The sequence below is a fragment of the Ruminiclostridium papyrosolvens C7 genome (genome assembly GCF_000421965.1).
GTDB classification, from domain to species: Bacteria; Bacillota; Clostridia; order Acetivibrionales; family DSM-1351; genus Ruminiclostridium; species Ruminiclostridium papyrosolvens_A.
Genome location: NZ_ATAY01000082.1, coordinates 1 through 42,494, shown reverse-complemented (window position 1 = coordinate 42,494; position 42,494 = coordinate 1). Strand labels below are relative to the sequence as shown.

Here is a 42,494-nt window from a genome sequence, read left to right as displayed (position 1 = left end):
AATAAAGGCCTCCTTATTCAGGAAGCCTCTTATCATCAAACATGTTATGAATATTTTTACTATATTAATTTATTTTTATATCTGATTAGTATTGAACGTCTCTTAAGCAGAGGCCCTTCGGTTGAGCAAATGGTACAGCTTGGGTGAATTTTTTACCATTTAATATATTTTGAACTTCTGTTGCTTGTACTTTACCTTTGCCAACTTCTAAAAGAATTCCCACAATCAACCTTGCCATATGCAGTAAAAAATCATTGCAATTTATTACAATCTCAATCACCATACCATTTTCAATAATATCTAAGGAATTTATAGTTCTTATTGTGGATTTTGAGCCCTCTTTCAAGCTGGTAAAGCTTTGGAAATCATGGGTTCCAACTAAATATTCAGCTGCATTTCTCATTTGAATAAGATCAATCTTTTCTAGTGAATGAAATGAATATTTTCTATTGAACACATTTCTTAATCTTCCTTTAGTAATGCTATACACATAAGTTTTTGATTTCACATTGTGTTGTGCATGGAATCTTTCAGGTACTTCTTCTACTGATTTTACAACAATATCCTCAGGCAAAAATTCGTATAAATAATTTGATATTAGTTTTGCTGACCTGTTTGAATTTGTATGGAAATTGGCTACATAATTTTCGGCATGAGTACCAGCGTCCGTCCTTCCACAACCAATTACCTGAATTTCCTCTCCAGTCATCTTAGAAAGTACTGTTTCGATTTTCTCCTGAATTGAAAGATTATTATCTTTAAGCTTTTGCCAACCTTTATATCTGCTTCCGTCAAATTGGACAATTATTTTAAAATTTTTCATTCTATTCCCCTTTTAAAATTGATTTCAAATACTAGCCTACCCCTAGCAAGGCATCTTTATATCAATTTTAACACGATTTTAATGAATTGTTCAAAAAGTAATATAAAACAGTAATATTTTTTGTGTTATAATCGAAAAATAGAGTTTATAAGGAGAATTATTAAATGAGTTCAAATGAATTTAACACGTCGGACAGAAGAAAGCAAAAAATTGCACGTATTCACGGGTTTGAGTACAAAATTTATCCAAATGGAACTATTATTGATTTTGAAAAATTAAGCGCGTCCTTGGGCAATATTCTGGAATCAAAAGAATTATTATCAAAATATCACCCAGAAGTCTTAAAGTTAAGTATTCTTTCAAATCAGTCTGAAGGCTTAAAAGAACTGACAGAGGAGCACTATTTAGCTTCAGAAAAAAGACTGTACTATTTTTATCAAACTTTAAATAAGATTAAGACCTTTGCAAATGAAAACAGTGAATTAAATGAGTACATTGCCCCTCATGGTAGAATTATCAAACCGGAAATTTTAGACGGCATTAACAAGTCTTTCGTTGCGGCTATTAATGATAATTTTAATACTTCTTTAGTGGTTTCTGATTTTCTACAATTATTTAAGTACTCAAATGCTTTATTAACTAATGCTAATGAAAATGCTCTTCACAAACTCACAACGTTGAATAAAATATATAAAAGCATTTTAATAGTAGCAAATTTAATAGGTATTTTCATGGAAGAACCAGAAGAATTTATCTTACAAATGAAAGAAAAATATATTAAGCTGAATAATATTGATATGAATGAAGTAAAAGAGCTCATGAATCTAAGACAAGATGCTAAGCTAAATAAGAATTATGATTTATCAGATGAAATAAAATCAAAACTTGACCATAAAGGTATTATTGTTCAAGACTCAGCTTTAGGCTCCGAATGGGACATTAAAGCACTGTTCATTTGATGTTTAAATAACAAAAGAGACTTCTATTATTGAAGTCTCTTTTGTTTATGTTAATTTCCAGCATTCAGAATCTCATTTTCATCATGAATAATAAATATAATATAACCGGTAATCCTATGATAGCAGATAGTATTGTGATTGCAGTATATACTGTTTTCTCATCTCGTAATATAAATAATGAAAATTTATACCCTAAAATACCAATCCATCCACCCAAACAATTTAGAATTACATCATCTATGTCTGATATTCCTATTCCAAAAAGCCCTTGAATAATTTCAACAAATAAACTTGCTATAAATATAAGTAACAAGTTGGTTATTGCTCTTTTATTTTTTTTGAATAATGACAGATATACACCAAGGGGAATAAAAATAACTATATTGCCAACCACATTACTAAAAGCAACTTGTTTAATATTCATTGAGCTGGCAGTTAAATATTCCGTTATACTATAAAAAGGGATTAGATTGACTGACCTAAATAAAGTCCTTTGATTAGTAAATAACTCCAAAATCGAAATTCTTGATAAAAACAATATTTTAATTAGCAAAAGTATGTAACAAGTGAAAACACAACGTAAAAAGACAGTTTTAATTCTCTCCCGTTTATTCATAATACCTCCATTTTTTATTTATTTTCCTATGCTGCTGTATACAGCTATTGCATCAGTAATATTAAACTGTTCCGAGTGACTATCTCCTTTTGCACCGGCTGTAACCAAAACATATTCTTGATTATCCACTTTGGAGAGACTTGCGAGACACAAGCCAGCCGCACTAGTATATCCTGTTTTTCCTCCTAGAATTTCGCCACCAATAATATTTTTATTGGTGAGTTTTTCAAACATGGTGCTGTTAAAGGTTATCCCCTCAGTATGCTTATTTGTAGGTGGTGTGCAATGACGTGATGAAGTAAAAATCTCCCGGAAAGTATCATTTTTCAAAGCATAGCATAGAAGAACAGACAAATCTTCGACTGTTGTGTAGTGATTTTCATTCTGAAGCCCGGTCACATTTTCAAAATGGGTATTTCCCATACCAAGATCTGCAGCCTTTTGATTCATTATTTTTACGAAATTCTGCTCTGCTCCGGCAATCTTATTAGCAAGTCCAATACAGCACTCTGCACCGCTGGGCAGTATTACTCCATACAACAAATCAATTGCTCTTACCCGCTCACCTGGTTGGAAACCTGCCATTGATGCACCTGCTTCGTACAGCCCCCGGAACGTAGAATTGGAAAGTTTGATTTCTCCCATAATATCAGGTAAATTTTCTATAGCAACAATTGCTGTCATTATTTTAGTTAAAGAAGCAGGATAGATTTTTGCTTCACTATTTTTCTCCAGCAATATGGTATGATCTTTTAAACGGATCAGAATTGCGTTAGGACTGTTCAGCTTGTTTAAAGATATAGAAACAGTGGGATCGGGGGCTATCTTGTAAACAAAAGCAGCAATGACAGCCATAAACAGAAGTGCTACAAATATACGCATTCCTGACTTTTTCTTTTTTACTTTTCGTACCATAATAAAACAACCCCTTATTCTGTGTTAATATTATTTAAACACAGAATAAAGGGCTAAGTTGGAAATCTATCTTATGAACTTCTTAAGATTTTCTTATTACATACTTTTATAATGCTTTTATGTTTAGTTACATCCCATCAAGGTAGATTATTTACCTAAATCGTTTTTGATTGCATTATACCAAACATCCGCCATCTTGTCATAACCAGTTCTGGTACAATGAACTCCATCTGCTAAATCGGCAGTAGTAACTGCACTATACATATCAACAATAAACACGGGCTTACCTTGATTAGCCTTGGTTTGAACGACTTGAGCAACTTGAGTGTTATAGTTCCTGACATCTGCATAGCTAAGAGGAATAACTTTAGCAACATAGAGTTTGCCATCACTGGGTAATTTAGCGCAAATCTTGTCAATTAACCCGCTCAATCTGGTAGGTGCATTAGTCAAATCATACTTTTGTGAGATATCATTTGTACCAATGTGTAATAAAACGATTTTTGGTTTATATGTGGTCATCCATGCATTGATATTAGCATCAATCTGATCAATACGCCAGCCAGAGTGGCCTTCATGATTCTTATCACCAAGTTCCGTAGGTCCGTTTGACATAGAGCCTACAAAATCAACTTTTTGTCCGGCATTTGTTACATTATTCCATAGCTTGATTCGGTAACCTCCCGGTACAGTTAAACCGTCAGTTATTGAATCCCCCAAAGGCATAACAACAGTGGTAATGTTTTGAGGCGGAGTTTTAGGAAACTTTGTAATGAGTCCTAAAAGATATTGCTTCGATAGGGATAAATCCAATGCTGTTATTTTTGCATCACCGTCAAGGTCAGCAGCATAAAGATCATCCTGAACAGGTAGGTCGGTAACAGTACCGAGTAGGAATTGCTTCATTAACGAATAATCCAGTGCATCAATGGCACTATCTCCGTTCAGATCTCCGATAAGTCCTGATGCCGCCGCAGTAACAACTTGTGAAGTGGTCTGGGTAGCATTACAAACTGAACTTACGCAAAGACAAATACTTACCACCATTATTAATGATAACAGTCTTTTTCTTAAACTATTCATTGTTTTTCCTCCTACGAGCAGTTCTTATCTTACAGTACAGATTAAGAACTTTAATAAAACGTTTTTATCAACGTTAATTCTATTATAAACTGTAAATGTTTTACATTTCAATATAAATCTTTTTGTGATTGGTATATAAATTTTGAAAATTATAGCATGCTTAATGTAATTTACTGCAAATATCCAAAGTCAACTACAAATTTGTCGATACTATCGGATCGTTTCATTGTCAATTTCATTGTATTCATATTTTAAATCACTGGAATCCACCCGAAATAATACCGTATGATTTCCCGGTGAGTTAAAAGTGTAATCAAGGCGGCTGATCTCGGCTATAGTATTGCGGGCAGGAACTCCAGGGTAGCTGTGAGCTCCAACTTCAGCACCGTCTACAAACTATTTGACATTAAATGCACTTGTACCCACACCCCCGTGATTTCTGATGCCGCATGTGAAGGTTACAGGTTTTCCAACATTAACATAAGTAACCTGAGTAGTTGTAATCATCGTTGGAACAAGGTCTGCCGGAAGTATTGTAATGGTGGTAGACGCTGTATTGTTCCCTGTATCTGATTCGTTGAGCTTATTGTCAGGGTCAATCTGGAAGGTTATTGTATATGTCCCAGAAGCATTGAAAGAGTAGCTTAACTTACCATTTTCATGGTATACGGTACTGTAGGCAGGTACTTCCCCATAACCATTTAAGGCTGTCAAATGTTATGTGCTGACCAAGCTTTATACGCTTCTATTTGCTGCAAAAACAAGACTGGAATTTAGCATTACTGATGCAATTAACAAATAAGCTGCAATTATAATTTTTTTAGACATAACATTCCTCCCGGATAAATGCATAATGGAAGTAGGCTATTTATACAATTTTTACTTTTGGGTTTTCATAAATGCATCTGCAATTTTTACTGTTTCATTCATGGATATTGGTTTATCGTCTATTGATACAATCGAATAGGTAGAACCGTTAGTTGACCAAAATAATGCATATGCTGTTCTTTTTCCCAAAGGCTTTTGAGTCATGTCTTTGCCATTGTAATCAGTAAATGATTTAACTATCCATTGTGCATTTATATTACCGACTTTTGTTTGTGCAACTTCTGAAATATCATCATTCTTTGAGAATACTCGAATAACGGTATCCATGATAGCAATATTAAAGATATATCCTTTACCGTCTCTGTAAGTACACCCAACACTTCTGTATGGCAGATATTCATGAAGACTATTAAAAGCATTTTCTTCACTAATAGCCTTTTCAGCAACATCTTTTATTGTGTCAAAGGTTTCATAACTTAGTGTCTTATTGAAGGCAACTATCTCGGCTTTGTTCTGTAATTTTAGATCTCCATAAAATATTTCAGGAATACAAATCTTAATTCCCATTTTTTCAGATAGTTCTTTATCACTTAAGTCGGTAGTTTTGCTAAGACAAGGGTTAATTAAAACCTCATTAGCAGGCCTTTCAATAACATTATTGTCTTTATCCATAATAAATACTGTTTTAATATTATTAATTACTTCTACAGCTATAGCTCTTGCATTATCTGAAGCAGCAAATGTTACAACCATAAAAACTAAAGCAATAACTGCAGCTACAGCATATTTTCTAAAGCCAGTATAAAGGTTTTTCTCCTTTTTCCTCTTTCTAACTTCTAAAAGAATATCCTGCATATTCTTCTCAGATACTGTTATCTCATTAGCTTTATCCGAAATATTTCTTTTTATTATATTATCAAATAGTTGATTATTCTCCAACTGCATCGCTCCTCTCATTTACAATATATTAAACCTATCTTCTTGATTATCATAAAATACACTATTGAGCTCACAATAAAGCTTTTTTCTTGCATTATGGAGTCTGGATTTTACAGTTCCTGATAAACACCCCAGCACCTTCGCTATTTCTTCAACTGTCATATCATTATAGTAATATAATATAGCAACTGTTTTTAGGGGCAAACTCAGTTTGTCCAGAGCACTCCTTACTGCCATTCTAGTCTCACTTCTGTGTATTCCACAATCAAAACCAGATTCTGCACTAAAGTCCTCAATATTTCTATCAGCAACTGAAATAACCTTATTGTGTTTTTTTACCATCCTACGACCAGTCCTTAGTAAAATCTTATAAAACCACACATCAAAGGCTTCCGGAGCTTTTAATTTTTTAATACACAGGAAACATTGAATAAATGTTTCCTGAACAATATCGTCTGCGATACCTTTATGGCCTGCAATAAGATAAGCCGTACCAAGGGCATTCTTACTGTACAAACTGTATATCTCACTAAAACTATCTAAGTCACCACGCTGACAGCGCTCAATAAGCTCTTTATCTTCCAAAATCTTTCCCCTTTCTACTCAATAGGAGCTCCTTTATAATAAGAGTGTAAGTTGTAATATGAATGGTTCACTATATACCAAAAATTATTAATAACATCATAAAAACTAGATGTTAGCATTAAACAGAAGTTGATTTTTATATATTTTTAATTCTACTACAACAACCTAATATGTGATCTGTATATAAAGTCCTGTTCCAGAAATAAAAAATCCAGAAACACCTATTAAAAATTGGCATTTCTGGATTTAAAATTTTTTCTATTACTCAGGCATAAAATCCCTAAAAACTGCATACACTAACTAGTTATATGCAAAGGTATACTGGAAAACTCAAATATTACCCTAAAAAAATTCCGATATTGGAAATGGAAGAGGGTATTTTTAATGAAATATATTAGTCTAGATTTTTGTAATATTCCCTTTTCTTATATACATAAAAACTTAGTTAATTATTATCTACAGGGTTAGGAATTTCATATTTATCATCAAGCTTGTTATAATGGCTATCATAGTCTGTATAGTGTTTTAGATAGTCTTCTCCCTCAAATCGGCTTATTGTATTTGAATAAGCAGTCATCTGCTTAATGAAATAATTATTTATATCAATAACTATTTTTGTATGGCAGTTTATAACTCTATCATCTTTGTCTGACTCCGACATATTTATAACATCACCTTCCAGGATAATATCATTTAATCCCGGAGATACGGTTTTTCTCAAACCTGAATAATATATAGACTTATCAAATAGCTTTCCAAAATCATTTTTAAACACATCATTTTTTTTGGTTTCTATTGATGTATCCAGTTTCCAAGGGTTATCGCTACTCTTTGTATACGATTTGCCTTCAGCTGTGTATATCATATTATTAAATGACGTACTTCCACCTGAACTGAAGACTAAATTGCTATTATATGATAAACTCAAAATTCTTTTATCAATATCCCATATTTGGTATGAATTACTATGGGTTTTACCGGTTTCTCCTGTATCAATGTATTCATAGTCTGAATTGCCATTCTGGATAAGCTCATATTTCCTAAGAGCATTCATGGAAGCCACACAATTCTCTATAATTGATTTATTGGCATTATAATTATCTGAACTACATATGGCTATAGTCTTAGAATTACCATCCCAAAGAACTTTTCTCTCAAAACAATTCCCAATCAGACTCAAAGGTATGTATGTCCTATCTTTATAAATTATCGGGTATACATCTGTTTTAATTTCTTTGTTATTGACTAATGCCTTATTCTTGTTAATTGATATAATGATTTTACTAGAATCCTTTATAATAGATATGCTTTTTTGTGCACTATTCCAAATAATATGTTGCTTATCGTTTGGAATTCCAAAAGCTGACGCTACATCCGTCAGTGGCAGTAACGTCCTTCCATTCATCAAAATGGGTATGCTATTTACAGTACATGACTTTCCATTAATTATCAGGCGAATATCTGGGCTTTCGATAATTTTTGTTGATGAGTATGATATATTAGTTGACGAGACTAAAAGAAGCAAAGTGAAACTTAAAATCATTAATTTCCTTTTCATTTGAAGCTCCTTAATCAAAAAGTTAATATAAGAATTAAATTCACATTACTAATTCTACCATAACTAACCCGTTTATCTATGTAAAGTTATAATATATTTAGTTAGTTGACGTTAAATAAATAGTAAAAAGGCTTCCTTTTTGGGGGAGCCTTTTTACTATTTATGCATTTAAAGAACGTTATGCTATTTTTTTACTATTTACTATAGAATTAAATCAAATTAAATTCAATTTAATTAAAATCCGAAAAAATTATTTTCCGTGTAAAACCGTTAAAGCCCGCTTATATCAGTACTTTCATCGATTATAATATCCGAAGGAATACTGGGAAACTCCGATATTACCCTCAAAAATTCCGATATTGGAAATGGAAGGGGGTATGTGGACTGAATACGGTTAATGCGTTTTAAAGAGCTTTTTCTATTTATCAATTAAATTCTTAAATTCATCCCGGCATAAATTAACCTGCTCAGCATACTTTTCAGCATCTTTTTTTATGGTGTATTTGAAAGTGTTAATTTTTTCATTTTGGGGGGCATCCTTGATTCGTTTGTTATGATAACTTATGTATTCTGTAGATCCCATATTAATAAGTGTATTTTCATCATGACAAATATCTTTTAAAAATATATCTGCATATAATTGTAATTGTTTAATACTGTCTAATTCCCAATACGATAAGAGGTTATCGTAAGATGAAATAATCTTTTCACATTCAATTTTAAGTTCAATTGCTGGTTCAATATATTGTATAAACAATTCTTGTGGCTCGTCAATGGGCAAAACTTCTTTTAAATGTCTAAACTGACGGTTAAGTAAATATAAGTATCCCTGCAAAGCATATTTCTTTATCTGTGAAATTTCCTCATATTTTTTCTTTGAATAACCAATAGAATATACAAATAGACATAAACAAAGAGTTATACCTATTGAACAAATATACGTAATAATTTCTTTTGCTTTAGCAAAATTAAACGCAAAATTCAATGTAATGATATCTTTAATACTGACATCTGAATTACAAATAATTAATCCAAAAACAGAAATAATAAAACCCAATATACAGCATAATTTATAAAAATTCGCTCGTTTCATATAATTATCTCCCACTCGGCTTTCTAAATATTTGTCTAGTATTTTTATGTTTTTCTCCATGTCCTTATCTGTTAGGCTGGTAATAAGCAAGTGTATACCTTTATTGATTATGGATGATGTTTTCGTCAAGTTGAAATTTCCAAATAACAATATTCGCTTCTTCATTTTACGCTTTTCGATAGAACTACCTTTTAGTCTTATAAAAATTTGTTCATACATATTGAATAATGCTAATCCATAAACTATTGGAAGATTCAGAAATAACAAAAGTAACGGAAGAAGAAATTCCTTTAATGCTTTAGAATTAAATAGATCATAAGGATTTCTTACGATTTTTCTTATTATAAAAAATAAAGCTATACAAGTGAATGTTAATAACAACATATCTAAAATCTTTTTAATAGCCTTATATTTTTCTTCTTTTGAAGTTATAGCATACATAAGTCCTAAGAAAAGTGCAGAAGGGATTAGTATTAATTCTGTTAAAAGTCCAAAGGACCAAAAACCAAAAATAAATTGAATTATTGTAATCAAAGCTAGATTATCATTTATTAACTTTCTAAAGAATCTACTATCTTTTGCTTTTTCAATTGCCTTAACAAATAGGGGAATTTCTACAAGTATAACCCATAATATTGTATTCTTCAATAACGCTAAGTTCCAATATTCTACCAAATATAGAAGGTATACTGTCAACACGAAGAAACTCAAGAATATGATATAAAAAATAACGAACTTTCTGCAGAAAACAATTGGAAGTATTGACTTTATAAAGTTTTTACCCGGCTTTGTAAAAAGAACGATTATTACAACTAGTAATCCCCATAACCCGATTGCAATTTCTCGATTGCTAAAGATGCTTTGTATAATATCCACCTCCCTTTCATTTTTTTGATATGAATTACTCCCGGTACATGTATATAATAGTAAGGTTTCATTAAGGTAAAAGTTGGTAGTTATGTCTAATACACCAAATGCAATTCTGATTGGCAAGATTATCTTCTACACATTCTTTTCACATGAAAGATATATCTTCTTTAATATGTTTGCAAAATGATTTTCAGGCAATGGCTTTAGTGTATTATTTCTCATAAATACAAAACTATTATATTTTTCCATAAGGATCAAATGGAATACGGCCATATTACTCTGGAAAATTCGGATATTAGAAATGAAGGGGTTATGCAGACTAGATAAACATAATATTTTCTGTCTTATATTAAGCCGTCTACCATAAACGGAGCATATTACTGGCGAACCCCTAACGTGAATGCATATGTTATCGCAGTTAGTTTACTTGAATTCTGAAGTATTAAATGCTTCTCCACATTCACAATATATGAATTCTTGTGTTTTATCATAATAAGTTAGTCCCTGCTCTCTAAATCGATTATGTATATGTTCATCTAAATCTTTATTGTAAAAAGTATATTCTTTACCACATTTCTTACATTTTTCTGTGTAAGCCATAAGACATTCTAATCCTTTACTTAAACCTTTTTTGGGAATAAACTCGTGATCATCTCTTTTACTATCTATTTGTTGTAGCCAATAAATCGGTAAATAAACATAGTTAGTATACATTGGGAGTTGATTTGAATTATCGTGAATTAACAAATCAACAATTAATGATAAAAATAACAAAAAATGTAGTGCTTTAAATTCCTCTTCTTGTCTACTTGAAAGATTAGGAACCGATAAATACCCATTATTAATCTTCATAATGTCTTTATAATTTAAAGTTATATTATGATGATTATTATCTATAGCAGGCAGTATTAATCCCTCATTTAATATATATATCATATTAATCCTTAAATTTTCTGGGATATCTTTATTATAATCATTCAGATAACTTATAATTTTTTCTATAGTTAGTTCAGATTTATAAGCAAATATACAATAAAATAAATTAAGACCTTCTTCTTTTTTATATGAATAATTGCTATTGTTATACCTTAATTTTTTTAAACTAACACAATTTAAAATGCATTTTCGCAATTCATTATGTGTTAGATTTGACTTAATTTCTATTGAAGTAAATATTGATTCAATAGGTAAATATTCTAATTCGGATGTTTTTATAAAAGGACTATAAGATGATTTTTTATAAATTAATAAGTCCTGTTCAAGACTTATCAGTGATAGATTATTAATAGCATATCCTTTAGTAACAGCATAACTTGATGGAATTATGTCTTTAATAATAGCTTTTATATCATATTCTCTAATATCTCCCCTATGACGTGGATGAATAATGTTACTTGATCGTTCAAAACTAGTCCTCAATTGCTCTAATATAGAAAAGTACCATTTTGATAATAAGTCTAAATTAATATCATGCATATTTAGTTGCTCAAATAATTTTCGCTGATATTCTTGTTCGTTCATCTCAAAAACCTCCTTTAAATAAATTGTATATAACTTTTTCATTCACGAAACCACTGATAACGGCAAATAGGTTTGACTGAAGACGTTAGAAACTTCTTATTTCTGAACTACATACTGACTGAATACCTAATGGTAGATGACCATTTAAATATTGTTTTTATACTTTTTATCCACTGCACTTACAGCACCTGCTTTGAGGAAATCGAAATTTAAAACTTTAATTAATAATTATCTAATCTTTCACCATTCTACACATTAATAAATCGTATTTCTTTATGCATTACAAAATGTTCTTCGCTTACAGAATAATGCTTGCATATTTGTTTTAATAGTGCCTTATATACTAAATTTTTAAATTTATATTTTTCCATTTTTCTAGAGTTATTTCCATCGTCACATATCTTGCCTTTTAATATATCAATTTGATTTGCTGTTCTTTCTATTTTAGCCAGTAACTCTATTAATTGATTTCTAATTTTCTCAATGGTATAGAACTTATACCACAAGTTCATGGCAATATCTAGCCTATTCATAGTTAAAGGTGAACAATGTCCAATTACTTGTGTAACTCTCGTTCTAGAAATTGTTGTAATTAATTCTGGAAGTGCTACAGAATCTGGATATATATTATTATTGGGGATGGGAACATGTATACCACAGTTATCTGTGGGGATTTCTTTAAACATCGTATTTTGGGGATAGAATTGATTAATCAATTCTATTTCATTTGATATAGGAATCACGCTTAAAATAGTACTATATAAATTCCCCTTATCATTACTCACTACTATAACCGGTACTACTTTATTCATAATGGCTAGGTCTAATCTACCTTTTAAATCAGCTAGAATGATATCTCCCCTATATATCTCAAACTTATGATTTGGAACCAATATTATGTAGCCTCCTTAACTATAATTTACAATGATTCAATTATTGATTGTAGAAAATAATATAAGATGATATGCTCCCTGTCTACTAAACAGAGAGCATATCAAAACAACATATTTATAATTTATAGTTATCCTCTTGGTGGGTATTGGTCATTTCCATAAGAATCTTTATCTCTTATTTGACCATTAGTACGATGAATAATGAGTTCGGATTGTTGATTTTTAGCAATCTCACGTGCAATATTTATTGCTTCTTTTTGTGTGTCCGTTCTAGAAGTTGCCTTAGAATTACCAGCACCTTTAACTTGCCATCCACCTTCTGGATGTGGTGTTACATGTTGATTCTTTCCCATAATATACTTCTCCTATTCTCTCGGCAAAGATAATAAGTTATCTTTATTTGAGCCATCAGGAGTTGATTTTACGTATTTTTCATTCAAAGAACTTGTTGCAGCTATAATATTGGGATAAGGATAAATGTCGACCTGGATACTACCCGGATGCTCTTTAACATAGTCATGTATAATGGATTTTTTAAAAAATCCAGGGTTGTCACAATCAGAAATATAAATAGAGTCAATCTCTAACAAGTTATTTGATGTTCCACATCCATCTTTCATTTTAATTTTTGTAGCCTTCATGAGCATACTCTCTTTCTCTCACATTGGTGAGTAATATTATTTTTAATTTTTTTATAAAAAAAACAAAACAAAAGAGCATTGCTATGAATACGTACACTTCCTTTCGGCAATAATTTAGCCAGAAACATTGACGGGTGTCATACACTTTGATATAATACTAAAAGTTTGATTGAGATGTATTATATCATAATGATTAATCGTTTCTGAAAGTTCTATTGAGATTAAGGGTCTTAATAGAACTTTTCTTATGTGTTTGTTCACTTTTTTACCACTTATTTTTATACTTAATTAAATTTATCTAGTAAATCAAACAGTGTTTCTTCATTATTTTCCCTTTTTGCTTTTTCTTCTTCTCTACGTATATCAATTATTGCATTTAAACGTTTTGCCATTTTGATAGTAATATCATAAGCTAATTGCAAATCATCTAATGTTTCAGCATGGTCTGCACTTGCAAGTAAAATTTTCATAGCCATCATGAAATTTCTACGTGATTCACTAAAACTGATACTTTCAAATATCTCTTTGAGATCATCTACCTTATTTCTTTCACCATGGCTTTGCTCTTCAATTTCTTTAGCATGTTTAGATGACTCAATAATCATGTAACGTCGAGTTTCATCAATCTCTTCAAGTTCATAAAAAGTTTCAGGGCCAACACCGTAAAATATTGATAACTTTTCAAGATTTGCACTTGATGCTCTTGTTGTTCCCGTTTCCCATTGTGAGATTGTAGCCCTATTTACACCAACTATTTTTGATATTTCATCCTGCGTAACTCCATAAATTTCTCTAATTTGTTTAAAGTTGTTTCTAATTTTATCCATGAATTCACCCCGTTTATTATATTGTATTCCATTATATAACAATTGTCAAACATACTTTTGAAACTTTTTCAAAAACTAACATTGTAATGTTGTGTTTCGTTATAATTATCACTTCATACCCTAATACTAGACCTTCATACTTTGCATTTCCCATTTGAAAAATCTTTTATATTAGACATTGTATTTATTTATATTCTCATACTAAAGTAAATTGCACATACTATATTACTTTTAAGATTGCATAATCAACAAAGTATCCGGCAACTATTATACATACTTACATATTACGAAAAAGCGGTGACGTTATGGATATTACAATAAACTTCGATGCAAGTTTTATACCTGAAACCAATGCTTCAGGCATATCAGTTATTATTAAAAATGAAAATGCCTTCTTGATTTTGAAATCTTCAAAAAAGGTAACATGTAAGAATAGCAACGAGGCTGAATTTAGGGCATTAAATAAAGCAATAGGCTATTTAAATAATAGACAATCAAAGAACTTAATACCAAAGGGATGTTTCATTAAATTTTACGGAGATAACCAATCAGTAATAGAAATAGCAAGAAGATCCCAAAGAATGAAAGGTATAGAAAAAAGCTTAATGCTAAATTTTCTAAAAGAACTTGGGATACTCAACAACAATAATACGGTAATTTTCAAATGGATAAAACGAAGCAAAAATTTAGAAGCTCATCAAATTAGTAAGCTCGTAATTAATAAATAAAAAATTTACGTAAATCAAAGTTTTATCCTTTCAATGAATATATTATAAATTTCTGTCCACACTTATAAATAAATCAAATTAAATTCATTTTAATTCAATCTACTTTGATTACGGAGCAAATATATGGAAGTAAATTTTAAGAATAAGTTAAAACTGGTGGTAAACAGTAATAGTCCTCAGAAAAATAATACTACAAATATAAATAACAGTATAAGCCTTGAAGAAGATACCTACTCACAAATAATAAACGCTTATACAAATCGACTTATGGCTAGACGTCTTAAGCCATCAAGTATAAGAACCACCATTAATACTATAAATGACTTATTTCTATTTACAAACCAGTATCCTTGGGATTGGACAGCTGAGATCTTTGATGAGTGGTGTGCCTATTTATATAGAGAAAGAAACAATTGTGAAGCAACTCAACGTCACAAGCAAAATATGATTTCACGATTTCAGTCTTTCTTAGTTGAGTCTCCACAACTTAGTGATCTTTGCAAAGTCAACTTTGGTAAAAAGCCTTTGCTTATATGTTCACAAGATAATCTCATACCACATAAAGTACCTGATGAAAATAAAGAGAAGAGATTAGCCTTTACAAAAGATCATCTAAAGTGCTTATGGGCATACTTCGACGAACAGATAGCCTTAGCATATAAAAACAAATCAAAAAGCTTAAAAGTACTTCAGAGAGACAAGGTATTATATCTGATTATTTATTATTATGGATTGCGGGCAAATGAAGTTTCTATGCTTGATACAACTGATTTTCTACACAATCCTAAGCGACCCGAATGGAATAATTTTGGAGGTATTATCGTAAGATTTGGGAAAGCTAGTGGCGGGAGTCCTCCAAAACGTCGAACTGTATGGACTATTTCAGAAACTTCAGTTGAATACTTAAGGTGGTATCTTGAAAGCATCAGACCTTTATTCGGATTTGATGAAAGCAAAAGCTTATTTCTTACTGAACGTGGATGCCGCATGAATCCAAAAACTATTACTCAGAATTTTAAAGAACACCTTAAGTGTGCTGGTCTTCCTCATGATAATTACTCAACACATTGTCTTAGACATAGCTATATAAGCCATTTATCTGAAGACTTGGAAATCAGTCCACGATTTATTCAAGAGCAAGTAGGCCATACCTATTTAGCAACAACACAAATATATACGCATCTTTCAGATTCTTTTGTATCAAAGCAGCTTACAAACGTAATAGACCGCCAGTTAGCAAAATTTTTACCGAAGGGATGTAATTAAATGGTTGAAACAAGTTTTTATAATAGATTTACTTACCCAAAAACCAAAGAATTTTGGGATACCTTTGATAAAACGTCTGAAGAATATTCTTCAGATTCTCTTAATTATATTACAGTTAAAAGGGACAAAGTTATTTTTCAGTTATGTTACTCATATGGACTTAGAATTGAAGAAGTATTAAATTTAGCTCTCATTGATTGTAACTTTAGCAGTCAGCCTCCAGAATCATATGGAAGTATATATATACAAAATGTAAACAGTAGACTTATATATCCTGTATTCCATGAAGCAACAGAGGATGTACGTAAATACCTTGATATTATCAGTACTGATAACAAACTTTGCAACAACAAAATATTTACAACTATTAAAGGTAATATTCTTTCCAAACACTATATGGAAAACAGATTAAGATTTTATAATTCAAAGCTATCATTGATACAGAGGATTGAGAGCATAAATCTATTCAGACAATATTATATTGCTGATATTTTAAGGATTAAAGGGCTTTCTCAGAGTTTTATAAATAATCAAATCGGCAATAATATTACAAACAATCAAGTTTACCTGCACTTACAACCTGACAAAACCTGCATTGGAGGGAGATATGTTTAAGTGGAAACTAAAAGAGAAAATGGCGGAGAAAGGAATATGGCGTTGTACTGACTTGACAAAATTGCTAAATGCTCATGGCATTAATATAACATCGTCAATGGTTACTTTAATTGTTGATAAAATGCCAGAGAGAATCAATACTAAGGTATTTGATGCCTTATGCGATATTCTCGAATGTACGCCTGCAGATATAATGGTACACATTTCATCAGGAAAAAGTGCTGAAAAATTGCTTAAAGCAGTCGGCGATGAAATAGGAATTAAACCAGGCCCAAAACCACGAAAAAAATCAGGTTCCTCTGATGTACCTGATTCTGTTTTGGGCCCAAAAGGTGGTGTAATCAATTAATGTCAGAAAATAAATGGTCTAATAAATTCTCTAAATGTATCAGCTGCAACACTACACTACATCCACATAAAGCTAAAGGACTTTGTAATTCCTGCTATCAAAAAGAACACAAATATCCCAAAAGTGAATGTAGTATTTGCGGAAAAACTAGCAGAGTTCATAAAATAGATAATGGTAAATCTATCTGCCAAAAGTGTTATAAACAACCATTACATACATGCAGTATTTGTAATAAACAAGCTTCTGCAGCTGTTAAGCTGAGTATGACAGAATATGTGTGTGACTCATGTTATATAAAGCATTATCGTACAAAGCATATTTGTTCTATTTGCGGAAAATTAGAGGTACTTGCAATTAACTCATCTGATAAAAAAGTATGTATAAAATGCTATTCTTCACCTAATCATCTTTGTTCTAAATGTGGCAGAAATATAGAATCCCCTTATATAGTTGATGGAAAACATGTATGTAGCCGTTGTTATGAAAATTCGAAAACGTCTTCATCTGAAATTGACATAAATCAAGGAGTATATATCTGTAGTATTTGTGGCAATTCCGGGTCAGTACAACACATTTTTTCTGATAATTCAATCATATGCCAGGATTGTGCCAAACAGCAAGTGCATATATGTAATTCATGCTTTAATCCGGCAGTACCAATCCACTCTTATTCTAATGCGTTACCATATTGCCGTAATTGCTACTATAAGCAGAAATTTGAGAGTATATTCGACAAACTGGCGATGAACTGGTGTGAAAACTTTACAAATATTATCAAGGACTATTTCAATAGCAAAGCAGAAAAAGTATCGTATGAAAGTGTTTGGGTGCAAGTTAATACATCGAAAAATTTACTTGATGATGTCTACTCAAACTATGTAAATAATAGCTCTGACTTTTCAAGTATTGATTTTTCAATTATACATCAAAAGCATTTCACCAAAAAACTTTTTATAATTGATATGATTTCCTTCTTGTGCCACAAAAATATAATGCCGGATTATGACTGTAGTTTATTTTTACTTGAAAATCTGAGTTATCAGATTAGTAACCTAGCAGTTGAATTTCAGAAAGTAATAAAAGCATATAAGGAATCTTTATTAATAAAATACAGAAATTATCAGCAGAAAGGCTGGATAAAAAATCATTCAAAATTTAGGTATTATACATGTTATCTTTACATGTTAACAGCACTCAGATTTCTATACTTTTGCCACGTATTATTGAATTTAATACAACCAACTGAAATTAACAACCAAACAATAGATGCCTATCTAAGATTAAAGCCCTATGATAAAGGCAATTTAAGGCATTTTATAACATATATAAATAAACATAAAATAACTTTTACTCAGCTAAATCTTCCGAATTCAAAATATAGACATGAACTAAACGTAAGTCTTTGTACTGACAAGCAAAAGCAATTGCTTAAATCATGTCTATATAATAAAAATATCAAGCTTAGAGATAGAATAATAGTAATCCTTATGCTACTTTATGGATTCACTCCTGAAGAAATAAGAATACTTAAAAAAAGTAATTTCGCCCAAACTATATTATCAAATAAAACAATAAACATCCTGTGTTTCAATAAAACAAGTCATGAAATACCAGAAATATTATCTCCATTGATTCTTGAGTACTTAGATACATTGAGAACAGATAGTGAGTATGCTTTTCCCGGAAGGAACTACAACACTGCAATATCATTAAGCTTGGTTTGCAGAATTGTTCATGATTTTGATGTTACTGCAACAGAGTTATATTATACAGCTATCAATAATGCAATGCTTAATGGGTTACATCAGCCGGCATTATTGATGAAAAGCTTTGGAATAAATCACAAAACTGCGACAAGATACTATAAGTTACTCAGAGGAAGTGAAGAATTTATATGATTGAAGAATTTCATAAATGGTCTCAAAAATATGATAGTTGTCTAATTTGTGGAACAACAGAAAAAAGGCATTTTGCCAAAGGTCTTTGCATCACATGTTATTCAAGAGAATACGAAAAAAATAAAAGTTTATCTATCTGCGATATCTGCAATAACCAAGGAAGAATTTCAAAAGTACTTGATAATTTAAAAATATGTAGGAAATGTTATCAAAAATATTATAGGATTAAGAGAGAATGTGATATTTGCCATAGTATCAGTTACATTACGAAATCCTCAGAAGGAAAATCCATCTGTCAGACATGTTATAGAAAACTATATGCACCTAAAGAAGTATGTAGTATTTGTCATTCACTTGAGCGCGTTGCATCAAGAAAAGGAGGAAAAATAATTTGTACTAAATGTTATAAAAATAGTCTTCCTTCTAGAGTATGTTCTGTTTGTAATACAGAAAAACAAATAGAATATGTAAAAAACGGTAAGTATGTCTGCTCAACTTGTTATAACAATATATATAGACCTAAAACCTACTGCAGTAATTGCGGGAAACTAGATATCACCAAATTTAATATAGCCAATATGAGTATCTGTCCCACATGCTATTATAGATATTATAGGCCAACAAGAATATGTAGTATTTGCGGTAAAAAGAGAATTATAGTAAAGATTATTGATAATAAATCTATTTGTGATAATTGCTACATTAATTATGCTCCAAAACGGACTTGCAGTATTTGCCAACAATTAAAGCCGATAAAGAAAAAATACGATGAAAAGGAGATCTGTGGTGATTGTTATATAAAATTGCAAAACACTTGTAGTGAATGTGGACATGTTGTAGTTAGTTTTAATTATACTCTTAATATTTGTGATAATTGTGCATATAAAAAAAAGGTAATTATGCTGACGGAAGATATTAGAAATAAATTTTCATCAGAAGAAATTTCACAATTATATAAAGAATATATATTCACCCTTATTAAAAATAATTACGCTGGAGTAAAATTATACTATAAATTAAATAATGATTATAAAATTTTTAAATTCATAGATGAGAATGGTCTTATTAATGCAAAAGAAAAAATTAATGATTTAATCAATAAAATTCACATTCCTCTTTCAATCCAGAATTATTTCTATATGAAAGGCATTCTGAAAGTAGAAAGTGATATAGATATATTTACTAAAATCCATTTTAGGTTTATAGATAAAGTAGCTCCAGAATTTAATAATGTTTTCACATCTTACTCACTAAGTTTAATTGAAATAAAGCGAAAATTCATTGATAGAGGTTGGAATAATAAATTTAGTAGTAAATACTATTTTCAATGCCTTAGAGAAGCATGCTTGTTTTTCAAGTTTTTGTGCAAAAATGACATTAAGAGCATCAATGAGTTGAATCAGAATATTTTAGATGAGTATGTTTTAAATTTTTGTGGTTATGTTTTCCAGTTAAAAAAATTAATAATATATATAAATAAAAATATGAAACTTTTTAGAACTTTAACAGTACAAAACGTAAAAATTTATACTAGTTTAAAAAATCGTTCATATTCACAAAATGAACAAGAAGCAATATTTAATTTACTGAATAGCTCAGAAATAAATACAAGAGATAAAATTATAGGTTTTTTAGTATTAGTATATGGAATTAAAATATCCGAAATTGTTAATATCTCTTTTGATGACATTAAAATATCAAACAATAAATACTACTTGTATGCTCGTAATACATGGATAACCTTAAATAATGATATAGGTAAAATGATATGGAGCTATATAAAAAACGATAGAAAAGACCAACTGTCTTTAGGTTGTCAAAAAGAATGGCTCTTTACTGGGAGTAAATATTATAAACCAATTGGTAGTAAATATATAAGCTCCATTCTAACGAAATTTGGAATTTATGTTAGAAGATCTTTTCCGACATTATTTAAAAATTATTTTTTAAACTACGATATATCACCTTCATTACTAATTAGAGGGTTAGGTACGAATATTGCAACAACAATTAACTATTACAATTATTATAACATTAATGGTATTCATGAAGTACATGTTGATAAAGACCGTTTGGCTCAGACTAATAATATATCAAATTTTAAAGTTTATATTTTATCTTGTTCTGACGGCACCTATTACACTGGCTATACATCTGATTTACAAAAGAGACTACAACAACACCAAGAGGGTCATGGCTGCACCTACACCAAAACAAGAACACCTGTTGAACTCGTCTATACAGAAGAATTACCAGATAAACCTTCAGCTCTAAAAAGAGAAAAACAGATAAAAAAACTAACAATCTTTGATAAAGAAAAACTTATTGAAAAAAGTAGGGCGAATTGATTTTTCGCCCTACTTTTTTAGGAAAATCTAAAATCTATAAGAAACCTTTAGTATCAAGCCTTACAGAGATTCTCTGATCAATTAAATCAAATCTAACTCAATTATCTCAAATCTAATTTGATTTTTTGACTATTTTTTTAGGAAATCCTTTAATATCAAGGGTTTCAGAGTTTATAATATCAGAAGGTTCTACCCACACTTACTATACCCGCAGCTCCTGCAAATAACACAACCGCCTTCATGCTCCATTGCTTTACCGCACTCTGGGCATTCCGCACTTACATAGTCATCTTCATTACCGGGGTTTGAGCATACTTCCTTCATTGTACAACTGCTGCATTGTGAGTCGCACTCACTTTGTTCAGCATCAGCAGTTCTGGCAGAAGGCTTTTGTAAGAGACTGTATTCAGTTGTTGCACATATTTCTCCTGACACATCCTCGTCTTTGCTGCTCTGGATTTTCGCAACCTTTTCTATTAGTCTGCCTATTGCATCCGGACAGGACAAAACCTTCAAGCCCTTCTGACGTATGGTAGACGGGCATCTTATGCCTTTTAGTTGTTCAACAATTGATTTCACATCCATACCTGAACGTAATGCTACCGACACCAGACGGCTGGTTGCTTCTGATTGGGAAGGACAGCCTCCTGCACGTCCTGTATTTGTGAAGACCTCACAAATACCGTTTTCATCGTAGTTTACAGTAATATAAAGATTTCCGCAGCCTATTCCTACTTTTTCCGTAAAACCTGTAGTAATGTCAGGTCTTGGCCTTGGTTCTATTTTCCCAGGCATATTATTGACCGCACAGGAATCGCAGTAAATATTCTCTCCGGCTGGCAACTCCTTGTCAGCATTCTCTTCCTTACCTTTAACTTTTCCAATATTAAGAACCTGCAAGTCACGGCTTCCGTCCCTGTAAATTGTAACCCCTTTGCACTGGGTCTTATAGGCCAGAGTGAATACCTCTCTCACATCATCTGTAGTCGCATCATGACTTAGGTTGACTGTCTTGGAAACCGCATTGTCTGTATGACGCTGGAATGCCGCCTGCATTTTTACATGCCACTCGGGAAGTACATCATGTGCAGTGACAAATATGTCTTGAACATTCTTTGGTACCTCATTCATGTTTTTAACAGTTCCAACCCTGGCAATTTTCTTCATAAGTTCTTCTGAATAGAAGTTCCCGGAAAGTGCAGCCCCTTTAAATACAGGGTCAACCTCCACCAGTTCACTATTGTCCATAACATTTCTGATATATGAAATTGCAAATATCGGCTCAATTCCGCTTGAAACACCAGCTATCAAACTCAATGTACCAGTTGGTGCAATGGTAGTAGTAGTAGCATTTCTCATCTTTATACCCTTTTGGGCATATATGCTGTCCTGATAAAATGGAAAAACGCCCTTTAATTCGGCCAAATCCTGTGAAGCTTTCTGAGCAGTATCACTTATAAAGGACATAACCTTGTCCGCTAAATCAATTGCAGCTTTAGAATTATACGCCACACCCAAAGCACAGAGTGTGTCTGCCCATCCCATAACGCCAAGTCCTATTTTTCGGGTGCCTCTTGTCATTTTATCAATTTCAGGCAAAGGATATTTGTTGACCTCAATTACATTATCCAGAAAACGCACTGCTTTTCGTACTGTGTTTTCCAATTTCTCAAAATCGAGGCCTTTATGTGAATCGTCCATCATATTGTACAGGTTTATTGAGCCAAGATTACATGCCTCGTAAGGCAGCAACGGCTGCTCACCGCAGGGATTGGTACTTTCTATTTCCCCAAGCTTAGGAGTTACATTATCGTGGTTAAGCCTGTCCAGAAAAATTATACCCGGCTCCCCATTTTTCCAAGCCATTTCCACAATTATATCAAATACTTCTTTAGCATTAAGTTTAGCAACAGGCTTTTTTGTTTTAGGATCCAAAAGTTCATATTCCAGATTGTGTTCTACCGCTTTCATGAAATCTTCAGTAATTCCCACACTTAGATTAAAATTAGTTATTTCTGAATTATTACTTTTGCAGGAAATGAACTCCAGAATATCAGGGTGATCAATTCTCAAAATACCCATGTTGGCACCACGTCTGGTTCCTCCCTGTTTTACCGCTTCTGTTGCGGCATTAAAAACCTTCATAAAACTTATAGGGCCGCTTGCAACTCCACCGGTTGAATTTACAGTTGATCCTTTTGCACGGAGTCTGGAAAAGCTGAAACCTGTGCCTCCGCCGCTTTTATGTATTAATGCCGCATTTTTTATGGATTCAAAAATGCCTTCCATTGTATCTTCTACAGGAAGAACAAAGCAAGCACTTAACTGCCCCAAAGGTCTTCCGGCATTCATCAAAGTAGGTGAATTAGGTAAAAATTCAAGATTAGCCATCATATCATAAAATTCCTGTTCAATTACCGCCAATCCTTTTTCATCAGTATATTCTGCATCTGCAGAGGCAATTGCCTTTGCTACGCGATGAAACATTCCCTCGCAATCCTCAAGCAAATTTCCATTTTCGTCTTTCTCAAGATATCTCTTCTCCAATACTTTGACGGCATTTTCCGATAACTTCATCAATAAATCCCCTCTCATTAGTCTATATTTTGTATTTGTATTATTTCAAAGACACTACATATTGTATCACTTTAATTATATATGTTCAATATAGTTAAATATTCCCGAATTTTTTCAAAAAAAACACCCAGCCCCATATTTCACATGAAGCAAGGCATTTTTTACGGAAATAATTATTTTTCTTTTTCAAAATATGATTCCTGATATTTATTGCTTGGATCCCAAAGTATCCATTCTTCATATCCGGCATCATAAATAGCCTTAATTTGCTGTTTAACCTGTTCTGCGCCATATGTCTGGAAATAGCCCGCTGGCAGGTATCTGGCAGTGAACGCCTGTATATATGGCCTTAATTTTGCCTTGTAGCCCGTTGTTTCAGATATTTTCTTTTTTGCAGATAATAAAGAATTGTATACTACGCCATAAGGATCCATATCCGGCTTGGTATAAGTAACACCATTAATATTCTGACCTACACCATTACCCATTATTCCTTTTGGTGAGTTATTTGCATAGTGTGACGGGTAAATCATCGGACTTATGCAGTATATATCTTTTCCAACTTCCTGAAATCTCTGTCCAATACTTTCTCCATCCAATTTGCTTTCAATAATTATTGCAAATACGTCTGCTGAAACAGGTACTCCCAATTCCTGATGAAGTTCTTTTTCTGATTTTGCAAGGAAACCGTTTATTGCTTCAGCCTTTTCGGGAACATTTGTACCATAATTAATGGATTTTTTACTTCCTGTCGGGAATCTGACATAATCAAACTGGATTTCATCAAAGCCGTAGGAAATAGCTTCTTTTGCGATTGCTATATTGTAGTCCCAAACCTCTTCCATATAAGGGTTTGCCCAAGGCGTTGAACCGTTTTCCAGCCATAGCTTTCCGCTTGGTGACTTCACACCAAGGTCTGCTCTGTTCTTAGCCAGAACAGGGTCTTTGAAAACAACTACTCTGCCTATTACATATATTCCATTGTCATGGAATTTTTTTATAACATCTTTAGGATTATAATATTTTACCTGCTTGCCATATTTTTTAACCAAGTCAAGGTTTGTGCTATAGTTTACCGCACCATCTTCCTTGACATCAATAACCACAGTATTCAATTCAGTATTTTTGGCCATATTAATAATTTTATCAACTCTTGCTGAAGAACCTGCGGAAGGCCCTGTAAGGTATATAGCCTTAACCTTTACTTTTTCAATACTTGGTGATAATTGCAACCCTTCGGATTGAGGTACCTGCTCTTGTTTTGTGGAATCTGAAGCCGCAGCTGTAGAATTTGCAGCTGTAGTATCAGAAGATTTTGTTTCAGTACTTACGGCAGACGAAGAAGTTGAGCTTGTACTTGTGCTTTGAGGGTCTTTTGTCCCGTTTTCATTACATCCCGTAAGGAGAAATGACCCTGCTGCAACTGTCATACTTAGAAAAAGAGATGTGAATAAAACCGTAATATTTTTCCTGTTTTTCATTAGAAGTACCCCATTCCCGATATTTTTTCGTGGCATTATGTAGTATAATCATGAATTAATATTTTCAATCAGATACACTGAGATTATACAAAATCCGGGTAATAAAATCAAACCTATTTAAAGCATATTTGGAATATATATACTAGTAATATTTCCCAATAACTTCGTGTATTGCCCATATATAAAAAAGACTTAATCTCCACCAAGGAAATCAAGTCTTTTAAAAAAGGGTTACTATTTAAGTTACGTGATTTTAATTGAGCTTATTTGGATTGGCAATCTTTACCTCAAGGGGTGCAAGCACATTTCGATTAATATCTGCTGTTATTGGTTTATCACTGCTTCCATGACCATCTGTGTACAATCCTAATTTAAGCTGATACATATTTCCGTAGTAATCCTCTACATCATCATCCTTATAGGTGAATACTTTAGGACCAAACTCAATTTTCACCACATCTCCTGCATCATAAGTTCCGTTTACCTCTATGTTAATCACATATTTATCATTTACCTTAATCACTTTTTTACTAACGATATTATCATTAACCTTCAAAAACTCAGTAGAATCTTTTTTCTTTACAGTAACCTTTATATTTTTGCTGACCAACTCTAAGAAAAATGGTTTTTCATTGATATTCATTTTATTAACCATGTCTGTATCCATTACAATTCCCGGATTTGAAGCTCTATTCTTAAGCTGTAGTTCAAAAGCAACAGGTACATACGACCCCAGAACAAACTCTAGATTCGGGTTTCTAGAATTATTTATTATGTTATAAGTTACAAAACCCAGTTCTGTTTCAACAAAAGGATACATTATAGCATCTGCAATGTTTGAGTAGGGGCCTACGGCACCGTTTGCCACAGCAACTACTTTATAATAGTACTTTACTCCTCTGGTGTTTGTTATTTCAGGAATGGAATTATCCTTAAAGGACGTTCCGGTTATTCCTTCTTTAATAATTTCGTATGTCCCATCAGAGCTATTACACCTTAATATACTATAGGTTTGGGCTCCCTGGGCAGGACTCCACCGCAACTGAACAGTGTCCCCATCACGAGCCGCCTTTAGGTTCGCCGGAGCGTCAGGAGGTACGGCAATAGTTATTTCTCTTGATTTTGCGCCCTCATATCCCTCTTTTATGGCTGAAACAAAATACTTATATACCTTTCCGTATTCAACCTTACTATCAGCATATTTATTATCTACCGAAAGAACTGTGGTTTGTATTCCATCACACACTCTATAAAGCCTGTATCCCGAGGCAGTATCCACCGGATCCCATGAAACGTAAATTGTCTTTTTATTAACAGTACCTTTTAAATTCTGAGGGGCACCCAGCCCGACTACAACTTTCACCCACTGAGATTTTGCACTCTCGCCCGCCTCATTCCATGCACTTACACTGAATTTATATTCACCGGATGGTAGGTTCGGCACCGTATATGAATTATCTTTTACATTAATTACTGTAGTATTACCCTCCCAGTCTGTTTGGTAAATCATATATCCCTGTGCTTCAAGAACACTGTCCCATGTCAGGGCTACACTACCGTCATTTTTTAAATCTGCCTTAAGATTTATTGGAGTCTTGGGGATATTAATGGCTCCGTCAACAAATAGCTGAGAGTTTGGAACTACTTCCTTTGCTTTCTTGGCATTACTCCATAACAGCTTTGCAACGGCATCGTATTCGTTTTCATAGTATTCCATTCTTATTCTGTATTTTTTACCCTTTTCCATTTGTACTGATTTTGAACTATTCTCTGTTTCAGAATGCTTCTGCCAGTTTGAAATCAAAAGTTCATTTGTATCATAGCTACCATTTCTGTTTATATCAATCCATAGCTTCACTCCGTCGTCCGTTGTGGTATAGAATGTGTAGTCCTCATTGAACTCCGGCATAATATATCCTGACCAGACCACTGAATAGTGATCTGAATTAACCTTGGGGTCAGGGGCTTTATCGCCCCATCTGTAATAGGTGTCTGCATTATCTTTAGTAAAATCAATTTTGGGGTCAATTCTGGACATTGCAAGTTCCGTATTTTCCATTACATAGTTAGTTGTAAAATTGTTTCCCGAATCATAACCGTAGTTTGTCAAACTACTGCCGGCAACAGGCTTCCAATTATAGTATTCAGCATACAGTCCGTTACTCGTCAGAATCAAGGCAGTAGCAGAAGCCTCATTTGAAAATGGCCCCAGCTGTTCTCCACTGTCTGAAACAGCCTGCACCTTATATGTATAGGTTCCTCCCGGTGTAACGTTGTTGTCAGTAAAAGAACTGTCAGATAATATCTGAGGAAGCTGGACAAAGTCAGAATCACCCGGACCCTTTCGCCACAATTTATAACCTTCCGCACCGTTTACTTCATCCCATCTTAACAGTATGCCATCTCTTTTAGGAATTGCCTGAAGGGTTTGAGGTGCTGCAAGCTCTTGTCCCGGTTCCTTTCCCCATATAAGTTCACCATTATAATATACTGTAACTCTTTCCCAATCCATTTCTTCTCCTGGATTAAAAGAGTAATGATTAGCCTGATTAAATTTTCTCAGATTAGATGTATCCCCTGTCATTTGAGCAATAAATTCCTTGACTATTTCAAGCTCAATATCCGCATGTGAAGTATTGTTACCGGATTTCGCACTAAGTACATAATTCTTTGAACTGACAGTATAGTCCTGGCTCCAGTTCCACCACCACCTGTGTTTCTCCTTATCTGAAGAACAATTGGTACTCCTTACAAGAATATCATCCAACCAGTTAATATCACGCTTAATAAATTTATCATTCCACAGACTGCTGAAATAACGTAAAAACTTATACAAACAATTCATGTAGCCTGAACCATTGCTTTTTGACGGAAACCCGATTTCAATAAAGCAGTTGGTTTTAGGTGTCGAATACTCACCCATATTAATAAATACTGACGGAAGGGTTTGTATAACATCTTCTTGTGGATTTGACCGGTCAGGCTGGTAGTTATATATCTTTCCCTCCACCTTTTCAGTCTTTGGTGCAACCTTATTCAAGTCCCCATCCATGTTAAAGTAATAGTGGATTCTTATTTTATCCAAATCAATGTCCTTGTTACCCTCGTTATACAGCTTTAGCACTGAATGAATCCTATCCTTGGACGCAAACTCGGAAGGATTAGTCGGATAACTTTTTTCAGTAAGTCTAACCTGAATTTTATTCTCATCAGGCTGTCTCACTATAGTACAGCCCAAATCGGAGAAGTTCATCCATTTTACATAACCGTAAAATTCCCACGTCCCATGACTTTTTATAGTTCTGTTGGATAGTAAACTGGACCCGAAAGTATACTCCCTGTTTGATTTATCAATGTTTCTATAGGCAGAAAACTCATAGATTTTCAGGCCCAGTTCCTTTCCCGACCTATTTGTAAACCTTAGCACCAGTTGGTTATTACTGTTAAGAGTTATAACAGAATCACTGGTATTAGTGATTTTCACCTTGATAAACTGGAAAATAGCATTATCATAGTTGTAATCACTGCAGGAATTATTATCAGGAAACCAGTCTTCATATCCGTGGTTCAATATAACATTTGCAAACCAGACAAGTATTGAATCCACCTTTTGAAGCTGTACAGTCAGCCTTTGATTGTCAGACTGTATATTTGATTCTCCCATATCTGCATTACTTTCAGCCCGGATTGTCTGGGGAATCATTAGCCCAATCATAATGATTAGAGCCATTAAGACACATAGTGCCTTCTTGAACATTAGCATCAACCTCCATGCAATTAATTTATTTTTCTTCCTTCCATGAAGTTATCTTTGTATTTTTAACGTTTGGTTTTTTAATTGTCTTTATGGATGAATTACTCAGAACAATCTCCGATGCATTGTAATTAAATAGTCTCCCTGCATCGAGTTCTTCACTCAAAAGTATATCTACGGTATTTTCATCGTAAGATATGTCTGCTCCCCCAAGAAATACTATATTGCCCTCCGCAATCAATATCCCTTTAAATTTAGTTCCTGCCTCAACATATATGTCACCTGCAGAATAGATAATTCCTTGCAAATACCCGTCCTCTTTTGGAATATCTGCACTGTTTACCTGACTGCTTGATAGAACAACATTACCGCTGCTATTCAGGAAAAATACCCCTGATTTTGATACTACAGTTTTATCCCGCCTTACTGCTTTATTAATAAGCCCTTTTTTTTCACTGGCATTTCCGTCATCCGTAAGACTCTTAGTGGGCTTTGCTGCCATGACCTGTTCAAATTCCTGTACAAATAAACTCATGTTATTTCTATATAAAACAGACCTCATACCTTTTTCAATGTAGTACTGTCCGTTGTCCTCGGTAAACCCGCCATAGGGCCCGTAAACCGTATCGTTGGCAGCAACAGCCCCAAAACACCAACCTTTAACTTTACCGGTGTTTTTGACATAATTGCCGTCATCAGCTTTTTCATAATGTTCTATTCTGATATCTCCTGAATTCAGGTAGGAATAATATCCCACATCATCCTTCCAGAAGGTATCCCATATCCATTTGAAGTGCATTGCCCTATCCAGAATATCGAACAGCGGCTTTGCCTGGCTGCCCATCATCATTTGTACCGGGGGCGAATCATCCGGCTGACTTTCGTTCTTTGACTTATAGTTAAACCCGGCACTTATGAGCTTTTGCTGTTCCGTAGGGTCATTGACATTTATATAATCATCAGCATCAGGAACCCCGTTAGTATCCCGGTATTTGTCATACAGATAAAAAACGTTTCCGGGATATACCTCCTTTGATGGAATTTCAATGTCATCCCACATACGGAATGCTTCTGCCGGCAAGCTTCCTGATTTCAATACCGATATTCCTGAAAAATACATTTTATTATCGGTTATATTTTTATATTCGTTAAAGTATGTTGTTCCACCGATATAAAGGCTTCCGTTTATATTAAGGTTTGAATCGCCGGAAACTATAACTGCACTGGAAGTATCATAGCCTGAGGCTGAATCACCCGGATTCAGACCTACAAGCATACCCTCTCCGGCTTTTTCTCCTTCCCACTCTCCTATATTTACAGTGGAATTATTTGAATCAATCCTTAAGTCATCAGTCAAGAAAACATTTTTCAAGTTAATCTCACTTGAATGAGCCTTATTCTCTACTTTTACACTTCGTGCAAATACATCACCTTTTTGAACATTTATTTTTGATGGGGAGTTTGTATTACTATACAGAGTATGAACATATCCGGCAGTAATTACATTACCTCCTTGAATATTAAAAGCTCCCGGGAAATTTGCAAAATCTGAGTCAGACATACCCGGTATAGTCTCAATAATGCTATCTTTAAGGCTCTTGTTGTTATGTCCCAAGTTGATATCGTTCCAAGTATCCCTTGTCATCCCGGCCATAAAACCGCCGTATTTATAACCGTCAGCATTATAGTTTATATCAATACCGTTTACGGTTGGGATAGTTCCGAAGCATATTGCATTTCCCTTCTCAATGTTAACGTTTCCATTAACGGAAATAATGTTTTTACTTGCTACAATTGCCTTATCCTTAAGTATTTCAGGTTTGTTGTCCTTGTTGACCTTAACCTTTGTAAGCTTACTGTAAATAACAGGAATGTCAGAATTATCATTTACGGAATCAGTCAAAAAACTGAACTCTGCTGAAATAATTCTTTTGTAATTGTGCTTACCTGATTTGTATTCTCCCGTTGCTTTTACAGTAATTGACGATATTTCATTTTCCTGAAGAGTATTTGGGGCAACTGATGAATAGATATTGCTGGTTTTGTTCGGATGTATAAAGCTATATATATAACTACCATCGTTTATAGTAACATCTTTACCCTCTTTAGTAACAACATGCTGCACACCGTGTGGTATAGTACCGTCCCATTCCTCTCCGGCAGCTGTCTGTTTTTCAATCCATTCTGACAACATTTTAAAGAATTGATATTTGTACTCGGTTTCATAGATTTTATTCAGTTCTTTCTCATTTAATACTTTTATATTATTAGAATCAGTAGTATCAATAATCTCATCAAAAGCAGGCAATTTGTCATCTATAGCCTTTTTAATCACTTCACTGGAAGTTACCCTTGCACGGTCCTGTATTCTTCCCACCTCAATATCGAGCTTTTGCGCAACTTTTTCAGCGCCTGCCTGAGCTGCAAACAAAGCCTTGCTTCTGTCAGAGGTTACAGTACTCATTACAAGCTCTGAACCTGCAAGTGCCATGACAGCCAAAGCAGTAGCCGATAAAACAAATACTAAGAAAAGTACCATCGCCAAAGTTGAACCATTACTTTTTTTAAAAAACCCCTTATTTTACTCATAGTAACCACCTGCTACTTCTTTACATAGGATGAGGCAGTATATATAACCGTGCCATCTTTTTTTCTGACTTCAACAACTATTTCTAGAAGCTCATTCGTCCAATCATAATTAAATGCATTTGTTTCCATATAATTTATTTCATATTCCATCTTGCTGCTTTTATTAATAAAGCACACTCCGGGCTCCAACTCTTTACCGTCAGTTATATAGGTCTTCAGGTTAATCTCCTGATTGCTGTATGTAAATACCTTTATCTGTTCATCGGAGTTTTTCTTACCATCATCATTTTTACAGCTTAACTTAAGCTTTATATAATCCTGACTAGCAGGTGTAACTTCTACTGTTTTAACAGGTAAACTTTTACCTATACCACATATAATTTTAGAACCATTTTTCTCAAACTGCATAATTAATTTATCTTTGCGACAATCAAAACCTGTATCAATTTTTATACTTTGGGGACTGTTTGGACTGCTTGGGTCAGTTGTTCCATTGAGTGCCTTCAGTTCAATCATAGGTATGTTGTTATCCCCGCTGGTACCCTGTTCAATAATAAGCTCCATGTCAGGATTATTTGCTTCCGAGTTATCATATGTATAGTCATTTGTAGGAGGTGTTAACTGACCCGTCTCTACGCTTTTAATCCTGTAGTAGGGTTGCAGCTTTGTGTTAACTGCCTCTTTAAAAGGCTCAATGTTAAACGGTAAATAACCGGTTCCGGTACTTACAAGGTTTTTTTTAGACTTTACTTCATCCATTACCATTTGTGCAATGGCTGCCGCTTTAATCTTTTGCTCCGAATCCCTGTTATAGTAATAGGAAGACATGGCCATGCTTAACAAAGGTCCTGCAATCACCGCCAACAATATTACAGCAGCTAATACTTCTATAAAAGTTTCACCGTTTTCATTTTTAAGTAGCCTTTTGAGCTTAGTCATATAAATCACCTGCTACTATTGCTTAGTTACTTTTCCAACTGTTTTGCCTATTTCAACCCTTGGCAGACTGGGGTCATCCATATAAATCTTATAAACAAGCTGCTTATCCGAATTATTAATTATATTTAGTTTTACCCCTGCGTTGTCATTCTCATCTCGTCTCTCTGAAGAAATAATAACAAGCTTTAAATCCTCTCCCACAGGTACAAACTCCATAGTCTGACTGTATTGCTTATCGGGATAACTTTCATGATCTGTTTTAAATTTACAGTAATATTTACCGTTCTTCTGCTCGATAAATATCTCAGCGTTTTCTGTACCCTTGTTGTCACCATATACTACCGAGTATGAATTTTCCGGTAGCGCCGGGTTTTTACAGTTAATTGATACACTTGGAGCAAGCCCGCCTCCAAAATGGGCTGCTACTAAAGAAAAGTCATATGTACCCGGAATAATTTCATCCAGTTGGCCTTTCTCTTTATCTTCAACACTGTTTTTAGTATCAGTAATATCAGCATTTTGAGTAAATCCGGGTTGCCCTAAAGGATTAAACCCATTATAAGACTTAAAAATATCTTTCTTTCCGTTAGCAGGAATCGGAGCCCATTTGCCATCTTCAAGTATATAATAGTCTCCTGCTCCTTTATCCATAATTCCGTAAAATACTATTTCAGCACTTAGCTTTAAGTTTTTTTCATCTTCATCATTCTGTCCGCTATTTTGGCCGGGTGAAATACTAACTGCTTTACAAATCGCCTTATTTTTAAGCTTTGAAAGCTTATCAAAGTAGGCTTTTATATCCTCATTGCTCCCGGTGGCCTCAAGTTTAACAGAAACAGCGTAGCTTTTACCATCCGGGACAGCTTCATCGTCTGCACTGCTTTTTTTGCTTTTCAATCCCCAAAGATAAAAGTAATTTCTGATATCAGATAATATTCCATTTCCCAATTTGCTTCCGTCACCGTTTTCAAGAATATTATTACCCTTTACCTCCGAAGTACTGGCTTCTTTTTGAGTAGTATCCTTACTTTCCGACTTACTTCCGTCCATCCCACCTAAAGTACCAAAAGAAATTGACTTTACTTCCAGCCCGGCTTCACTTGTTAAATTCTTCATAAGCACCAGAAGCTCATCGCTGTCAATACTTGGTGGGTAGATTTCTCTCAAGTCCCCCAGTTTTTTAGACAGTATCTTTATATCCCCGTCAATTCTCTTTACCTTTGCCTTATGAGCCATATTCACTGCATAGGAGTCATTTAATGTTGCAATATCCGTTTTAAGTTGGCTGATAGAGCCTAACTTTGGTAACAGCAAGAATTTGAGAAAAACAACAGTAAATATCACCACTCCCAGAACAATCAGTAGTTTTTTATCACGCTGAGTTAATTTCATATGTATCTCCATTTCTATAATATGCAAAATAATTACTCCAGCTGATTAAACTATTTAAGGGCTTTTTATAACAGTAAAGGATTTAAGTATACGATCTATCGTTCTTTCCTTTACTTCAAAACTAGTGGGGTCGCTTTTGTATTTAACAATATAGCCCTTGTTGTTCTTGACTGTGCAAAGCTCCAAATATTTATATCTGGTTCCCTTTTCATCTCCCAGATACATCAACTTGTAAGCTTCTTCCCCTGAGTTTTTAGTCTTTGTAGTATATATTTTTTGAAAGCCTTCCAACTCACTTTTAAGTTTATCTATCCTTTTATCTGTAAATTCCTTTGAAGTGAGTTCAGTAGATGTGACAGTTATTTCAAGAGAATCCGCGTCTGTGGAATTCAATCTCTTATTTGCGGTAAACAAAACACTATCGTCCTTATCTACTTTTTTACTCCAGTCAGGCTCATAACAAATCCTGAACCCGTTTTTCCAATTGTTATATACAATTAGGTCACTCTTCTTTACACCACTCAGGGTAACGTCAAAAGTAGTACCATTATTTCCTTGTTTATTAGATATATTTGATAGAACCACACTATTAAAATAATCATCATCCATTAAATTTCTTAAAAAAGAAGCCAAAGTATTTTCATCTGCTGAAACACCCTTTAAAACAATTTTCGTATCTGATTCGTTATTACCCGTTGATACAAAATTTTCAATAAACAGCTTCTCAGGACATGCATTTTCAATTGCACTAACAATACCCAGAACATCAATCCGATTAAGGGAAAGTTTCTTACCTTCAGCCTCCCTTACTTCTACTGCCTTTTTAAGTGAATTGAACTCATTCACAGTTTCAACATAACTAGTGGTACTGTTTACCTTCTTTTCAAGTTCTTGTTTATCATTACGCAGATTGATTTCATAAATTGCAGGTACCGTGTAGGCAGCAACAGCTATAAAGCCAACGCAAATTATTAGGATAGAGAGATATGTCTTTTTAACTTTATTTTTTTTATCAACAATCAAACTTTTAGGAATAAGATTTAAGTCCTTCAAATACTATCCCACCCTTGCACGTATATTTTATTTACTTTTCTATATTGGGGAATCTGTAGCTGCTTTCAACCTCTACAATTCCGCTTTTACCGCATAATACCCTGACCTGAACTCTTAATTGATCATTATCGTTTAAATCGTTTTTATAAATTGGTTGAACAGTAAAGCCGGTTATGTTAATTTCTTTTCCTGAAGAAGATTTATCATTAATCCTCTTACCGTTATATAAAACCACACCTCCGCCGACATTTGAATCATACAGGTACTCCCTGATTCCATTACTAGCAGGAATACTTATACTACATCCATCCGGAGGTATATCTTCAATAACTACTTCACTACTTTTTGAGTTTGACTTATGCAAATCACCTATTTTAGCGTTTGACTTCTCCAAATCACCCATTATGCCATTAAAATTAATCCCGTCACCATACAGAATCTCTCTTGCAACTTGCTGAGCAGCCACTTTGTCAGCCTCTACCACACATTTATCGTAAGTCGTAGTAAAAATAAATGATAGTGGTACCATCAGTATCATCAAAATAGTTACTGCCCCTATTACCTCAGTTAAGGTAACGCCCTTTTCACTTTTAATATTCAATAATGACCCTCCCCACCATGTACTCTATTACGAGAAGGCTTATTTAAATGCTCTGGTCAAACAGCCTACGGCATTAATCAAAAAAGGGTAGTCCTGTTCAAAAGCTTCTTTCCCCTTATTTCCCTTATAAACAATTTCCTTTAGCAAAGGAAAGGATAGAACCGGCATATTGAAAGTACTTGAAAAATACTCTGTAATGCCTTTTAGCTTGCTTCCACCGCCATAAATATAAAGCTTTTCAACGTTATTTGAATTATCTCGGGAATTATAAAATTCTATAAACCTGTTTAAATCGGATATTATACTGTCAAGTGCCCCTTGAATAACCTCGCCTAAATCCTGAAATTTCTCTTCGGAATCAGACTGACTGTTAAACCCTTTAAAGGAACGTTTAAGTTCTTCAGCAGCTTTAAATTCCAGATTATATTTATTGGCAATAATACTATCCACCTCTGAAACACCATTTAATAAAATTCTGCTGAATTTTAAAATGTTATTTCTGAAAAAACACACTCCGGAAGTATCCCTTCCTATATCAACTACTGCGTATTCTTCTACGGTTTCATCATTATAAAGAGGTGAAAAAGATAAAAGCTTCAGAACACAATTAGATGGAATATCAATAGCTGCTAATTGCTGTTTCAAAAGCTTTGCCAGATTAATATAAGTCTCAATTTGCTTATTGGGAGCAGCTACAACCAGCACACGAATCTGATCGCCTATGTTCTCCATAACCTTAAAATCAACGGTATAATCCTTTAAATCCACAGGAAAATACTGCTGAGCCTCAAATTCAAGCATCTTTTCAATTTCCTGTTCCGTTGATTTTGGCAGCACTATGTCTCTTGTGATAACTCCCGTACCTGTAACAGTCATTACAAGAGCTCCGCCGCCTATTTTGTGAGTTTTAACAGCTTCACAAATAGCCTTGGACACCGTAGCGGTATCAATTATCATACCATCATTAATACACTCAACGGGTGTGTTAATAATACCGTATTCATTTATAAATATATTTTTTTTATTTGCTGAGCCACCAACAATTTTAATGGTGTCATTTCCGATATCCAATGCTAAAAGATTTTTCCCAACCATAGGTTCGCCTCTATATTTCCATTGATATAGTTATTTAAGTAAGGTCATATATTGTTCAAGTAGATTCCAACCGTATATAATTGTTATAAAAGTCCCGATTGCAATATATGGACCAAATGCAATGGTGGACTTTCTGTTATTCTTTTTTAAGATAAAAAGTAAAACACATCCGATAGCTGCTGAAAAAACAGAAAGCATAAGGCTGATAATTGTCATACGCCAGCCAAGGAAAAGTCCGATAACCGCAAAAAGCTTTATATCACCCATTCCCATAGCATCATCACTCTTATATACAAGCATCCCCACAAGAGAAACAATTAAAAGAAAGCTTGTACCCACGATAAAACCCAGTATGGGGTTGAACCATACTCTGTCTCCGAACATGTCCACCGGATAAAATAAATTGTATAAAAATAAAACCAGCCCGCTTATCAAGCCTGTAATAATAAAACCGTTTGGAATTATCCTGTACTCCGCATCTATAAAAGCGATGCAAATAAGTATGCATGATAGCAATGCCATGGCACCAAACTCAACTGTTAAAGAGTACTCTAAATAAAGTGCAACAAAAACAATGGCTGTAATGACTTCTACTATGGGATTCACGGCGGATACTTTCTCCCCACAATAACGACATTTGCCTTTCAAGAATACAAAACTGAATACAGGCACAAGATCAAGGGGCCTGAGTGTTGTCCCACAGTTGGAACAACGGGATGGAGGTCTTATAATAGACTGTTTTTGAGGTATGCGTGAAATACATACATTAAGAAAACAGCCTATTACAAGCCCGAATATTAATATATAAATTATGAGTAATGTTTGCATTTATTTATTTTAACTTTATCCAACTTGCCACTGGACTTGGTGTTGCACTTGCAGCAGTGGCTTCACCTGTAGTCGGGTTAAGATAAAAATCTTTTGATTTGTCGTTAGGCTTTGGAATAGATGCCAGTGCACTCCCTATTTTTTTCTTTACTCCTGTAAAATCAGCCGGAACGGTTGTATCAGAAGCATCAGCCATACCTACTAAATATGCATTTTCAATTGCCTTTTCATTAGCTGCATCCGCACTTGTTTTTGCCTTTGATACCTGATTTAATACCATCGGTGTTGCGACCGCAGCCAGTATACCCAGAATTGCCACAACCACAATCAATTCTGTCAGGGTATAACCCTTCTTATTTTTCTTTACCTTCTTAAAGAATTTAAACATTAGAACTCCCCCTTATTAGTTATATATATATATTTATTTTATTGGCCCACACCCTGATACATGCTGAATATGGGCAATATCATTGCTACAACAATAAAGCCTACTATAATCGCAAGTACCATCATCAGAAGCGGTTCCATCATAGCAACCAGTTTGCTCACAGATGTCTCCACTTCCTCATCATAGAAATCCGCCACCTTTTCCATGATGGAATCAAGAGAACCGGCTTCTTCTCCAACACTGATCATATGCGTTACCATCAGCGGGAAAATCCCCATTTTCTCAAGAGGTGCTGCCAAATTCGAACCCATTTTAATACTTTCCTTAACCTTTAAAAGACCTCTGGAAACAATCTGGTTGTTTACTACACCGTCTACAACCTCAAGTGCATGAATCAGAGAAACACCTGATTTCAGCAAAGTACTCAAAGTTCTTGTAAAACGTGAGGCCAAAATCTTCTGAACATTAACACCAACCATTGGCATTTTAAAAATAAGACTGTCAATAAAAAATTTACCGTATTCCGTACTTTTAAACCTTCTGAATCCCCACACCGCGGCTACGATAACCAGAGCAAACCCCAGTAAAAATAAAGGATTGGTAAATAATCCGCTTATAAATAATATTATTCTGGTAGGCATTGGAAGTGTTCCTCCAACACTGTTAACCATACTTACAAACTTAGGTACTATGAATACAATCATAAACGTAACCATTACCAAGGCAATACACCCTATAACCGCCGGATACATCATAGCAGTTGAAACCTTTGACTTAACTTTAGTGTCTTTTTCAAACTGTACGGATAGTCTTTCCAGAACTTGTTCAAGAGTTCCGCTTACCTCACCCACTTCGACCATACTGACCATTAGTACCGGAAAAACTTTTGAAAGTAATTTCATTGATTCAGAAAGTGTTTTTCCCTTCTGTACATCATCATAAAGTTGTGACATTGCATCACGCAGGGTGGGATTCTGTGTTTGGCTACGAAGTAAATCAAGACATCCAATAACTGAAACTCCCGCATTAAGCATAGTATGAAATTGCCGGCACAAAATAGACAGGTCTTTAACCTTTACTTTTTTATGTACCTTAAACTCAATTTCCTTACCCGGTCCGGTATTTTCATACACTGCCATAGGAAAATATCCTCGGTCTTTGACAAAAGCTATTGCCATATTGACATCGGATGCCTCCACATTGCCGGATACTGTTTCACCTGACTTGGTTTTAGCATTATAAATATAATTAGCCAATAAAAATCACCTGAAAAGTATATTATTTAAAATTATATTAGTATAAACCACAAATGTATTGATATGGAAATGTTTATATATTTAATATTATCACATCGTAATCAATAGTCAATAAATATTGCCCGCTTTACCCCATGTATCTGATAATATTATCCGGGTCCATTGCATAAGTCATTGCATCTTCCTGGCTTATAATACCTTTTTTATACAGGTTAGCCAGACTTAAGTCCATTGATTGCATTCCGAATTTTGCACCTGTCTGAATCTGTGAATTAATCTGATATGTTTTACCCTCACGGATTAAATTCCTTACTGCAGGAGTAGCTACCATAATTTCAATAGCCGGCACTCTTCCGGGCTTATCTTTTCTCGGCAGAAGCTGCTGCGAAATAACTGACTGAATAACCGTTGAAAGCTGAACTTTTATCTGCTGCTGCTGATAAGGAGGGAACACATCTATAATTCTGTCAATTGTATTAGCAGCTCCGATAGTATGTAACGTAGACAAAACCAAGTGACCTGTTTCCGCCGCAGTAACAGCTATTGCTATAGTCTCGGTATCTCGCATCTCTCCTACCAGAATTACATCAGGGTCTTCTCTTAAGGCAGCCCTAAGTGCAGCAGCATAGGATTGCGAATCATTTCCTATTTCCCTCTGATTAACAATGGATTTATTGTGTTTGTGAAGATACTCTATAGGGTCTTCCAATGTAAGTATATGACAGTCCCTGTTTTGATTTATCAAATTAATAATTAAAGCCAAAGTAGTTGACTTTCCGCTTCCAGTAGGGCCGGTAACTAAAATCATTCCCTTAGTTTTCTTGCTCATATCTGTAACAATATTAGGTAGTCCAAGTTCTTCAACAGATGGAATAACAAGGTTTACCATTCTGATAGCGGCACAGCAGGTGCCCCTTTGCTTGTAGACATTAACTCTGAATCTTCCCATACCTTTAAGTGAAAATGATAGATCAAGTTCGCCGGTCTCCTGATATTTTTTCCACTGTTCTTCATTGAGCATACTTCTGATATAAGCTTCAGTATCTGAAGGCATGAGTTTTTCCTCTCCTATGGTAGAAAGTCTGCCGTTCTTTCTGATAGTTGGAGGAATCCCTACTGTTAAATGTAAGTCAGAAGCGCCAAATTCCAATGTTTTTTTTAATAAATCCTCTAAAGAAAGCATAATAATCTCCAAAGCCTTTCTAATCTAACCAATATCAGATTACTAATTATCTATGAATTTTAATCATTTGAATATGCAATACGGATTAATTCATCAATAGTTGTATCTCCTGCCAGTACTTTTTTCACTAAATTATCTCTTAAAGTAACCATTCCGTTTTGTATGGAATAATTCCTGAATTCTTCTTCTGAACATTTATTATTAATCATTTCCTTATGCTTTTTTGTAATTGATATCAACTCATAAACTCCATGCCGTCCTCTGTAACCGGTATGGCTACACATGGGACAACCTCTCCCCTTGTATAAGACAGGCTCTATATCAGTTATTCCCAATATGCTTTTCTCATTATCATTTGCTGAATATTCCATTTTACAATTGCTGCAAATTTTTTTGTATAATCGCTGAGCTATAACACCTACAATAGACGAAGAAACCATGTAGGGTTCAATCCCCATGTCTATAAGCCTTAAAACCGAGCTTGGTGCATCATTTGTATGAAGTGTACTAAGAACCAGATGTCCGGTTATCGCTGCTCTTACGGCTATTTCAGCGGTTTCTCTGTCACGTATTTCCCCAATCATAATTACATCCGGATCCTGTCTAAGAATAGACCTGAGTCCCGCCGCAAAAGTCATACCTGTTTTTGTATTAACCTGAACATGATTAACTCCATCTATAACACATTCTACAGGGTCCTCCACCGTTATAATATTAATATCGGGACTGTTGATTTCACTTATTGCACTGTAAAGAGTTGTAGTCTTTCCACTTCCCGTTGGCCCGGTTACCATAATAATACCGTGGGGATTAAGCAGCATCTTGTGAAACTGCTGTTCCTCATAATCATTAAAACCTAATTGACTCCTGCTCAAAACAAAAGCCTTTTTATCTGCAATTCTTATAACGATCTTCTCTCCGAAAATTGTTGGTAAAATCGAAACTCTAAGGTCATATTCCTTGCCATCAACCTCAATACTTATCCTGCCGTCCTGCGGCAACCTTTTCTCTGCAATGTTCATACCACCTATAATCTTTATACGTGCAGAAATTGCAGGCATTATGTCAATTTCAGGCCTCATGATTTCACAAAGCTGACCATCGGTTCTGAATCTTATTTTTATATATTCTTCAAAAGGCTCAATATGTATATCGCTGGCTCTGCTTCTTACGGCTTGCTCTATAATTGAATTAATAACCTTAACAGCAGGAGCGTTATTAATTTCTTCAATATTCTGTTCTTCTGAAGTATCTGAATTTATTTTTATAGTAGAGACTTGTTCTTTTTTAAACTCCTCAACAGCCTTCATAGCTTTTTGAGCACTGTAATATTTGTCTATTGCTTTGGAAATATCATCAAAACTTGCAATAACAGGCTGTATCTCCATACCTGAATAAATGTTTAAATCATCTATTGCAAACACATTGAGAGGATCACTCATTGCAACAGTCAAAGTTCCTTTTTCCTTTTTAATAGGAATCAGCCCATACCTCTTAGCAATACTCTCAGGTATTGCTAAATAAGCTGACTTGTCAATATTATATTTTTCAAGTTTAACATGTGGAATACCAAGCTGAAATTCAAGGACTTGAATTATATCATCTTCAGTAACATAGCCTAGTTTTGTAAGTATAGAACCAAGTTTCTCACCGGTTTTTTTCTGCACTTCAATAGCGGATTCAAGCTGATTTGTGGTTATCATTTCGACTTCCAGCAACAAATCACCAAGCCGCTTACGTGTCTTGTTGAGCATTAGCAATCACATCCAAACAAAAGTTTAACATCTTATATCTATTTATGTATATTTTTCTGGTTTAATGTATATATTCCATATTATTACTCAAAATCCTTTTATTTTGTCAAAAATTATACATTTCCCAAGACAATCTATTAGATAAAGTAAACTGTTTAAGTTATTAGCTATACTATAATAATAAAAATTAACCAACGATTAACAACCAATATCAAAAAACGCAAAAAAAAATAGACCCTAAAGGATCTA

At 33.9% G+C, this 42,494-nt stretch carries 35 protein-coding genes; 7 read left to right on the top strand and 28 right to left on the bottom strand.

Going from position 1 to position 42,494, the window contains the following annotated elements; all coding sequences use genetic code 11:
- Positions 1 to 85: 85 nt before the first annotated feature.
- Positions 86 to 823, bottom strand: coding sequence for a tRNA pseudouridine(38-40) synthase TruA (truA, locus tag L323_RS35970; RefSeq protein ID WP_020816535.1), 738 nt, complete (start codon positions 821 to 823; stop codon positions 86 to 88).
- 164 nt (positions 824 to 987) lie between these two features.
- Between truA and L323_RS35965 the strand changes: the two genes are divergently transcribed.
- The gene (locus tag L323_RS35965; protein ID WP_020816534.1) at positions 988 to 1,782 is read left to right on the top strand and encodes a DALR domain-containing protein; all 795 of its coding nucleotides are present in this window, start codon (positions 988 to 990) and stop codon (positions 1,780 to 1,782) included.
- Between the two features lie 64 nt (positions 1,783 to 1,846).
- Here L323_RS35965 and L323_RS35960 read toward each other — a convergent pair whose 3' ends face one another.
- The 13 genes from L323_RS35960 to L323_RS35900 all read right to left on the bottom strand — a co-directional run bounded on the left by L323_RS35960 (position 1,847) and on the right by L323_RS35900 (position 14,151).
- Positions 1,847 to 2,398, bottom strand: coding sequence for a VanZ family protein (locus tag L323_RS35960; RefSeq protein WP_020816533.1), 552 nt, complete (start codon positions 2,396 to 2,398; stop codon positions 1,847 to 1,849).
- Between the two features lie 18 nt (positions 2,399 to 2,416).
- Positions 2,417 to 3,313, bottom strand: coding sequence for a D-alanyl-D-alanine carboxypeptidase family protein (locus L323_RS35955; RefSeq protein WP_020816532.1), 897 nt, complete (start codon positions 3,311 to 3,313; stop codon positions 2,417 to 2,419).
- A 147-nt stretch (positions 3,314 to 3,460) separates the two neighbouring features.
- Complete coding sequence (locus L323_RS35950) at positions 3,461 to 4,396, bottom strand: GDSL-type esterase/lipase family protein (RefSeq protein WP_020816531.1); 936 nt, start codon at positions 4,394 to 4,396, stop codon at positions 3,461 to 3,463.
- 396 nt (positions 4,397 to 4,792) lie between these two features.
- Complete coding sequence (locus L323_RS35945) at positions 4,793 to 5,110, bottom strand: CARDB domain-containing protein (RefSeq protein WP_020816530.1); 318 nt, start codon at positions 5,108 to 5,110, stop codon at positions 4,793 to 4,795.
- A gap of 165 nt (positions 5,111 to 5,275) precedes the next feature.
- Positions 5,276 to 6,169 (bottom strand): hypothetical protein, encoded by an 894-nt coding sequence (locus L323_RS35940; protein ID WP_020816528.1) that lies wholly within the window; start codon positions 6,167 to 6,169, stop codon positions 5,276 to 5,278.
- A gap of 12 nt (positions 6,170 to 6,181) precedes the next feature.
- On the bottom strand, positions 6,182 to 6,748 hold the full coding sequence (locus L323_RS35935) for an RNA polymerase sigma factor (RefSeq protein WP_020816527.1): 567 nt from the start codon (positions 6,746 to 6,748) through the stop codon (positions 6,182 to 6,184).
- Positions 6,749 to 7,193: 445 nt separating this feature from the next.
- On the bottom strand, positions 7,194 to 8,306 hold the full coding sequence (locus tag L323_RS35930) for a stalk domain-containing protein (RefSeq protein WP_020816526.1): 1,113 nt from the start codon (positions 8,304 to 8,306) through the stop codon (positions 7,194 to 7,196).
- 418 nt (positions 8,307 to 8,724) lie between these two features.
- Positions 8,725 to 10,047 carry a hypothetical protein gene (locus tag L323_RS35925; protein WP_131451055.1) on the bottom strand — a complete coding sequence of 441 codons (1,323 nt, stop codon included), beginning with the start codon at positions 10,045 to 10,047 and terminating at the stop codon, positions 8,725 to 8,727.
- 645 nt (positions 10,048 to 10,692) lie between these two features.
- Complete coding sequence (locus L323_RS35920; RefSeq protein ID WP_020816524.1) at positions 10,693 to 11,790, bottom strand: DUF6602 domain-containing protein; 1,098 nt, start codon at positions 11,788 to 11,790, stop codon at positions 10,693 to 10,695.
- Positions 11,791 to 12,038: 248 nt separating this feature from the next.
- Positions 12,039 to 12,683, bottom strand: a complete 645-nt coding sequence (locus L323_RS35915; protein ID WP_020816523.1) for a type II toxin-antitoxin system PemK/MazF family toxin — start codon at positions 12,681 to 12,683, stop codon at positions 12,039 to 12,041.
- 128 nt (positions 12,684 to 12,811) lie between these two features.
- Positions 12,812 to 13,036, bottom strand: coding sequence for a DUF2188 domain-containing protein (locus tag L323_RS35910; RefSeq protein ID WP_020816522.1), 225 nt, complete (start codon positions 13,034 to 13,036; stop codon positions 12,812 to 12,814).
- Positions 13,037 to 13,048: 12 nt separating this feature from the next.
- The gene (locus tag L323_RS35905) at positions 13,049 to 13,324 is read right to left on the bottom strand and encodes a DUF3892 domain-containing protein (RefSeq protein WP_020816521.1); all 276 of its coding nucleotides are present in this window, start codon (positions 13,322 to 13,324) and stop codon (positions 13,049 to 13,051) included.
- A gap of 284 nt (positions 13,325 to 13,608) precedes the next feature.
- Positions 13,609 to 14,151 carry a helix-turn-helix transcriptional regulator gene (locus L323_RS35900; RefSeq protein ID WP_020816520.1) on the bottom strand — a complete coding sequence of 181 codons (543 nt, stop codon included), beginning with the start codon at positions 14,149 to 14,151 and terminating at the stop codon, positions 13,609 to 13,611.
- Positions 14,152 to 14,456: 305 nt separating this feature from the next.
- Between L323_RS35900 and L323_RS35895 the strand changes: the two genes are divergently transcribed.
- From L323_RS35895 to L323_RS42025, 6 genes are all read left to right on the top strand, one after another.
- Positions 14,457 to 14,879, top strand: coding sequence for a reverse transcriptase-like protein (locus L323_RS35895; protein ID WP_020816519.1), 423 nt, complete (start codon positions 14,457 to 14,459; stop codon positions 14,877 to 14,879).
- Positions 14,880 to 15,002: 123 nt separating this feature from the next.
- On the top strand, positions 15,003 to 16,145 hold the full coding sequence (locus tag L323_RS35890; protein ID WP_020816518.1) for a tyrosine-type recombinase/integrase: 1,143 nt from the start codon (positions 15,003 to 15,005) through the stop codon (positions 16,143 to 16,145).
- Positions 16,146 to 16,760, top strand: coding sequence for a site-specific integrase (locus tag L323_RS35885; RefSeq protein WP_020816517.1), 615 nt, complete (start codon positions 16,146 to 16,148; stop codon positions 16,758 to 16,760).
- Positions 16,753 to 17,109 (top strand): helix-turn-helix domain-containing protein, encoded by a 357-nt coding sequence (locus L323_RS35880; protein ID WP_020816516.1) that lies wholly within the window; start codon positions 16,753 to 16,755, stop codon positions 17,107 to 17,109. The genes L323_RS35885 and L323_RS35880 overlap by 8 nt, the downstream gene beginning before the upstream one ends.
- Positions 17,109 to 19,007 carry a hypothetical protein gene (locus L323_RS35875; RefSeq protein ID WP_020816515.1) on the top strand — a complete coding sequence of 633 codons (1,899 nt, stop codon included), beginning with the start codon at positions 17,109 to 17,111 and terminating at the stop codon, positions 19,005 to 19,007. Before L323_RS35880 ends, L323_RS35875 begins: the two co-directional genes overlap by 1 nt.
- A complete protein-coding gene (locus tag L323_RS42025; protein WP_020816514.1) occupies positions 19,004 to 21,355 on the top strand; it encodes a GIY-YIG nuclease family protein in 2,352 nt (783 codons plus the stop codon). The genes L323_RS35875 and L323_RS42025 overlap by 4 nt, the downstream gene beginning before the upstream one ends.
- 189 nt (positions 21,356 to 21,544) lie before the next feature.
- On the opposite strand, the gene L323_RS35870 is transcribed toward L323_RS42025, so the two are convergent.
- The 14 genes from L323_RS35870 to L323_RS35810 form a co-directional block, all read right to left on the bottom strand.
- Positions 21,545 to 23,932 (bottom strand): vitamin B12-dependent ribonucleotide reductase, encoded by a 2,388-nt coding sequence (locus L323_RS35870; protein WP_020816513.1) that lies wholly within the window; start codon positions 23,930 to 23,932, stop codon positions 21,545 to 21,547.
- Between the two features lie 173 nt (positions 23,933 to 24,105).
- Positions 24,106 to 25,413 (bottom strand): putative glycoside hydrolase, encoded by a 1,308-nt coding sequence (locus L323_RS35865; protein ID WP_020816512.1) that lies wholly within the window; start codon positions 25,411 to 25,413, stop codon positions 24,106 to 24,108.
- A 253-nt stretch (positions 25,414 to 25,666) separates the two neighbouring features.
- Positions 25,667 to 29,170 (bottom strand): PA14 domain-containing protein, encoded by a 3,504-nt coding sequence (locus L323_RS35860; protein WP_020816511.1) that lies wholly within the window; start codon positions 29,168 to 29,170, stop codon positions 25,667 to 25,669.
- A gap of 25 nt (positions 29,171 to 29,195) precedes the next feature.
- A complete protein-coding gene (locus L323_RS0121055) occupies positions 29,196 to 31,706 on the bottom strand; it encodes a hypothetical protein (protein WP_051153535.1) in 2,511 nt (836 codons plus the stop codon).
- Between the two features lie 62 nt (positions 31,707 to 31,768).
- Positions 31,769 to 32,695 (bottom strand): type IV pilus modification PilV family protein, encoded by a 927-nt coding sequence (locus L323_RS35855; protein ID WP_020816510.1) that lies wholly within the window; start codon positions 32,693 to 32,695, stop codon positions 31,769 to 31,771.
- A 15-nt stretch (positions 32,696 to 32,710) separates the two neighbouring features.
- Positions 32,711 to 34,087 (bottom strand): hypothetical protein, encoded by a 1,377-nt coding sequence (locus tag L323_RS35850; protein ID WP_031342344.1) that lies wholly within the window; start codon positions 34,085 to 34,087, stop codon positions 32,711 to 32,713.
- 54 nt (positions 34,088 to 34,141) lie between these two features.
- Positions 34,142 to 35,140 carry a PilN domain-containing protein gene (locus L323_RS35845; RefSeq protein ID WP_020816508.1) on the bottom strand — a complete coding sequence of 333 codons (999 nt, stop codon included), beginning with the start codon at positions 35,138 to 35,140 and terminating at the stop codon, positions 34,142 to 34,144.
- Between the two features lie 31 nt (positions 35,141 to 35,171).
- The gene (locus L323_RS35840; protein ID WP_020816507.1) at positions 35,172 to 35,741 is read right to left on the bottom strand and encodes a prepilin-type N-terminal cleavage/methylation domain-containing protein; all 570 of its coding nucleotides are present in this window, start codon (positions 35,739 to 35,741) and stop codon (positions 35,172 to 35,174) included.
- A 39-nt stretch (positions 35,742 to 35,780) separates the two neighbouring features.
- Positions 35,781 to 36,836, bottom strand: a complete 1,056-nt coding sequence (gene pilM, locus L323_RS35835; protein ID WP_020816506.1) for a type IV pilus assembly protein PilM — start codon at positions 36,834 to 36,836, stop codon at positions 35,781 to 35,783.
- A gap of 30 nt (positions 36,837 to 36,866) precedes the next feature.
- Positions 36,867 to 37,664, bottom strand: coding sequence for a prepilin peptidase (locus L323_RS35830; protein WP_020816505.1), 798 nt, complete (start codon positions 37,662 to 37,664; stop codon positions 36,867 to 36,869).
- Between the two features lie 4 nt (positions 37,665 to 37,668).
- Complete coding sequence (locus L323_RS35825) at positions 37,669 to 38,052, bottom strand: type II secretion system protein (RefSeq protein ID WP_020816504.1); 384 nt, start codon at positions 38,050 to 38,052, stop codon at positions 37,669 to 37,671.
- 38 nt (positions 38,053 to 38,090) lie between these two features.
- Entirely contained in the window at positions 38,091 to 39,308 is a 1,218-nt protein-coding gene (locus tag L323_RS35820; protein WP_020816503.1) for a type II secretion system F family protein, read from the bottom strand.
- A gap of 127 nt (positions 39,309 to 39,435) precedes the next feature.
- Positions 39,436 to 40,491 carry a type IV pilus twitching motility protein PilT gene (locus tag L323_RS35815; RefSeq protein ID WP_020816502.1) on the bottom strand — a complete coding sequence of 352 codons (1,056 nt, stop codon included), beginning with the start codon at positions 40,489 to 40,491 and terminating at the stop codon, positions 39,436 to 39,438.
- Positions 40,492 to 40,550: 59 nt separating this feature from the next.
- The gene (locus L323_RS35810; protein WP_020816501.1) at positions 40,551 to 42,245 is read right to left on the bottom strand and encodes a GspE/PulE family protein; all 1,695 of its coding nucleotides are present in this window, start codon (positions 42,243 to 42,245) and stop codon (positions 40,551 to 40,553) included.
- Between the last annotated feature and the right edge of the window lie 249 nt (positions 42,246 to 42,494).

What these genes read in the sequence shown, in the direction of transcription:
- L323_RS35855 (WP_020816510.1), bottom strand. Translation starts at nt 32,695, where the DNA reads ATGACTAAGCTCAAAAGGCTACTTAAAAATGAAAACGGTGAAACTTTT.
- L323_RS35865 (WP_020816512.1), bottom strand. Translation starts at nt 25,413, where the DNA reads ATGAAAAACAGGAAAAATATTACGGTTTTATTCACATCTCTTTTTCTA.
- L323_RS35880 (WP_020816516.1), top strand. Translation starts at nt 16,753, where the DNA reads ATGTTTAAGTGGAAACTAAAAGAGAAAATGGCGGAGAAAGGAATATGG.
- L323_RS35830 (WP_020816505.1), bottom strand. Translation starts at nt 37,664, where the DNA reads ATGCAAACATTACTCATAATTTATATATTAATATTCGGGCTTGTAATA.
- L323_RS35860 (WP_020816511.1), bottom strand. Translation starts at nt 29,170, where the DNA reads ATGTTCAAGAAGGCACTATGTGTCTTAATGGCTCTAATCATTATGATT.
- L323_RS35850 (WP_031342344.1), bottom strand. Translation starts at nt 34,087, where the DNA reads ATGAAATTAACTCAGCGTGATAAAAAACTACTGATTGTTCTGGGAGTG.
- truA (WP_020816535.1), bottom strand. Translation starts at nt 823, where the DNA reads ATGAAAAATTTTAAAATAATTGTCCAATTTGACGGAAGCAGATATAAA.
- L323_RS35895 (WP_020816519.1), top strand. Translation starts at nt 14,457, where the DNA reads ATGGATATTACAATAAACTTCGATGCAAGTTTTATACCTGAAACCAAT.
- L323_RS35910 (WP_020816522.1), bottom strand. Translation starts at nt 13,036, where the DNA reads ATGGGAAAGAATCAACATGTAACACCACATCCAGAAGGTGGATGGCAA.
- L323_RS35940 (WP_020816528.1), bottom strand. Translation starts at nt 6,169, where the DNA reads ATGCAGTTGGAGAATAATCAACTATTTGATAATATAATAAAAAGAAAT.
- L323_RS35960 (WP_020816533.1), bottom strand. Translation starts at nt 2,398, where the DNA reads ATGAATAAACGGGAGAGAATTAAAACTGTCTTTTTACGTTGTGTTTTC.
- L323_RS35905 (WP_020816521.1), bottom strand. Translation starts at nt 13,324, where the DNA reads ATGAAGGCTACAAAAATTAAAATGAAAGATGGATGTGGAACATCAAAT.
- L323_RS0121055 (WP_051153535.1), bottom strand. Translation starts at nt 31,706, where the DNA reads ATGGTACTTTTCTTAGTATTTGTTTTATCGGCTACTGCTTTGGCTGTC.
- L323_RS35885 (WP_020816517.1), top strand. Translation starts at nt 16,146, where the DNA reads ATGGTTGAAACAAGTTTTTATAATAGATTTACTTACCCAAAAACCAAA.
- L323_RS35815 (WP_020816502.1), bottom strand. Translation starts at nt 40,491, where the DNA reads ATGCTTTCTTTAGAGGATTTATTAAAAAAAACATTGGAATTTGGCGCT.
- L323_RS35810 (WP_020816501.1), bottom strand. Translation starts at nt 42,245, where the DNA reads ATGCTCAACAAGACACGTAAGCGGCTTGGTGATTTGTTGCTGGAAGTC.
- L323_RS35875 (WP_020816515.1), top strand. Translation starts at nt 17,109, where the DNA reads ATGTCAGAAAATAAATGGTCTAATAAATTCTCTAAATGTATCAGCTGC.
- L323_RS42025 (WP_020816514.1), top strand. Translation starts at nt 19,004, where the DNA reads ATGATTGAAGAATTTCATAAATGGTCTCAAAAATATGATAGTTGTCTA.
- L323_RS35900 (WP_020816520.1), bottom strand. Translation starts at nt 14,151, where the DNA reads ATGGATAAAATTAGAAACAACTTTAAACAAATTAGAGAAATTTATGGA.
- L323_RS35870 (WP_020816513.1), bottom strand. Translation starts at nt 23,932, where the DNA reads ATGAAGTTATCGGAAAATGCCGTCAAAGTATTGGAGAAGAGATATCTT.
- pilM (WP_020816506.1), bottom strand. Translation starts at nt 36,836, where the DNA reads ATGGTTGGGAAAAATCTTTTAGCATTGGATATCGGAAATGACACCATT.
- L323_RS35890 (WP_020816518.1), top strand. Translation starts at nt 15,003, where the DNA reads ATGGAAGTAAATTTTAAGAATAAGTTAAAACTGGTGGTAAACAGTAAT.
- L323_RS35930 (WP_020816526.1), bottom strand. Translation starts at nt 8,306, where the DNA reads ATGAAAAGGAAATTAATGATTTTAAGTTTCACTTTGCTTCTTTTAGTC.
- L323_RS35950 (WP_020816531.1), bottom strand. Translation starts at nt 4,396, where the DNA reads ATGAATAGTTTAAGAAAAAGACTGTTATCATTAATAATGGTGGTAAGT.
- L323_RS35955 (WP_020816532.1), bottom strand. Translation starts at nt 3,313, where the DNA reads ATGGTACGAAAAGTAAAAAAGAAAAAGTCAGGAATGCGTATATTTGTA.
- L323_RS35965 (WP_020816534.1), top strand. Translation starts at nt 988, where the DNA reads ATGAGTTCAAATGAATTTAACACGTCGGACAGAAGAAAGCAAAAAATT.
- L323_RS35920 (WP_020816524.1), bottom strand. Translation starts at nt 11,790, where the DNA reads ATGAACGAACAAGAATATCAGCGAAAATTATTTGAGCAACTAAATATG.
- L323_RS35825 (WP_020816504.1), bottom strand. Translation starts at nt 38,052, where the DNA reads ATGTTTAAATTCTTTAAGAAGGTAAAGAAAAATAAGAAGGGTTATACC.